Origin of the sequence: Amaricoccus solimangrovi, assembly GCF_006385685.1 — a bacterium.
Lineage (GTDB): Bacteria > Pseudomonadota > Alphaproteobacteria > Rhodobacterales > Rhodobacteraceae > Amaricoccus > Amaricoccus solimangrovi.
This window is the reverse complement of sequence record NZ_VFRP01000009.1, coordinates 111,446-158,993: the sequence shown is the minus strand read 5'-3', so window position 1 is coordinate 158,993 and position 47,548 is coordinate 111,446. Positions and strand designations below refer to the sequence as shown.

Genomic DNA, 47,548 nt, shown 5'->3' with positions numbered 1-47,548 from the left:
CCCCTTCATGCACCGCCATCTCCCGCTCGAGGAGATCCCGCGCAAGGTGCGCGAACTCGGCTACGACTGGATCGAGCTCTCCCCGCGCGGCGACTTCCTCGAGTGGTTCAAGGCGCCCCGCGTCTTCCCCGACCGGATCAAGGCGGTGAAGCAGGCGCTCAGGGCGGAGAACGTCGGCATCGCCTCGCTCTTGCCGATGTACCGCTGGGCCTCGAACGACGAGACCGAGCGCCAGGCGGCCGTGCGGCACTGGAAGCGCGCGATCGAGATCGCCGTCGAGCTCGAAGTCGACACGATGAACTCGGAATTCGGCCGGGGGCCGCATCCCGACAAGGGCTCCTGCTACTGCTGCCACACCGGCTCGATGATCGAGGCCTGCGAGGATGCGTGGTGGCGCTCGATGGAGGAGCTGGTGCCGATCTTCGAGCGCGAGGGGATCAACCTCCACGTCGAGCCGCATCCCGAGGACTGGTGCGAGACGATCCAGCCCGCGCTCGACATCATCCGCACGGTCAATTCCAGCCGTGTGAAATTCCTCTACTGCGCGCCGCACACCTTCTACTTCGGCGACGACACCGTGGCGATGCTGCGCGAGAGCGCCGACGTGCTCGCCCATGTCCATGTCGGCGACACGTTCAACCACAAGGCCAGCTCGGGCCTGCGCTACATCGTGAACCCGCCGGGTTCGACGGCGCGCGTGCACCAGCATCTCAACATCGGCCAGGGCGAGGTGCCCTGGGACGACTTCTTCGGCACGCTCCACGAGATCGGCTTCGACGGCGTCATGACCGCCTGCGTCTTCGCCTGGGAGGAGAAGGCCGACGAGTCCGGCAGGTTCATGCGCTCGGAAATGCAGCGCTACATCGACAAGTTCTGGGGGAAGAAATGAGCCTCAAGGTTGGAGTCGTCGGGACGGGGATGATCGGTCTGGATCACATCCGCCGTCTCACCCAGGTGCTCTCCGGCGTCGAGGTGGTCGGCGTGACCGACATCGACCTCGACCGCGCCAAGTCCGCCGCGCCGAAAGGGGCGAAGGTCTTCGAGACGCCCGAGGCGCTGATCGCCGATCCGGGCGTCGAGGCGGTTGTGATCTGTTCCTGGGGCGGCGCGCACGAGGCGCAGCTTCTGGCCGCGATCGCCGCCGGCAAGCCGGTATTCTGCGAGAAGCCGCTCGTCACCTCCGAGGCCGCCGCGCTCCGGGTCATGGACGCCGAGGTGGCCTTCGGCCGCCGTCTCGTGCAGGTCGGCTTCATGCGCCGCTTCGATGCCGATTACCGCCGGCTGAAGGCGGTGATCGACGGCGGCACCCTCGGCGCGCCGCTGCTCTATCACTCGACGCACCGCAACGCCTCGGTACCGGAGGCCTGGAGCTCGGAACTGCCGCTCAACGACACGCTGGTGCATGACGCGGACATCTCGCGCTGGCTGCTCGGCGACGAGGTGACGGGCGTCGAGGTGCGCGTGCCGCGCCGCAACCGCCGCCGCGACGACCTGCGCGACCCGGTGGTGGTGCTGCTCCACATGGGTTCGGGCGCGCTGGTCGATGTCGAGATCTCGGTCAACATCGGCTACGGCTACGACATAAGGGGCGAGGTGAGCTGCGAGGACGGCGTGGCCTCGCTGCCGAACCGGCCCGCGACGGTGGTCTCCGACAAGCACGGCATCCGCCAGGCGATTCCCGAGGACTGGCGCGAGCGCTTCATCGAGGCCTACGACCAGGAGTTCCGCGAGTGGATCGTCGCGGCGGGCGAGGGCACGGCGACGGGTCCGAGCACCTGGGACGGCTACGCGGCGACCCTGGTCGCCGACGCGGCGCTCCGCGCGGTCGAGAGCGGCGGGCTCGAGAAGATCGCGATGCGCGACAAGCCGGCGCTCTACGGCGCGCGGGTCGCGGTCGCGGCCTGAGATCAGGACGGCGGGACCGGGTCGCAGGCGATCCGCCCCGCGCATTTCACCCCTCGCGGGAACGGACATATGAAACTCTCCATCTGCACCGATGTGATGGGCGACCTCGCCTTCACGGACATGCTCGACAAATGCGTGAAGCTCGGCGTCGAGGGCATCGAGATGACCGGCGGCGGCTGGTCGAAGGGCCCGCATTTCCGCGCCGACGCGCTCCTCGCCGACAAGGGCAAGCTGAAGGCGGCGCTTAAGGAGATCGAGGCGCGCGGGCTCGAGATCGCCGCCCTGAACTGCTCCGCGAACCCGCTCGATCCCGGCCCGATGGGCGCCCGCCACGCCCGGGAAATGGAGGACACGATCCGGCTCGCGGGTGAGATCGGCGTCAAGACCGTCGTCACGATGTCCGGCCTGCCGGCCGCGGCGCCGGGCGACACGGTACCGAACTGGCTCGTCTATACGAAGAGCTGGCCCGACGAGATGCCGGAGCGCGACCGCTACCAGTGGGAGGACTGCGCGATCCCGTTCTGGGAGAAGATGGTCTCGCTCGCGAAGGAGGTCGGCGTCGAGAAATATGCGCTCGAGAACTTTTCCGCCATGCTGGTCTGGAACCCGGAGACGCTGTTCCGGCTGCGCGACGCCGTCGATCCGATGATCGGAATGAACCTCGATCCCTCGCACCTGATCTGGATGGGCGCGGACCCGATCGCCGCGGCCCGCGCGCTCGGCCCGGCGATCCACCATTGCCACGGCAAGGACACGAGGATCGAGCGCGGCCCCGCCGACGTGAACGGCCTGCTGGAGCTCAAGGAGGTGACCGACGTCGCCAACCGGAGCTGGAACTACGTCGCCGTCGGCGCCGGCCGCGATCTTCAGTGGTGGAAGGAGTTCTTCTCCGTGGTCCGCATGGTCGGCTACAACGGCTGGGTGAGCCTCGAGATGGAGGATTTCACCATGTCGACCGAGGCGGGCATCCAGTCCTCGATCGACGCCCTTCAGGCCACGATCAGCCGCTGAGGAGGAAAGATGCGTATCGGACTTGTGGGCTACGGCACGGGCGGGCGGCATTTCCACGCCCCGTTCATCGCCGCCGCCGAGGGCGTGGAACTCGCGGGCGTGGTCGCCCGCGCGCCCGCGACGATTGCGAAGGTGGAGGCCGATCTGCTGGGCACGCCGGTCTACCCGAGCCTCGCCGCGATGATCGCCGCGGGCGGCATCGACGCGGTGACGATCACCACCCCGCCCCAGACCCGGCGCGACCTGGTGCTCGAGGCGATCGCCGCCGGTCTCCACGTGATCGCGGACAAGCCCTTCGCCCCCTCGGCGGAGGTGGCGCGGGAACTGGACGCGGCGGCGAAGGCCGGGGGCGTCGTGCTCGGCGTCTACCACAACCGCCGCTACGATTCCGATCTCCGGACGCTGCGCAAGGTGATCGCGGACGGCCGGATCGGGAAGGTCTGGCGCATCCATTCGCGCATGGAGCAGGACGATCCGGCGACGCTCGAGGCGGGGCCGACCGGCGGCCTGCTGCGCGATCTCGGCAGCCATGTCGTCGACCAGATGCTCTTCCTGCTCGGCCCGGTGACCTCGGTCGACGCGCAGCTCGACATCGCGGACCTGCCCGAGGGGCCGACGGACGCGGGGTTCACCATCACGCTGCGCCACGCCGGCGGCGCGCATTCCCATCTTTCGGCGAGCAAGCTCAACCGGATCGACGCGAAGGAATACCGCGCCTATGGCGACGCCGGCACCTATCTCTCGTCGAGCACCGACGTCCAGGCCCAGGCGATCTTCGCCGGGCTCCGGCCCGCGGCCGATCCCGCCGGCTGGGGCTACGAGCCCGAGGCGAACCGGGGCACGCTGCTGACCGGCGCCGGCGCCGAGCGCGTGCCGTCGGAGCAGGGCCGCTATCACGACTACTACGCGGCCTTCGCCCGCGCGGTGCGCGACGGCGGGCCGCCGCCGGTGACGGCGGAGGAGGCGACGGCGGTCCTCGCCGTGCTCGACGCCGCGCGGAGGAGCGCGCTCGAGGGCCGCTCGGTCGAGATCACGCCCGGCTGAGGCGCCGGGGCGGTTCAGCGTTCCCCGGACTTGGGACGATGCCCGCCCTCAGCCCGCGACGAGGTCGCGCGCGAGCGCGTTGTGCCGGGCGACGAGGTGCCGGAGGTCGAGCGTGGCGAGCCGTCCCTCGCGCACCACGACCCGGCCGTTCACGACCGTGAAGGCCGCGCCGGGGCCGTGGCAGAAGACCAGCGCCGCCACCGGATCGTGACCGGCGCCCGCGTAGGCGATGCCGCGGAGGTCGAAGGCGGCGAGATCCGCCGCCATGCCCGGGCCGATCGCGCCGATGTCGTCGCGGTTCAGCACCCGCGCCCCGCCCCGCGTCGCGAGCGCGAGCGCCTCGCGCGCGCCGAGCGCCGCCGGGCCGGAGCGGACCCGCTGCGCGAGCAGCGCCTGTCTGACCTCGCCCAGCATGTGCGATCCGTCGTTCGAGGCCGAGCCGTCGACGCCGAGGCCCACGGGGACGCCCGCGTCGAGCATCCGCCGGACCGGCGCGATCCCCGAGGCGAGGCGCATGTTCGAACAGGGGCAATGCGCGACCCCCGTCCCGGTGCGGGCGAAGGCGGCGATGCCGGGTGCGTCGAGCTTCACGCAATGCGCGTGCCAGACATCGGGGCCGAGCCAGCCGAGATCCTCGGCGTATTCGGCCGGCGTCCGCCCGAAGACCTCGCGGCTGTAGGCGATGTCGTTGTCGTTCTCCGCGAGATGGGTATGGAGCGAGACGCCGCGATCGCGCGCCAGCGCCGCGCTCTCGCGCATCAGATCGGTCGAGACCGAGAAGGGCGAGCAGGGCGCGAGCACGACGCGCAGCATCGAGAACCGCGCCGGGTCGTGATAGGCGTCGATCAGCCGCTCGCTGTCGCGCAGGATGGCCGCCTCTTCCTCGACGCAGGCGTCGGGCGGCAGGCCGCCCTTGCTCTCGCCGACGCTCATCGAGCCGCGGGCGGCGTGAAAGCGCATGCCGATCTCGCGCGCCGCCGCGATCGAATCGTCGAGCCGGCAGCCGTTGGGATAGATGTAGAGATGATCCGAACTGGTGGTACAGCCCGAGAGCAGCAGCTCCGCCATCGCCGTCTGGGTCGAGACCGCCACCATCTCGGGCGTGAGCCGCGCCCAGATCGGATAGAGGCTCCGCAGCCAGCCGAAGAGCTCCGCGTCCTGGGCCGCCGGCACCACCCGCGTCAGCGTCTGGTACATGTGGTGATGCGTGTTGACGAGCCCCGGGATCAGGACATGGCCGGAGAGGTCGATCACCTCGTCCGCCACCCGAGGCAGCGCCGCGGCCGGTCCCGCGGCGACGATCCGGTTCCCCGCGACCAGCACCGAACCGTTCGCGATCTCGCGCCGCTCCTCGTCCATCGTCACGACCACCTCGGCGTCGCGCAGCAGCAGGGTGCGTTCCCGTTCCATGGGTTACCTCGATCTCGCGTCGCATCGCGCTCGCCCGCGGGGAGCCTAGCCCGCGGCGCGGGCGGGAGACAATCGCCGCCGCGGGACCGGCTCCGGGCGGCGGCGCGGACCCGCCGCCGTTTCCGCGCCCCGGGAAACGGATTTGCGACGATCGCCGCCCTTGCCAGCGCGGCGCGCGTCGGCCATGACTCGGGCCCGAAACCTGCCCGGAGACACCGATGGCCCTGAAAGTCGCGGTCCAGATGGATCCGATCGACAAGATCAACATCAACGCCGACTCGACCTTCCGGATCATGGAGGAGGCGCGGGCGCGCGGGCACACGCTCTTCTACTACACGCCCGACCGGCTCGTCTTCGACGAGGGCCGCGTCCAGGCGCATGGCTGGCCCGTCACGGTGCGGCGCGAGGAGGGGGCGCATTTCGACCTCGGCCCCGAGACGACGATCGACCTCGCGGAATGGGACGTGGTCTGGCTCCGGCAGGATCCGCCCTTCGACATGGCCTATCTGACGACGACCTTCCTGCTCGAACGCGTCCGGGACACGACGCTGGTGGTCAATGACCCGTTCTGGGTGCGCAACTATCCGGAGAAGCTGCTGGTCCTCGATTTCCCCGACCTGACGCCGCCGACCATGGTCGCGCGCGACATCGGCGCGCTGCGCGCCTTCAAGGGGCGCCATGGCGACATCATCCTGAAGCCCCTCTATGGCAATGGCGGCGCGGGGGTCTTCCGGCTCGATCCGAACGACCGCAACTTCGGCGCGCTCTACGAACTCTTCGCCTCGCTGAACCGCGAGCCGCTGATCGCGCAGAAGTTCCTGCCGGCGGTCAGCGCGGGCGACAAGCGCGTCATCCTCGTCGATGGCGAGCCCGTCGGCGCGATCAACCGCGTGCCACAGGAGGGCGAGACCCGCTCGAACATGCATGTGGGCGGTACGCCGATGAAGGTCGCGCTGACCGAACGCGACCGCGAGATCTGCGCCCGGATCGGGCCGCTGCTGCGCGAGAAGGGCCAGATCTTCGTCGGCATCGACGTGATCGGCGAATGGCTGACCGAGATCAACGTGACCTCGCCGACCGGCCTCCAGGAGCTCGAGCGTTTCGACGGCGCCAATGTCGCGGCGACGCTCTGGGAAGCGATCGAGCGCCGCCGCGGCTGAGGCGCCGGAGCGGCGATGTCCTGGCAACTGTCCGCGGTCGAGCTCTGGCTCCGCTTCGTCGAGAAGCCCTATCTCGCCTGGGAACATGATTTCGGCCGCGCGCGCCAGCGGCTGGAGCGGGCCGCCTCCCGCCTCCGCCCGCCCCCGGGGGCGCGGCTGACCTGCCGGCCGCTCGGCGGCCTGCCGGCCGCGCGGGTGGAGGGGCCGTCGCGGGCGACGCTGCTCTGGCTGCACGGGGGCGCCTATTGCCTCGGCTCGCCCCGCACCCACGCGGCCATGGTCGCGCATCTCGCGCGGCGGATCGGCGGATCGGCGGTCCTGCCCGCCTATCGGCTCGCGCCCGAACATCCCTTCCCGGCGGCGGTCGAGGACGCGGCCGCCGCCTATCGCGCGCTTCTCGCCGAGGGGGTGGACCCCGGGACGCTGGTGCTCGGCGGCGACAGCGCGGGCGGCGGGCTCGTATTCGCGCTGCTCGGCCAACTCGGCGCGCTCGGGCTGCCGGCCCCGGCCTGCGTGCTCGCCTTCTCGCCCTGGGTCGATCTCACCCTGGCGCGGCCGAGCCTGACCGAACTCGCGAGCCGGGAGTCGCTGCTGCCGGTGAGCCGGGTGACGGAGATCCGCGACCTCTACCTCGCCGGCGCCGATCCGCGCGATCCGCGCGCCTCGCCGCTCTTCGCCGATCTCGCGGGCGCGCCGCCGACGCTGATCCAGGCGAGCGAGGCCGAGATCCTGCGCGACGATGCCCGGGCGCTCGCCGAGGCGCTCGTCCGGCAGGGCGTGGATGCGAGGCTCGAACTCTGGCCCGACACGCCGCATGGCTGGCAGCTCTATCAGGAACATGTGCCGGAAGCCGATCACGCGCTCCACCGCGCCGCGGCCTTCGTCCGGCGCCGGCTCGGTCAGCCGAGCCGGTAGCCCGCCGCCTCCGCGACATGGCGCCGGAGCACCGGGACGCTCGCCTCGAGATCGGCGATGGTCCGCGCGACGCGCAGCACCCGGTGGTAGGCGCGGGCGCTGAGATGGAACCGTGTCGCGATCTCGCGCAGCAGGCTCGCCGCCGCCGGTTCCGGCGCGGCGATCGCCGCCAGAAGCTCGCCCTCGGCGTCGGCGTTCACGATCGCGCCGGGGACGGCCTCGAACCGGGCGCGCTGGACCGCCCGCGCCGCCGCGACCCGGGCCGCGACCGCCGCGCTGGCCTCCCCCGCGGGTGGGGCGGCGAGGTCGTCGATAGAGACCGCCGGCACCTCCACCCGCAGATCGAACCGGTCGAGCAGCGGGCCGGAGATCCGGCCCATGTAGTCCGCGCCGCAATCGGGCGCGCGCGGGCAGGCGCGCGCGGGATCCGCGAGATGGCCGCAGCGGCAGGGATTGGCGGCGGCGACGAGCAGGAAGCGGCAGGGATAGCGCACATGGGCGTTCGCCCGCGCGACGACCACCTCGCCGGTCTCGATCGGCTGGCGCAGCGTCTCGAGCACGGGGCGCGGAAATTCCGGCCTTATGTATCAAGCGCACCATGCCCTAAGATAGCCTCAAGCGTTTGACACTGCTAGACTATTCGCATGTCGAACATGCCAAAGCCCGACCGCCCGAACACCCTCGCTGGCCTCGTCGCCAAGCACTACGAGCTTCGCGCCATGCGGGACCGATACGAGGCGCAGATAAAGAAGCTCACGGTGGACATAGACCACCTGGACGCGGCGATCCGGCTCTTCGACGGGACGGCGGATCACAAGGCCCCGGGCGAGTACGTCATCGCGCACAAGGCGAAGAAGGGCAGCGTCACGCGCTTCGTGATGGCGCGGTTCCGCGAGGCCAGCGGCCCGCTCACCTCGCGCGACATAACCATGGCGTGGTGCGCCGACAGGGGCCTCACGGCGGACGAGGAAACCTACGCCGTCCTTCGGAAGCGCATCGGCGCCTGCATCAAGCAGTGCGCCATACGCGGACTCATAGAGGCGCGGGGGTGGTCAGAGGATCACGGGCCGGATGGGCCGTATAAGCTTTGGGTGCTGGCGGGGGAGCGGTGAGCCTGCCTGCTTCCACCCAAACGGGTTCCGGAAGGTGCGGCAAGAAGGGAAGCGATGGCGATGCGAGCCAACCTACTGGGGCAAGCCAAAGTGCGAGGCATGGGTGTATTCAGCCAATCAACGCCTCATAAAATCTATGCGTCGTGACGCTTGAAAGTGCACATTCGATATTTTAGAAGAGTCAATAAATATAAGATCGGTATTATAGTGCTTAGAGCCAACTTTTTCTCGGTTCTTTATATCAGCTTTGCAGGCGTCGCCATCCACGATAAGGTTCACAGTGTATGCCGCCCGGAGAACAACATGGTCTACAGTGTTTCTATCGTTTAAACTCACCTCAATTGGTATGCCCTGATACATGATGCGCGTCTTTCCATCTCCATCGGAAGTAAGCACAGCACATGTAACTATGGCATTGCTTTTGTGCAATGAAAGATCCGCTAGCCTCCCGTACATCAATCTGCCAAGAGTTGGAACAAAAGTTGACATCCACTGAGTAATTCTTGCCAAAATATAAGACGTTGCCAATATAAACAGAAATGCCAGCACACCCTCAACGGGGTAACCGAAAAAGTATTCTATTATTGGGCTACCAGATCTATCTCCATAATGTTGCGCTAATACCCGTTCACCATCATAAGTGATCAACGGGACTGGTACTATTTTAGCTCCTTGAGGGAGCAAGTTGTACAGCACGTACACAGCAAGTACAAAAACATATACTGCCGATGAGTAAAATAATATAGAAACAGTCGAATGAATTGTTCCAGATGCAAAGATCGGCCGGGTTACGACAGATCTATGGTATATTAGGCTCCGGTATATCAGTCCCGGTATTAACAGTAGGAATATCGTTAGCGTGCTCGTCGTTAGCGACACCTAAGCCGCTTCACATTTTACAATTTCATCGATCTTCTCCAAGATTTTCTTGCTCGACAAACTCTCCCCAGCAGGGGTCTCGGAGGCAACCCCTTCTATCGCCTGCTGGACAACCCAAGAGTCTCCGCTTGCCCTGCTCAAAAATAGCTCGATCAACTCGTCTCGCTCTTTGAAGCCACGGATCATCTGATCTACTCCCCAAGCGCCTGCCGTCGCGCTAACGCGAATCACCTCGCCAGCCACCTCTTTGGGTGGCCTAGACGAATCTTTCGACGTTTCCCATGTTTGTTCTTAGGCGGCAGCCGATTCCATCGTACTTTCCACATTCAATTGCGTCAACGCCAACGCTTGCCGCTTCGTTCCGACCTTCGTGCCACGCAACTTTGTCCGAAGAGTCTGAGCGATGCGTAAATGGTGTAGAATGGGCTTTCTTTTCAAGCCGCCCGCTGCCAATAGCCCTTCCACGCCCGGCTGACCGGCGCGGCCATCGCATTGGCAACCACGCGCTGAACCAGCGCCCGGCTGCCGTCACGGCGGTGATCCTCGATCCAAGCGGCGTGGGCGGCGTACTGGTGAAGGTAGCCCGCCGAGACGAAATGGTGCTGCCCTTCGACCATGCGGCGCAGCCGGGAGAAGTAGCTTTCGACCCAGTTGGTGTGCTCGCCGTCGCCCGCGCTGTATTCCACGGAATGGTTGACGCGCCCACCCTTGGCGAAAACCGCGTCGAGCACGTCCCAATGCGAACCCTCGTCCGCGTAGAGCGCGGCGTCGCGATCCACGATGCGGAGCGCGTGCTTGACGCCCTCGGCCTCTTCCTTGCCGATGAAGGTCACGGTGCGGCCCTCGCGCTCGCGCAGGGCGATCACGACGCGGCGGCGGTCCGAGCGGTTCTCCTTGAGACGACGGTCCTTCCGGTCTTCCTTGCGATTCTCCGGGCGGACCACGCCGCCGAAATAGGCGCCATCGATCTCGACTTCGCCGTCAAGCTCGGCGCCGTGGACTTCGCGCGCCAGCGCCTCGCGGAGCTTGTGCGCCATCACCCAGGCCGTCTTGTACTGAACGTCCATCGTCCGCGAGAACTGCACCGCCGACATGCCCTTGGCGTTGGTCACGAAGATGCAGATCGCGGCGAGCAGGTCCACGAAGGAGAGCTTGCGGCTCGCGAAGATGGTCCCGGACGTGACGCTGAACTGATGCCCGCAGCCCTTGCACTTGAACTTGCGGCGGGTGGCGATGGTGTAGGTATCGCAGCAGCCGCAGCGCGGGCAGATCGCCTCGCCGTCCGTCTCGGGCCAGCGCAGCTTGCGGAAGGTGGCGTAGGCCGCGTCCTCGCCAGCCGCGTAAATCTCCTTGAGGGAGAGGGTGCGGGCTTTCGCGGAGAGGAGGAAGTGCTGTGCCATGATACCGTATCCGATAACTTAATATCGAATATAGTATATAGACATACTGTACGCAAGGGGTTATCTATCGCATACGATATGTTTTTATCGGAGGATAGGATGCCCGAACACACGGATTGGGAACTGCTCGCGGCCAACACCCTCAAGGCCGAGCTGAAACGAAAGGGCGTGACTTACGCCAAGCTAGTCGAGATGCTCGCGGCCATTGGAATCAGCGAGAAGGAGGCGAACGTCGCAAACAAGCTCTCGCGAGGGAAGTTCAGCGCGGCGTTCATGTTTCAATGCCTATCCGCGATTGGCTGCTCATCGCTGCGGTTGGAGCCCTAGCCGCTGGTGCCGCGCTAGCCCAGGAACCACAAGGGCCGACCGTAGAAGGCCCACCCATACAGGAACAGCCAAGCGGGGGCGCAAATGGCGCTGAGCGCGAGATACCGCGACCTCCGATCCCGGTAATCATCGTCGAAAGCCCGGAAGATGCCGAGAACCGAAGGGACCGCGAAGCCAAAGCCGACCAGCATGAGGCCGATGATCTGAAGGCCCAGCAAAAGGCTGCTGACGCTGCTGAGCGTAGCGCTGCAACCGCTGATCGGCAAATGATACCGACATGGCTCCAACTCGGGATCGCCACTCTCGGGACCGGGCTGCTGATCTGGACGCTTTGCGAGACGCGCCGGGCGATCAGCGTTTCCAGAAAAATCGGCCAAGCTCAGGTCAGAGCCTACCTCACTGTTGCGGACAGCGAGATCATTCCGCCCGACAAATCGGCCATTTTCGAGCATCTGAACGGGGTCAAGGCGCGCGTCGTATTTCACAACTCTGGGCAGAGCCCCGCCCTCAACGTCAGATTTCGCCGCAAGGAGCGGACCATTGGCGCTCGCATTGAGGATTTCGACAGGGGGATAGAAGATGAGGAGTTCAGTTATATCGGCGCCCTTGGGGCTGGCGCTAAGTTCGTGTACAGCGTGGACAATGTTACCGAGCAAGACGAATACAGGTGTCTCATTTCTGGCGATGCCCACTCGTTCTTTTTCGGAGAAATATTCTATCGGGATGTTTTCGGAGGATGGTGGCTCGCAAGGTACTCCCTGAGAGTGGAGGCATTTGGGACCGAGCGCGCTGGGGCGTTCCCATATGGGCAGGGAAACAAGCTCGTCCGACTTCGCAAGGGTGAATACCCAAGCGAATGGGACGCACAAGCATAGCGCCCTAATCACGCCCGCCCCCCTTTGGTGCGCTTGATACATAAGGCCGGGAAATTCGGGGAACTCGTCGAGAAACAGCACGCCGTGGTGGGCGAGGCTGATCTCGCCCGGCTTCGCGCCGCGCCCGCCCCCGGCGATCGCGGCGACCGAGGCGGTGTGATGGGGCTCGCGGAACGGCCGGACGCGGCTGATCCCGCCTTCGTCGAGCAGCCCGGCGACGGAATGGATCATCGAGGTCTCCAGCGCCTCCGACGGCTCCATCGGCGGCAGGATCCCGGGCAGGCGGGCGGCGAGCATCGACTTGCCGCTGCCGGGCGGCCCGACCATCAGCAGGTGATGGCGTCCGGCGGCGGCGATCTCGAGCGCGCGCTTCGCCTTCTCCTGTCCCCGCACGTCGCCGAGATCCCGCGCCTCGGTCGTTCCCGCGACGAGGCCCGGCTCCGCCGGCGCCAGCGCCGTCTTGCCGGTCATGTGGTTGACGAGCGCGAGCAGCGTGCGCGGCGCGATCACCTGCGTCGCCCCGACCCAGGCGGCCTCCGCGCCCCGGCTCGCCGGGCAGATCAGGCTCCGGTCGACCTCGGCCGCCGCGAGCGCCGCCGGCAGCGCGCCGGTGACGGCGATGAGCCCACCGTCGAGCGCGAGTTCGCCCAGCGCGACCGCGCCCGCCACCGCGTCGCGCGGCACCGCGTCCATCTCGGCGAGCAGCGCGAGCGCGATCGGCAGATCGAAATGCGAGCCTTCCTTCGGCAGGTCGGCGGGGGAGAGATTGACGGTGATCCGCTTCGCGGGCAGCGCGAGCCCCATCGCGACCATCGCCGCGCGGACCCGTTCCTTCGCCTCCGAGACGGACTTGTCCGGCAGGCCCACCAGATTGAACGCGGGCAGGCCGGCGGCGATCGCGCATTGCACCTCGACCAGCCGGGCCTCCAGCCCCTGAAATGCCACCGTATAGGCGCAGGCGACCATGACGCTCCCCCGGATCCTCGCGCCAGCGATGGCGGAAAGCGGTTGCGGGGCCGTTAACGGGAGGAGGCGCCGGCTCACGTTTTCGCGCGCGCGAGATTTCTTCGCGGGGGCATTTGGGAGCGACACGCGCCCGCGCGGTGAAAACGTTTTTGAAATCAGTCCTCTACCGGAGGATCGCTCGCCGCCGCGCCATTCTCGCGCGCGCGTGGGCCGAGGAAATCCGAATTACAGGTGATCCAAATCGCCCCTTCGCGCGTAGTGGAATGTGTAAGGGTCGAGAGTGAGCCCCCGGGGCCGCATTCTCCCCGCTTCCGGAGGAGGACCGCATATGGCTCTGGACGACATCGGACTTCGAACCGTCACCAAGCGCGCCATGGGCGCGGAGATGCTCGACGCGGACACCGAACTGGCCCTCGCCCGCGCCTGGCGCGACGAGGGGGACGAACGTTCGCTGCACCGGCTCGTCAACGCCTACATGCGGCTCGCGATCTCGATGGCCGCGAAGTACCGGCGCTACGGCGCGCCGATGCCCGACCTCATCCAGGAGGCGGGCGTCGGGCTCATGAAGGCCGCGGAGAAGTTCGATCCGGACCGGGGCGTGCGCTTCTCGACCTACGCGGTCTGGTGGATCAAGGCCTCGATCCAGGATTACGTGATGCGCAACTGGTCGATGGTGCGGACCGGCTCCACCTCGTCGCAGAAGGCGCTCTTCTTCAATCTCCGCCGCGTCCGCGCCAAGCTGGAGCGGGAGGCGAGCGCGGTGGGCGACGTGCTCGACAGCCAGCGCCTGCGCGAGATGATCGCGGAGGAGGTCGGCGTACCGCTGCGCGACGTCGAGATGATGGATGCGCGGCTCTCCGGCGCCGATTTCTCGCTCAACGCCCAGCAGGCGGGCGAGGAGGGGCGCGAATGGGTCGAGACACTCGAGGACGAGGCGCCGCGGGCCGAGGAGACGGTGACGCGGGACGCCGATCTCGCGCGCGTGCGCGGCTGGCTCGCCGAGGCGCTGGGCGCGCTCAACGCGCGGGAGCGGATGATCATCGTCGAACGCAAGCTGCGCGACGAGCCCCGCACCCTCGAAAGCCTCGGCCAGGAACTCGGCCTCTCGAAGGAACGCATCCGCCAGCTCGAGGCGCAGGCGCTCGGAAAGCTCCGCAAACGCCTTGAAAGCGTGAGCGGTTCGGCGGCGGAGACGCTCGCGACGGCGTGACGGGCGGGCGGCGAAAGCGCGTGACGCGGTGGCGGGGGCGTGACATAGTCGGTTCCCGTCGCCGTAGCCTGTTTCCGTGTCCTTGGGGGGTGATGATGCGGTTTGGCCTCCGCGCCATTTCTCTGCTCATCGCGGGTGCCCAGCTTCCGGGCGCGGCCTTCGCCTCGACCGTCCCCGAATTCGTCGACCTTGCCCGCGACGCCGATATCGTCGTGCTGGGCGAGGTGCATGACAATCCGGCGCATCACGTCAACCAGGCCGAGATCGTCGCCGCGCTCAGGCCGGCCGCGCTCGTCTTCGAGATGATCCCGCAGGCGGACGAGGAAAAGGTGAACGAGTTGCGCGCGACCGGGGCGGGGCGGGCCGCCATCGCCGCCGCGCTGGAATGGGATCAGGGCGGCTGGCCCGACTTCGCCTATTACTGGCGCATCCTGACCGCCGCGCCGCGCGCCCAGGTCTTCGGCGCGGAGCAGCCGCGCGCCGACGTGCGCCGGGCCACTCTCGAGGGCGCGGCCGGCGTCTTCGGCCCCGACGCGTCGAATTACGGGCTCGACCAGCCGCTGCCGCCCGCCGAGCAGCGATTGCGCGAAGCCGAGCAGGCCAAGGCGCATTGCGATCTTCTTCCGCCCGAGCGGCTGCCGGGAATGGTGGAGGCGCAGCGTTTCCGCGACGCGGGCCTCGCCGACGCGGCGATCTGGGCGCGCACGATGACGGGGGGCGGGCAGGTCGTCGTGATCGCGGGCAGCGGACATGCCGACAAGCTCCGGGGCATGCCCGCGCTGCTGAGCTACGCCCAGCCGGGGCTCCGCGTCGTGACGCTCGGCCAGTTCGAGGCGGATCCGGAGAACGCCGGCGATTACGACGCGTTGATCCTCGCCCCCGCGCCGGCGCGCGAGGATCCCTGCGCGGGTCTCGGCGCGGCTCCGGAAAAGCCGGCGCCCTGAACGTTCCCGGCCCTTCTCCCCGGCTTGCGGCGGGGGCCGGAGCCAACTACGGTCCGCGCGCGGGGTTCAGCCAACCCCCCGCGCCCGAGGTGTGAAACATGGCCGGACGCGGCATTCTCCTGATCGTGGGCGGCGGCATCGCCGCCTACAAGAGTCTCGAACTCGTCCGCCTCGCCCGCAAGGCGGGACTCCGCGTGGTTCCGGTCCTGACACGGGCCGGTTCGGAATTCGTGACGCCGCTCTCGCTCTCCGCGCTCGCCGAGAGCGCCGCGCATACCGAACTCTTCGATCTGACCGCCGAGGCGGAGATGGGCCATATCGAACTCTCCCGCGCCGCCGACCTCGTCGTGGTCGCGCCCGCCACGGCCGATCTGATGGCGAAATGCGCGGGTGGGATGGCCGACGATCTCGCGAGCACGCTCCTGCTCGCGACGGACAAGCGGGTGCTGATGGCGCCCGCGATGAACGTGCGGATGTGGCTCCACCCCGCGACGGAGCGCAATCTCGCGACGCTGCGGGACGACGGCGTGCTCTTCGTCGGCCCGGACGAGGGCGCGATGGCCTGCGGCGAGTTCGGGCCGGGCCGCATGGCCGAGCCGCCCGCCATCCTCGCGGCGATCGAGACGGCGCTCGCCGGGGAGGGGCCGCTCGCCGGGCGCCACGCGGTCGTGACCTCCGGCCCGACGCATGAGCCGATCGACCCGGTGCGCTATATCGCCAACCGCTCCTCGGGCCGGCAGGGCAGCGCGATCGCCGCCGCCCTCGTCCGGCGCGGCGCGCGGGTGACCTTCGTCACCGGCCCCGCCGAGGCGCCGCGGCCCAATGGCGCCGAGGTGATCGAGGTGGAGACTGCGGCGGAGATGCGCGACGCCGTTCTCGGCACGCTTCCGGCCGAGATCGCGATCTTCGCCGCCGCCGTCGCCGACTGGCACGTCAGGACGCCGAGCGCCTCGAAGGTGAAGAAGGCCGCGGACGGCGCCCCGCCCGTCTTCGAACTGGGCGAGAATCCCGACATCCTGCGGACCGTCGCCGGTCTCGCCGCCGGCCGGCCCGGGCTCGTGATCGGCTTCGCGGCCGAGACCGACGACGTGCTCGCCAATGCGACGGCGAAGCGGCTCCGCAAGGGCTGCGACTGGCTGGTCGCGAACGACGTCGCCCCGGCCTCGGGCATCATGGGCGGCACCGAGAACGCGGTGACGCTGATCACCGAGGCGGGGGCCGAGACCTGGCCCCGGATGAGCAAGGAGGCGACGGCCGAGGCGCTGGTCGACCGGATCGCGGAGGCGCTGGCATGAGCGCGGTCGAGGTCGCCCTCCTGGTCCTGCCCGGCCGCGATCCCGCGCTGCCGCTCCCGGCCTATGCGACGGCGGAGGCTGCGGGGATGGACGTCCAGGCCAATCTCGCCCCGCCCGACCGCGCGGCGGGGCTGGTGCTCGCGCCCGGGGAGCGCGCGCTCGTTCCCACCGGCCTCGCGCTCGGCATTCCCCCGGGTTTCGAGGCGCAGATGCGCCCCCGTTCCGGGCTGGCGCTCCGCGAGGGGCTGACGCTTCTGAACAGTCCCGGCACGATCGACGCCGATTATCGCGGCGAGGTCGGGATCATCCTCGTCAACCATGGCTCCGCCCCGATCACGATCGCCCACGGCGCGCGCGTCGCGCAGATGGTCTTCGCGCCGGTGACCCGCGCGGCGCTGATCCCCGTCGCGAGCCTCGAGGGCACGGCGCGCGGCGCCGGCGGCTTCGGCTCGACGGGCGTGCAGGGCGCGCCGGGGGAAGGGCCATGCTGAGGCTCTCGCGCAAGACCGCGCTCGCGCTCGAGGCGGTGCTCGACATCGCCTACAACGCCCGGCCCGATCCGGTGCAGTCGCGCGACATCACCGCCCGCCAGGGCATCCCGCAGCGCTATCTCGAACAGGTGCTGCAGCGCCTCGTCCGCGAGGGGGTGCTGCGCGGCGTGCGCGGCCCGCGCGGCGGCTATACGCTGGCGCGGGAGCGGCGGCGGGTGACGCTCGGCGACGTGGTGCGCGTGGTCCAGTCGCTCGAAGGCGACGACGAGCCGACGCCCTCCACCGCCGCGCTGGGCGAGCAGGTGATCGCGCCGCTCTGGGACGGGATCGAGGCGGAGATCCTGCGCCGGTTCGATGCGATCACGATGGAGGATCTCTGCCGCCAGGCGCGCGGCCAGGGCATTCCGCGCGCCGACGGCACGCTGCCGGATTTCTCGATCTGAGGCGCCGGCGATGCAGGATTCCCCGATGGCTCGCCCCGCGCGTGGCCGGGTCTATTCCGACATCACCGAGACGGTCGGCGCCACGCCACTGGTGCGGCTCGCCCGGATCGCGGCGGCGCGGGGCGCGCGGGCGGAGATCCTCGGCAAGCTCGAATTCTTCAACCCGACCCATTCGGTCAAGGACCGGATCGGCGTCGCCATGCTCGACGCGCTGGCGGCGCAGGGCGTGCTCGCGCCGGGCGGCACGGTGGTGGAGGCAACGTCGGGCAATACCGGCATCGGCCTCGCCTTCGCCTGCGCGGCGCGCGGCTACCGCCTCGTGCTGGTGATGCCCGAGAGCATGTCGCTCGAACGGCGCAAGATGCTCGGCCTGCTCGGCGCGCGGCTGGAGCTCACGCCGGCCGAGCTCGGCATGCGGGGCGCGCTGGAACGGGCGGAGGCGATCCTGCGCGAGACGCCGGGCGCGGTCGCGCCGCGCCAGTTCGAGAATCCGGCCAATCCGGCGATCCACGCCGCGACCACGGCGGAGGAGATCTGGGCCGATACCGGCGGCGCGCTCGACGTCTTCGTCGCGGGGGTGGGCACGGGCGGCACGCTGACCGGCGTGGGCCGGATGCTGCGCGCGCGCGCGCCGGGCGTCGAGATCGTCGCGGTGGAGCCCGAGGACAGCCCGGTGCTCTCCGGCGGCGAGCCCGGGCGGCACCGGATCCAGGGCATCGGCGCGGGCTTCGTGCCGGAGACGCTCGACCCGGCGCTGATCGACCGGGTGCTGACAATCGGCAACGAGACCGCGCTCGAGACCGCGCGCGAACTCGCCACGCTCGAGGGCATTCCCGCCGGCATCTCCTCGGGCGCCGCGGTCGCCGCCGCGCTCGAGATCGCGGAGGCGCCCACGATGGCGGGCAAGCGGATCGTCACCGTCCTGCCGAGCTTCGCGGAGCGCTATCTGTCGACGGCGCTCTTCGACGGGATCTGACCGGTGTCGGGCACGCTCGCCGTCCTCGCGCTCCTGCTCGCGCTCTCGGCGCTCGGCTGCGCGCGGCTGGTGGGCGCCGGGCGGCCGGTCTTCGCGGGCATTCTCGTCTGGGGGCTCGTCCTCGTCGGGCTCAGCCAGACGCTGCCGGGGGCCGATCCCGCGCGCCTCGCCTTCCGGCTCGGCTGGGCCGGGGCGATCGCGGCGCCGGTCCTCGGCTATGCCCTGCTGATCCGCGCGCTGCGGCGGCGCGCGCGTGGCACACCGCCGCCGGAGGCGGCCAGGACAGGAGGATCCGGGATGACTCCGGACGAGTTGACGCGCTATGCCCGCCACATCGTGCTGCGCGAGATCGGCGGGCCGGGGCAGGCGCGGCTCCGCGCGGCCCGGGTCGCGGTGGTCGGGGCTGGCGGCCTCGGCGATCCGGCGCTTCTCTATCTCGCCGCGGCCGGGGCGGGCGCGCTCACCGTGATCGACGACGACGCGGTGGCGCTCTCGAACCTGCAGCGCCAGATCCTCTTCGGCACCCCCGACATCGGCGCGCCGAAGGCCGAGGCCGCGCGCGCCGCGCTCACCCGGCTGAACCCCGACGTCGCGGTCGAGGCCCGGACGGTCCGGCTCGACGCGGAGAACGCGCCCGCGCTGCTTGCCGGGGCCACGCTGGTGATCGACGGGTCCGACAATTTCGCCACGCGCTACGCGGTCAACGCCGCCTGCGTCGCGCTCGGCATCCCGCTCCTGTCCGCGGCGATGAGCCAGTGGGAGGGGCAGGTCGCGCTCTTCGACCCGGCGCGGGGCGGGCCATGCTACCGCTGCCTCTTCCCCGAGCCGCCGGCCGAGGGGCTCGCGCCCTCCTGCGCCGAGGCGGGCGTCATCGGCCCGCTGCCCGGCGTGCTCGGCGCGCTGCTCGCGCTCGAGGCGGTGAAGCATCTCGCCGGCGCCGGGCGGGGCTTGCGCGGCCGGCTTCTGCTCTTCGACGGCCTGCGCGCCGAGACGCGCCAGCTGCGCGTGAGCGCGCGGGCCGATTGCCCGGACTGTGGCGGCCGCGGCGCGTGAGGTGACGCGCCACGCCGCGTTTCCGGCCCGGGAAGGTCAGCCCCGGGTCGGCAGGAAGCCCGAGGCCTCGGTCTTGTGGCCCGGCCGCACCCGTCCACCGCTGATGATCCGGAAGAATTCCGGCGTCCGGCGCTGCAGCGCATTCCCCAGCGCGACGAGCAGTCCGATCGTCAGGAACACCGTCACGAAGTAGAGGATGATCTGTCCCGTCTCGGTATCCGTCGCGACCAGGGTGGCGAGGGCGATCTTGAGGAACAGGATCGGGGGATAGTGGGCGCAGTGGATGAAGAAGGCCATGTAGGAATTGCGCTCCACCCATTCCGCGAAGGCGCCGTTCAGCACGAGGGAGGACGCGTTCCAGACCGCGAGCGCGCCGAGGACCCGCATCGCGGCGGTGGCGATGTCGAGGTCGATCCCGGTGGAATGGCCGAGGTAGTAGGGCGCCACCGTCCGCGCCATCGCCACCGCGAGGAAGAGCACGAAGACCGGGACGATCGCCGGCTTAGGCAGATCCGGCTTCAGCCCGTGCATCGCGCAAGCCGCGCCGAAGCAGAAGAACACCACCACGTCGAGCCGGTGAAAGATCCAGAAATGGAAGTCGAGGATCCAGAGCGGCACGAGGATGGCGATCGTGATCCAGGGCAGGCGTCCGATCAGGATCCAGATCAGCGGGCTGAATATCACGGTCAGGATCAGGTCGTGGACGAACCAGAGCTGGAACGCCAGCGGCGTCCGGCTGTAGCCGAGGATCACGTCGGCGATCACGTGAAGGTGGCTGCGGTAGGTGGTGCTGAATTCGTCGCCGAACAGGCCCGGGACGACGTAGATATGCACCAGGTAACCCACGACCGCGAAGAACGAGCTCCAGAGCAGGAAGGGCAGCGCGAGCGAGGTCGCGCGCCGGCGCAGCTTGCGCGCGAACTGGGGTGGCTTGTCGCGGGTGGCGCCCTGGAAGAACAGATAGCCGGAGATCGCGCTCATCGCCGGGACGGCGGTGAAGCCGATGTAGAGGATGAACGAGATCATGATCGAGGCGACCGGCAGATCCTGGCCGGTATAGCCGATATAGGGCGAGATGTCGGAGCCATAGACCCCGCCATAGTGAAGGAAGACGAGGGCGAGGACCAGGACGAGGCGCAGATACGATATGCGCTTCCTGTCCAGCTCGGTCATGGCCGAGGCACGCTCCGGAACGGGCCGGGATCGCTCCTGGCCATGAAATGGCGCGGTCGCTCCCGGGGAGCTTGTCGCAATACTGTCGGACAACGGTGAAATCCTTCTGGAACCGGTTTCGACGGCCAGCCCGGCCACGCGCGTGGCTCGGCCGCTCCTCGGGGGGGCGGCGGTGCGAGGGAGCTGGCAGTGAAGGTGAGAGGTTTCAGAAGGTCGCGCGGGGAGGTCCGGCGCGTGGGGTGGGTGTCAGTCCGGAGCGCAGCCACCCGTCGGGCAGGAGGCTGCTTTCGATCACCGGAAAGAGTGGCGTCCCGGCCATCTCGCTGGACGGGATGGCCTGGGCGACGCCGCCGCAGCAATGCGGCTTCGAACCGTCGCACTGCTTGCTCGCCGCCGTGCCATCGGCCTCGGCGGTGGCGTGATGATGCGGGGTACCGGCCGATTCATGGGCCTCGGCGCGCGGCGCCAGGGTCATCAGGCAGACGAATCCGAGCAGCACGACCGCGCAGAGCAAAACGATCCGCGGAGTGAGATGCCGTCTCATCGCTGTGGACACCCCGAATCTACCCTTTCCGGACTGTGCACGCAGGTTGGGCGCCGATCAAGGCGGAGACGGCTGACGGCCCGATCACGCTCCGGAGAGCGGGGGTGACGGCCGCGTGATCGGGGCGCCGCGGAGAAGGCGGCGCGGAAGCGTCCTGGCGCGATCGGCCGTCCGCCGCCCGCTACCTTTCGCCAATCTCTCCCCCCTTCAAAATCCCGCGGATTCGTCCTACATTCAAACCCGGCGGCTTCTGGCCTTCCCGTGAAGGGCCTACATCCTGGTGGCCGTAAATATTCTTGAGGGAGCCGGCTCTGTGACTGGTCCTGGCCTATCGCATCTGGCACCCACCTGGTTAGCCAGGCTCTCAAGGATTAGACGCCCCCACGGTCGCGCCGGTTCCGCCACACCGATCCTTCCCGCCCCGGCCCCTTCGTGAGCGACCTCGAACGGCGAAAGGCCAAGGCCCGTAGCGACGGCTACGCGGCGCGGGCCAGGGCGCACGCGGCCGGATTCGGCGCGGCGCGTCAGGCGGCGGGGCATGCGCTGCGCGTGCTCGCCGGCGCGCCGGCGGCGCGGGTCGTGGCCGGCTACCTGCCGATCCGGACCGAGATCGACCCCCGCCCCGGGATGCTCGCGCTGCACGGGCTCGGCTACACCGTCTGCGTTCCGGTGATCGAGGCCCCGGCCCATCCGCTGCTCTTTCGCGTCTGGAAGCCCGAGGTGGCGCTGGTGCCCGGCCCCTTCAAGGTGCTCATTCCCGCCGAGGGCGACTGGATCGAGCCCGACGCGCTGCTGGTGCCGCTCATCGCCTTCGACGACGAAGGCCACCGGCTCGGCTATGGCGGCGGCTTCTACGACCGGACGCTGCACGCGCTGCGCGCGCACCGTGTGGTGCGCGCCTACGGCTTCGCCTACGAGGGCCAGCATGTGCCCGAGGTGCCGCGCGGCCTCACCGACGCGCCGCTCGACGCGGTGGTCACCGAGACCGGGGCGCGCCTGCCCGCCGCGCGGTGAACCTGACGAGGCTGGACCTCGGCCCGCATCGGGCTTAGAGCGGGCGTCATGAAACTGCTTTTTCTCGGCGACGTGATGGGGCGGACGGGGCGCGCGGCGGTGGCGGCGCGGCTCCCCGGGTTGCGCCGGGACTGGAAGCTCGACTTCGTCGTGGTCAATGGCGAGAACGCCTCCGGCGGAATGGGGCTGAGCGCGGCCCATGCCCAGGGCCTCTTCGACGCCGGGGCCGATTGCGTGACCCTCGGCGATCATGCCTTCGACCAGCGCGACATGCTCGCGCATATCGAACAGGACCAGCGGATCCTGCGGCCGGTCAACTACGCCAAGGGGGCGCCGGGCAAGGGCGCGCGGCTCTTCGACGCGCCGGGCGGGCGGAAGGTCTTCGTCGCGCAGATCCTCGGCCAGGTCTTCATGCGCCGCCCCTTCGACGACCCGTTCTCCGCGATCGACGCCGTGCTCCGGACCGCGCCGCTCGGCGGGCTCGCGAACGCCGTCATCGTCGACGTCCACGCCGAGGCGACCTCGGAGAAGATGGCGCTCGGCCACTGGTGCGACGGGCGGGCGAGCCTCGTCGTCGGCACCCATACCCATGTGCCGACGGCGGACACCACCATCCTCGCCAAGGGCACCGCCTATCAGTCCGACGCCGGGATGTGCGGCGATTACGACAGCGTGATCGGCATGGACAAGCTCGAGCCGATCAGCCGCTTCGTCACCGGCATGACCAAGTCGCGCTTCGAGCCGGCCAAGGGCGAGGCGACGCTCTCCGGCGTCTATGTCGAGACCGACGACCGGACGGGCCGCGCGCTCCGCGTCTCCCCCGTCCGTCTCGGCGGGCGTCTCGCCCCGGCGCTGCCCGAGGGCGTGGCCGCCACGCCCTGATCCGATGGCCCGCCGGGCGATTCCGCCGGTCGCGATCCTGGTCGCGGCGGGGGCGGGCTGGGGGCTCACCGTTCCGCTCCTGCGCGTCGCCGCGGGCGCGGGCCATCCGCCGCTCGCGCTGCTCCTGTGGCAGAACCTGATGATGGCCGGACTCGCCGGGCTGCTGCTCCGGCTCTGGCGCCGGCCCTGGCCCCGCCTGAGGGGCAACGCCCCCGCGCTGCTCGCCGTCTCGATCCTCGGCACGGTGCTGCCCGGCTATTTCACCTTCCTGACCGCGGGCGAGCTCCCCGCCTCCGCGCGGGCGATCATCATCGCGATGGTCCCGATCTTCGCGCTGCCGATCGCCCTCGGCCTCGGCGCCGAGCGGTTCGAGCCGCGGCGTCTCGCCGGCCTGCTGCTCGGGCTCGGGGCGATCGGCCTGCTGGTGCTGCCCGGCGCGACGCGCGGGCCGCTGCCCCCGCTCTATGTCCTGCTCGCGACGGTGGCGCCGCTGAGCTACGCGGTCGAATCGAACGTGCTCTCCGCCCGGCCCGCGGATCTCGAGCCGCTCGGCCTGCTCTTCGGGGCGAGCCTTCTCAGCGCCGCGCTGACGCTGCCGCTCGCCTGGGCGGCGGACGCGCTCGTGGCGCCGGCCGCCTTCGGCCCGGCCGAGCAGGCGCTGCTCGCGATCGTGCCGATCAATCTCGCCGCCTACGCCGCCTATGTCTGGCTCGCCGCGCGCGGCGGCGCGGTCTTCGCCGCGCAGGTCGGCTATGTCGTCACGCTCGCGGGCGTGTTCTGGGGCATGGTTCTGCTCGGAGAGCGCCCAGGTCCGGCGATCTGGCTCTCGCTGGGGTTGATGATGGCCGGAATCGCGCTGGTGCGGCCCCGGCACGAGGGCGTGAAAGACGCTTGAACCGCAGGCCCGCCATGGGCCATTGTGCGCCGGCCCCGCGCAGGGGCGGTACGCGTGGCGTTCTCCGGTTTCAGCGGTAGCGAGTCAGATCCCTTGATCGAATTTTTCACGCAGGGCAACGGACCCGCGATTGTAACCCTGCTCGTCCTTCTCGGCATGCTGGTCGTCTTCATCCTCGAGGTCTATCCGCCCGAGGTGACGGCGATGTGCGGCGCGGCGGTTCTTGTGCTGCTGGGCTACGTCCCGCAGAAGGGCGTGCTCGAGGCCTTCTCCAATCCCGCGCCCTGGACGATCGCGGCGATGTTCATCGTCTCGGGCGGCATGGTGCGGACCGGGCTCATCAACGAGCTCACGCGCGTCGTCACCCGCCACGCCGCCGGCAGCCGGATCCTCGTCCTGGTGGCGGTCGGGGTCTTCGTCGCCGTGGCCTCCGCCTTCACCAACAACACGCCGCTCGTCGCGCTGATGATCCCGGTGACGGTGCAGCTCGCGCATGCGATGTCGCTCTCGCCCTCCAGGCTGCTGATCCCGCTCTCCTATGTCACCGTGCTCGGCGGGATGATCACGATGATCGGCACCTCGACCAACATTCTCGTCGACGGTGTCGCGCGCAAGGCGGGCATGGCGCCGTTCTCGCTCTTCGAGATCGCCCCGCTCGGAATCGTGGTGTTTCTCGCGGGATTCACGACGCTCTGGATCCTCGTGCCGCGGTTCCTGCCCGACCGCGACTCGATGGCCGACCTGCTCGGCAACCGGAAGCGGATGAAGTTCTTCACCGATGTCGTCGTGCCCGAGGGCTCGCCGCTGATCGGCCAGCAGGTCATGTCGGTCGCGATTTTCAAGCGCGAGGGCATGCGGGTGATCGACGTGCTGCGCGGCGACGAATCGCTGCGGCGCGACTTCCCCGAGGTGGCGCTCGCCGAGGGCGACAGGGTCGTGCTCCGCACCGAGATGCAGGAACTTCTGGGGCTGAAGGATTCGGATCAGGTGGCGCTGGTCGATCGGGTGGGATCGAAACGGACCACGACGGTGGAGGCGCTGATCTCGCCGGATTGCAAGCTCGTCGGCCGCTCGCTCGGCAGCCTCCGGCTGCGCCGCCGCTACGGCGTCTATCCGCTCGCGATGCACCGGCGCAACCAGAACATCGGCCGCCAGCTCGACGAGGTGGTGGTACGCGTCGGCGACACGCTGCTGCTCGAGGGCGCGCCCGAGGACATCCGGCGCCTCGCGCAGGATGTCGACCTCATCGATCTCAGCGAGACCACCGAGAAGCCGTTCCGCCGCGGCCGCGCGCCGCTCGTGCTCGGCGTGCTGACCGCGATCGTCGCGATCTCGGCCTTCGAGATCCTGCCGATCCAGATCGTCGCGATGCTCGGCGTCGTCGTGCTGCTCGCGACCCGCACGATCGAGCCGGAGGAGGCCTACAGCACCGTGAGCGCCTCGCTGCTCGCGCTCATCTTCGCGATGCTGATCGTCGGCGAGGCGCTGGACGCGTCGGGGGCGGTGCAGATGCTCGTCGACTGGGTCTCGCCGCATCTCGCCGACATGCCGCCGGTCGTCGTGCTGCTGGTGCTCTACTTCATGACGCAGATCCTGACCGAGCTTCTCTCGAACAACGCCGTCGCCGTGGTGGTGACGCCGATCGCGATCGCGCTCGCCCACCGGCTCGGCCTCGATCCGCGGCCCTTCGCGGTCGCGGTCATGTTCGCGGCGACCCTCGCCTTCGCGACCCCGATCGGCTACCAGACCAACACGATGGTCTACGGGCCGGGCGGCTACAAGTTCTCCGACTACATGCGGATCGGCATCCCGCTCAACATCATCACCGGGATCACCGCCTGCCTCGTGATCCCGCTGTTCTGGCCGCTCGTCGCGGGCTGAGCCGGCGTCATCGAAGCGTCACCGGGGCATCAAGCCTCCGTCACGCTGGCTTCCTATTCCTCCGCGCCATCCAGCAACGGAGAATACGATGACCCGAACCCGCCTCGCCCTGACCCGCCGCCGCCTTCTCGCGACCGGGAGCGCGGGCCTTGTCCTCTCCGGCCTCGGGATGCCGGCCTTCTCGCAGGCGGCCCGGCGGCCGGTCTTCACCCACGGTGTCCAGTCGGGCGACGTCGACGCCGCCTCGGGCATGATCTGGACCCGGGTGGACCGTCCGGCGCGGGTGATGATGGAATGGGCGACGACGGAGAGCTTCGCCGATCCCGTCCGGCTCGCACCGGTCGACGCGCTGCCCGACAGCGATCTCGCGGTGAAGCGGCTGCTCGGGGGGCTGCCCGCCGATCAGGAGATCTTCTACCGGATGGTCGCGGCGGATCTCGCGGACATCAATCTCGTCTCCGAGCCGATCACCGGGCGGTTCCGGACCGCGCCGGGCTCGCGCCGCTCGGTCCGCTTCGCCTGGTCGGGCGACACCGCCGGGCAGGGCTGGGGCATCGACGAGACGGGGATGAAGACCTACGCCACCATCGCCACGCACCGGCCCGACTTCTTCCTGCATTCGGGCGACACGATCTACGCCGACGGGCCGATGGAGGACAGCGTCGACCTCGGCGACGGCCAGACCTGGAAGAACGTCGTCATGGTCGATGCGAAGCGCAAGGTCGCCGAGACGCTTCAGGAGTACCGCGACCAGTGGAAGTACAACATGCTGGACGAGCATGTGCGCGCGCTGAGCGCCGAGGTGCCGACCTTCTACCAGTGGGACGACCACGAGGTGCTGAACAACTGGTCCTCCTCGAAGGATCTGAGCGCGGACGAGCGTTACGCGGAAAAGTCGATCGCGCTCCTCTCCGCCCGCGCCGCCCGCGCCTTCCACGAGATGACGCCGATCCGCTACGCGCCGGCCGAGCCGGGCCGGGTCTATCGCAAGATCGCCTACGGTCCGCTGCTCGACGTGTTCTTCCTCGACATGCGCTCCTACCGGGGCCCGAACGGCCCGGACATGGAGAGTGAGCTCACCGACGCGGCGCGGATCCTCGGCGCGGCGCAGGTCGACTGGCTGAAGCGCGCGCTCGCGGATTCGACCGCGACCTGGAAGGTGATCGCCGCCGACATGCCGCTCGGCCTCATCGTCTGGAACGACGGCAAGAACAAAGTCGGCGCCGAGGCGGTGGCGAACGGGGACAACGGCCCGACGGCCGGGCGGGAACTCGAGATCGCGGACCTTCTGCGCTACATCCGCGCGGCCGGGATCACCAACACGGTCTGGCTGACGGCGGATGTGCACTACACCGCGGCGCATTACTACAACCCCGAGAAGGCCCGGTTCCAGGATTTCGCGCCGTTCTGGGAATTCGTCTCCGGCCCGCTCCACGCCGGCACCTTCGGCCCGAACGCGCTCGACATGACCTTCGGGCCGGAACTGCGCTTCGTGAAGGCGCCGGCGGAGGGGCAGGCGAACCTGCCGCCCTCGGCCGGCCTCCAGTTCTTCGGTCTCGTCGACATCGACGGCGACACGGAGCAGATGACGGTGCGCCTGATGGACCGCGACGACACCGAGCTCTGGTCGGTCACGCTCGATCCGGCGCGCGGCGCCTGAGCCTTTTCGCGTCGACGGCCGCCCGGGCTTGAATCCGGGCGGCGCGCTGGATAAGACGCCTGCCAGCAATCTGTCACGCGAAGCATTGATCCGGAGCCTGCCATGGCCGGCCATTCGAAATGGGCGAATATCCAGCATCGCAAGGGGCGGCAGGACGCCGTCCGCTCGAAGCTGTTCTCGAAGCTCTCCAAGGAAATCACCGTCGCCGCCAAGATGGGTGACCCGGACCCGGACAAGAATCCGCGCCTGCGTCTCGCGGTGAAGGAAGCCAAGTCCAACTCGATGCCCAAGGACAACATCGACCGGGCGATCAAGAAGGCCGTCGGCGGCGAGGGCGAGAACTACAAGGAGATCCGCTACGAGGGCTATGGCCCGAACGGCGTGGCGATCATCGTCGAGGCGATGACCGACAACCTCAACCGGACCGCCTCCAACGTGCGCTCGACCTTCACCAAGCGCGGCGGCAATCTCGGCGAGACCGGCTCGGTCAGCTTCATGTTCGACCGGATGGGCCAGATCGTCTACGGCGCGGATCTCGACGCCGACAAGGTGATGGAAGCCGCGATCGAGGCCGGGGCCGAGGATGTCGAATCCTCGGAGGACGGCCACGTGATCTGGTGCGCGGTCGGCGATCTCAACGACGTCTCGACCGCGCTCGAGGCGGCGCTGGGCGAGGCCGAATCGACCAAGCTCGTCTGGCGGCCGCAGACCACGACCGAACTCGATCTCGAGGCGGCGCAGAGCCTCATGAAGCTCATCGAGGCGCTCGAGGACGACGACGACGTGCAGTCGGTCACCGCGAATTTCGAGATCTCCGACGAGGTGATGGCCCAGCTCTGAGGGGCCACCGATACCCTTGGGTTGTTGCCCCGGGGCCGCGCCCGCGCTAGACCCGACTCTGGCCGCGCCATCCGGGCTTCCGTCCGGGCCGAGGGCGCGGGCAGGGAGGTCGGCGCATGAATCCCTCGGATCCCGAGACCCCGAACGGCGCGACCGATCCGGCCACCGGCGAGGGTCGGACTCCGGCGCCCCGGCGGTCCCGCCGCGCCGCGCCACCGCCCGCGACCGGCGCGCGGGAGAAGGTGGTGGTGGAAGGGGTGCCGATCGCCTTCCGTCGGCTGGGCCGCGGTCCCGCCGTCGCGCTCATCCATGGCGCGAGCGCCAACCTCAACGACATGACCTTCCGGCTCGCCCCCGCGCTCGCGGCGCGGCACACGGTGATCGCCTTCGACCGCCCCGGCCATGGCGAGAGCGGCTGGCCCGCGCGGGGCGGCGAAAGCCTCGCGGTCCAGGCCCGGCTGCTGCGCGGCGCGCTGGAGCGGGTCGGACTCACCCGCGCCTATCTCATCGGCCACAGCTATGGCGGGGCGGTCGCGCTCGCCTGGGCGCTCGACGCGCCGCGCAGCGTCGCGGGGCTCCTCCTCGTCGCGGCGCCCTCGCATGGCTGGCGCGGGAGCAACGGCCTCGCGAACACGCTGATCGACCTGCCGGTGGCGGGCCCCATCCTGGCCCGCGCCCTGCGCCATCTGGTTCCGGAGCGGCTGGTGAACCGGCTCGTCGCCGGGGCCTTCGCCCCGCAGGCCGCGCCCGAGGGATATGCGCGCCATCTCGATTCCGCGCTGGTGCTCCGGCCCGAGACGCTGCGTCGCAACGCGCGCCAGCTCGCCGCCCTGCGCCGCGCGCTGGAGCCGATGGTTCCCCGCTATCCGGGCCTCGTCCCGCCGCTCGAGATCGTCCATGGCGACGCCGACCCCCGGGTGAGCCTCGGCGCGCATGCGCAGCGCCTCGCCGCGGCGGTGCCGGGCGCGCGGCTGACCCGGCTCGCGGGGATCGGCCACATGCCGCATCAGGTCGCCCTGCCGGAGACGCTGGGCGCCTTCGCCCGGCTCCGCGCCCGGGCCTGAGCCCTCCCGCGGCGGGATCGGCGTCCCGCGTTCTCGCGCCCGCTTCACAAGGTCGCGGCACCTCGGTATTCTCGCCCGCCGAACGGGGAGACCGATGACCGCCCAGCCTTTCCATCGCCTTCCCCGGAGGATGGCGCGCTCCCCGCGCCGCCGGGTCGCGAGGCCGACGTGATCCCCGTGCTTCCGGCGCTCCTCGGCCTGCCCGTGCTCGATTCCGACCTGCTCGTGTCGCTCGGCGTGGCGCTGGCGCTCGTCTTCGGCTCCTCCTTCGTTTCGGTCTGGCTCTACGGACGGTTCGCCAAACGGGCGCGCGGCCTGCCGTCGAGCGCGCTGCCCGTCGCGGGGCCGCCGACCGCGACCGACCGTTGCGTCGCGCCGCTGACCGAGGCGCGGCCGGGAGAAACCGGCGTCATGGTCCTCGCCGACAATCGGGAGGCCTTCGCCGCGCGGGCGCTGTCGGCGCGGGCGGCGGGCCGCTCGATCGACATGATGTACTATCTCTGGCGCGGCGACCTGACCGGGAACCTGCTCGCGCGCGAGCTTCTCGCCGCCGCCGACCGCGGCGCGCGGGTGCGCCTGCTGCTCGACGACATCAACACCCGCGGCCTCGATCCGGACTATCTCGCGCTGAGCGGCCATCCCCGGATCGAGGTCCGGCTCTTCAACCCGGCCAAGAACCGCGGCGCCTCGCTGCGCCGGGGCGCCGAGATGCTGCTCCGGATGGTGACCGTCACGCGGCGGATGCACAACAAGGCCTGGATCGTGGACGGTCGGCTCGCGATCGTCGGCGGGCGCAACATCGGCGACACCTATTTCGACGCCGCCGAGGATTTCAACTCGGCCGACATGGACGCGGTGCTGCTCGGCCCGGCGGTGGAGGAGGTGTCGGAGATCTTCGACACCTACTGGAACAGCCCGCTGACGCTGCCGATCCGCTCGCTGCTGCGCGACGTCGAGGCCAATCTGCGCGGATTGCGCCGCCGCCTGGGCGAGCTGGAGCGCGATCCGCTGGCCGAGACCTATCTCGAGAACGCGGTCCGCCACCCCCGGCTCTCCGGCTTCCTCGGGAGCGCGCGGCCGATCCACTGGACGGCCGGCGCCCGCGTCGTCTCCGATCCGCCGGGCAAGACGCAGCGGCTCGACCAGCCGGAGTGGCTCATCCACACGCTCGGCACCGCGATCGGCCAGGCGTCGCGGGATCTGCGTGTCACCACCGCCTATTTCGTGCCGGGCGAGGCGGGTGTGCACGCGCTCTCGGCGCTGGCGAAACAGGGGATACGGGTCGCGATCCTGACGAATTCGCTCGCCTCGACCAATCAGGTGAGCGTCCATGGCGGATATTCGGTGGCGCGGGCGCCGCTCCTGCGCGCGGGGGTCCGGCTGTTCGAACTGCGCCCCCTCGATCCGGACCGCGTCCGCTCCTCGCTCTACCGCTCCGCGCGGGCCTCGCTGCACACGAAGAACTTCACCGTGGACGGAGAGGCGGGGTTCATCGGCTCGTTCAACTTCGACCTGCGCTCGGCCTATCTCAACACCGAGATGGGCCTCCTCTTCGCCGATCGCGCCATCGCGGCCGAGCTCGACCGCGAATTCGCGCGCCAGACGGCCGGGGACAAGAGCTTCGAGGTCTATCTCGACGGTTCCGCGACGCGCTGGCACGAGGAAGGCCGCGTGCTGACCGAGGAACCTCTCGCGAGTCGGACGCGGCGCCTGATCGCGGGCATCGTCCGGCATCTGCCGATCAAGTCTCAGCTTTGAGGCGACCGGTCTCCGGATCGCGACAATCGGCGCTTCCGGCGGGAAAGCCGCCGCTCCCGCGCGGCGGGCGAAGATCGACATTTGCGCCCGATTAGCCGAATTTCAGAGTTTGCAAGGAGTTGTGACTCGGTTAGGCATTGGCTCGGCGGGAAATTGCCGTCATCTTGTCGCAATCGGGACAACGGTCCGAGTCCAGGGGTGCTGTATGAGTTTGGGTTGGACGGCGCGCGCGCTGGCCATTTGTTGTCTGTCGCTGCTGTCTCTCGCCGCGAACTGGGAACCGCCCCTCGGCCTGGCGGCTTCCCATTCCTGGGCGCGCGGTATCGAGACGACCCCGGATCCGGACACGGTCCGGCCGAGCGGCGCACCGACTCAGGCCGCCAACGAGAAGGGACTCGGGCCGTCGCAGACCGCGCCGCCGGGATCCTCGGCCGCGGTCATCCAGCTCGCGAACGCCACGGGGGCCGAGGCGCCGGAGACCGGGCTCGGCGTCGAACTGCCGGCGAGCTACGGCGGCGAGGTGCCTTGCGTCGATTGCGAGGCGCTGAGCTATCAGCTCAATCTCTGGCCCGACCACGTGTTCGACCTGCGCCGGAAATGGCTGCCCGACGGACGCACCCAGGACGCGCTCGGCCGCTGGTGGATCGATACCTCGGTCGGCCGCCTGATCCTCTGGGACGGCGAGGACAAGATGGAATTCGCGGTCCTGCCGGGCCGGCTGCGCCTGATCGACCGCGACGGCGTGCCGGACGCCGCGCCCGAAAGCTACGACCTGACCGGCGAATCGGGCACGACGCCGCTTTCGATCCGCGTGTCGGTGCGGGGGATGGTCAGCTTCCTCGCCGATCGCGCCCAGATCACCGAATGCCTGACCGGCCGCGTCTATCCCCTGTCCACGACGAAGGAATTCCCGACGCTCGAAGCCGCCTATCTCGCCGCCGGCGTGGCCCAGGGCACGCCGCTGATGGCGAGCCTGCAGGGAAGGGTGCTGCAGGAGGGCGACGAGGAGGATGGCGAGAAGGGGCCGCTCGTCATCGTGAACCGCTTCACCGGCGTCTGGCCGGAGGAAACCTGCGAACAGGCGATGAGCAGCCGAAGCCTCACCAACACCTATTGGCGCATCGTCCGGCTCGGCAAGACCGAGATCGAACCGGCCGCGCATCTGTCGGAGCCGCATCTGGTCCTGAAGGAGGGCGAGAACCGCTTCGTGGCCACGGTCGGCTGCAACGAGATCTCCGGCGGGTTCGAGCGCAACGGGGACAAGCTGAACTTCAAGGCGCCCGCGACGACCCTGAAGGGATGCCAGCCGCCGCTCGCGGACTGGGAGCGGATGCTCGCGGAGGCGCTTGCGAATGCCCGCGGCTGGCGGGTGAACGGCGAGGCGCTGGAACTGCTCGATTCCGCCGGGATGCAGATCGCCCTGTTCCAGGCCGAGGCGATCCCCTGAGCCTTCAGGCCGGGAAGAATTCCTCCGGGCTCCGCGTTTCCGGCAGCGCCCGGATCCGGTCGCGCCAGGCATCCATCGCCGCGCTCGGCGCCACGCCCGCGGCCTCGGCCCACTGGACATAGCCCCAGATCGCGCAATCGCCGATCCCCGGCGCCGCGCCGTGGAAGAACGGCCCCGCGCCGAGCAGCCGGTCGAACCGGTCCCGGTCGGCCGCGTAGCGCTCGCGGAGCCAGTCGATCGCCCCGGGCGGGAAGCCCGCGCCGTCGACGCGCCGCGCCTCCCTCAGCTGCGGCAGGCACATGCCGATCCGGTTCGCCTCCCACATCAGCAGTTCGGCGCCCCGCCGCATCCCCTCGGCGGTCTCCCCGCCCAGGCGGCGCGAGCGCGCCGCGATCTCGAGCAGGATGGCACCGGACTGGACCAGCGTCACCCCGTCGATCATCAGGAGCGGAACCTCCGCGAAGGGGCTCGCGGCGAGGAAGGCGGCCGGCCGGGTCGCGGGCGGCGCCCAGATGTCGATCCGGACCGTCCGATGCGCGACGCCCGCCAGCGCCAGGGCCAGCGCGACCTTGCAGGCATGGCCCGAGTCGGGATGGCCGTAAAGGACGACGCCGGCGGCGCTCACATCGGCACCGGAAAGCGGCGATGGATCGCGGCGATGCCGGCCAGCACCGCCTCCGGCAGCGTGAGCTCCGCCGCCGCGATGTCGGTCTCGAGCTGTTCGAGCGTCGTGGCGCCGAGGATCACCGAGCCCATGAACGGGCGCGAGGCGCAGAAGGCGAGCGCCATCCGGGCCGGATCGAGCCCGTGTTCGCGCGCGAGGCCGACATATTCCTCCGCCACCGGTTCCGAGAATTTCGAGATCCGGCCACCGAGATTGTTCCGGTTGACCGCCTCGCGCGAACCGTCGGGCCGGGCGCCGCCGGCGTATTTGCCGGTCAGGAGCCCGGCCGCGAGCGGCGAATAGGCGAGCAGGCCGACGTTTTCGTGATGCGAGAGCTCGGCCAGATCGAGATCGTAGAGTCGGCACATCAGGTTGTATTCGTTCTGCACCGAGACCACGCGGGGCAGGTTCTCCCGCTCGGCGAGCTTCAGGAAGGTCGCCGTCCCCCAGGCAGATTCGTTCGAGAGGCCGAAGTGGCGCAGCTTGCCCTCGTCGCGGAGCTCCCGGATCGTTCTCAGGATCGCGAGCATGTCCTCTTCCACGCCCCCGCCCTGCGTCTCGGGGGCGAAGTTCCAGTGCTTGCGGAAATGGTAGGAGCCGCGGTTGGGCCAGTGCAGCTGGTAGAGGTCGACGTGATCGGTCCCGAGCCGGCGGAGGCTTCCCTCGAGCGCCTGGCGCAGCGCCGCGGGCGAGATCGGCGCGCCGCCGCGATCGATGACCGAACTGCCCTCGCCGGTGATCTTGGTCGCGATCGCGAGCCTGTCGCGCCCGCCGCTGGCACTGAGCCAGCGGCCGATGATCCGCTCGGTCTCGCCCACGGTCTCGGCGCGGAGCGGGGTGGTCGGATACATCTCGGCGGTGTCGATGAGATTGATCCCGCGTTCGAGCGCGAGGTCGATCTGCGAGAAGGCTTCCTCGGGCGTGTTCTGGCTGCCCCAGGTCATCGTGCCGAGGCAGAATTCCGAAACGTTGAGACCGTCGCGGCCGAGATCGCGATACTTCACTGCGTCACCTTTTCCATGGTTCGCGCCCTCCATGCGTCACTTGCCGCGCCGCCGCAAGCCGGGCCGGGCCATGGAGGGGGCGCGGGCGCGGATTTCGCGCTAAGCTTCGCGAAAATGGGAGGATTCGCATGCGCATTCGCTCGGCGTGTCTCGCTCTCGCCCTGGCCGGGGCTCCGCTGAGCCACGCCCTCGCCGGAGATGCGAGTTTCGACTGCGGCGCGGCCGCCTCGGCGGCGGAGAAGGGGATCTGCGCCAGCCCCGGCCTCGCCACGCTGGACGGCGTGCTCGGCGGGATCTACGACCGTGCCGAGGCGGCGCCGGGCGCCCCGGCCTCGCTCGCCGCCGATCAGAAGGCCTGGCTGACCGCGCGGGATGATTGCTGGTCAGCGGGCGCGCCGGAGCTTTGCGCGAAGCAGGCATACGTGCGGCGGATCGCGGCGCTGGTGCGCGCGGTTCCGGCCGCGCGGGGCGACGCGCCGGTGGTCGGCCCCGTCGGGATCAGCTGCGAGACGATCGCCGATCCGCTCGCCGCCGTCTTCGTCAACACCGAGCCGGGCTATCTCTCGCTCGCCTGGGGCGACATGGATCTCGTGCTCGACCAGACCGCCAGCGGCTCGGGCGCGCGCTATTCGGACGAGGACAACGGCGGGCATTACGTCTTCTGGGAAAAGGGCGGCGAGGCGACCTTCGAGGGGCCGGCGCTGATGGCGCCGGCGCCCTGCGCGCTGGGGAAATAGGCGCTACCGCCCGCGCGCCTCGGGGATCAGCCCCCGGGGCGCGAAGCGCAGCGTCACGAGCAGGATCAGCCCCATCAGCAGCGGCCGGAAATGCGGCGCGGCGGCGCGCAGGTGGCTGTCCCACCAGCCGCCGGGGCTCGCCAGCGCGGCGAGATGCGCGGTGAGCCAGTTGCCGATCGGCTCGGCCACGACCCAGACGTACCAGATCAGGAAGCCGCCCAGCACCGCGCCCCAGTTGTTGCCGGAGCCGCCGACGATCACCATCACCCAGATCAGGAAGGTGTAGCGCAGCGGGTTGTAGCTCGCCGGCGTGAACTGGCCGTCGAGCGTCACGAGCATCGCGCCCGCGATCCCGACCACCGCCGAGCCGAGCACGAAGACGCGCAGGTGGCGCCGCGTCACGTCCTTGCCCATCGCCTCCGCCGCGTCGCGGTTGTCGCGGATCGCGCGCATCATCCGGCCCCAGGGAGAGCGGAGCGCCCGTTCCGAGAGCCAGAGCAGGATCGCGAGCACGATGGCGAAGAGCACCGCGTACCAGAGCCGCGAGACCACCGCCGCCGTCATCACCGGGTCCGAGCCGAAGCGCGCGGCGAGGTCGATCACCCAGGGCTGCTGTTGCAGCACGATCTCGTCGGGGACCGGGCGCGGGATGCCGGTCACGTTCTTCACGCCGCGGGTCAGCCAGTTCTCGTTCTTCAGCACCGCGAGGATGATCTCGGCGATGCCGAGCGTCGCGATCGCGAGATAGTCGGAGCGCAGGCCGAGCGCGACCTTGCCGACGAGCCAGGCCGCCCCGGCCGCGAAGAGCCCGCCGACCGGCCAGGCGATCAGGATCGGCAGCCCCAGCCCGCCCATGTAACCCTGCGCCCCGGTCGCGCTTCCGATCGCGGCGGAGGCCGGGTCGAGGAAACGCCGCATTGCGAGATAGCCGAGGAAGGCCAGCACGAGCGTCGCGGGCGTCCGGATGAGGTCCGGCAGCCGGGGCCGCAGGAAGAGGATCAGCGCGGCGGTGGCGAGCACCGTCAGGATCGCGAGCCCGAGGTCGAGCCCGCCCGCCGCGAGCGCGCCCGCGACCGGCGGCATCGCGACGAGCACGCCCGCCACGCCCCCGAGCGCGGCGAAGCCCATCACGCCCGCGTTGAAGAGCCCGGCGTAGCCCCACTGGATGTTCGCCCCGAGCGACATGATCGCCGAGATGAGCGAGAGCTGCAGGATCGCCAGCGCCACCGTCCAGCTCTGCAGCAGGCCGACGAGAAGGATCAGCGCCGCCATGACGGCGTAGAGGGCGAGGACGCGCGCGGCTCCGGTCATACCACCTTGCCCCTGAAGATCCCGGTCGGCCGGACGAGCAGCACGATCACGAGGATGACGAAGGAAACCGCGAACTTGTAGTCGGTGCCGAGCAGCTGGACGAGGCCCTCCGGCGCCATGCCCTCCGGCAGGAGATAGGTCAGCACGCCCTTGTAGGCGTAGGTGAGCGTGACCTCGGAGAAGGCGACGACGAAGCCGCCCACGACCGCGCCGACCGGCTGGCCGATCCCGCCCACGATCGCCGAGGCGAAGATCGGCAGCAGGAGCTGGAAGTAGACGAAGGGATTGAACGACTTGTCGAGCCCGTAGAGCACGCCCGCGAGCGTCGCGAGACAGGCCGCGAGCACCCAGGTCACCCGCACCACATGGCCGGGGCTGATCCCGGAGAGGAGCGCGAGATCCTCGTTGTCGGAATAGGCGCGCATCGACTTGCCGGTGCGGGTGCGGTTGAGGAACCAGAAGACGAAGGCGACCGCGAGCGCCATCACCACCACGGTCAGCACCTGCGAGGTGCGGAGCGCGAGGCCTTCCCTGAGCCCGGTCATCGCGCGGAAGTCGGGCACGCGGATCACGAAGCGCGCGCCATCCTCGAACCGCTGGTCGCCGACGCCGATGAAGAAGCGCGTGATCGCGTTGTAGACGAACATCACCCCGACCGAGGCGATCACGAAGATCACCGGATCCGCCCGCCGGTGACGGTAGAAGGCGAAGACCCAGCGGTCGGTCAGGAGCGCGAGCGCCGTCGCGCCGATCATCCCGACCGGCAGCGCGAGCAGCGCGGTCGGCAGCGGCGCGATGCCGATGCCGAGCGCCTGGAGGCCCCAGGTGACCATGATCGTCAGCATCGTGCCGAAGGCCATCAGGTCGCCATGGGCGAAGTTCGAGAAGCGCAGCACCGTGTAGATCAGCGTGACCCCGAGCGCGCCGAGCGCGAGCTGCGCGCCATAGGTCGTCGCCGGGATCACGACGAAATTGGTGAAGAGCACCAGGGCGTTCAGAAAATTCTCCATCAGCCCCCCAGGAAGGTCCTGCGCACTTCCGGATCGGCGAGCAGCGCCTCTCCGGTGTCGGTGTAGCGGTTGCGGCCCTGGACCAGCACATAGCCCTTGTCGGCGATGTTGAGCGCCTGGCGCGCGTTCTGCTCGACCATCAGGATCGAGATGCCGGTGCGCGCGATCTCGATGATCTTGTCGAAAAGCTCGTCCATCACGATCGGCGAGACCCCCGCCGTCGGCTCGTCGAGCATCAGGAGCTTCGGCCGCGTCATCAGCGCCCGGCCGACGGCGACCTGCTGGCGCTGGCCGCCGGAAAGTTCGCCCGCCGCCTGCGCGCGCTTCTCGTAGAGGATCGGGAAGAGCGAGAAGACCTGCTCCATCGTCTCGGAATAGTCGTCCTCGCGGATGAAGGCGCCCATCTCCAGGTTCTCCGCGACCGACATCGAGGCGAAGACGTTGTTGACCTGGGGCACGAAGCCCATGCCGCGGCGGACGCGCTCCTGCGGGGAGAGGGCGGTGATCGGCTCGCCGTCGAGCCGGACCTCGCCCTCGCGCAGGCGCAGCATGCCGAAGATCGCCTTCATCGCGGTGGACTTGCCGGCGCCGTTCGGTCCCACGATCACCGCGATCTCGCCGCGCTCCACCGCGATGGCGCAGCCGTGCAGGATGTCGGTCGCGCCGTAGCCGCCGGTCATCGCCCGGGCGCTCAGGAAGCTCATGCCGGCGCTCCCGGCTTGTTGCGCAGGCCGCGGCCGAGATAGGCCTCGATCACCGCCTCGTCGGCGCGCACGACGTCGGGCGGTCCCTCCGCCAGCACCTTGCCCTCGGCCATCACGATCACCGGGTCGCAGAGGCGGGCGATGAAATCCATGTCGTGCTCGATCAGGCAGAAGGTATAGCCGCGCTCGCGGTTGAGCCGGACAATCGCATCGCCGATGGTCCGGAGCAGCGTCCGGTTCACCCCCGCGCCGACCTCGTCGAGAAAGACGATCTTCGCATCGACCATCATCGTGCGGCCGAGTTCCAGCAGCTTCTTCTGCCCGCCGGAGAGGTTGCCCGCGTATTCCTCCGCGACATGGCCGATCTCGAGGAAGTCGATCACCTCGTCGGCGCGCTCCCGCACCATCGCCTCGCGGGCGCGGACCGCGCCGGGGCGGAACCAGGCGTTCCAGAGCGTCTCGCCCGGCTGGCCGGGCGGGACCATCATCAGGTTCTCGCGGACCGTCAGCGTGCCGAATTCATGCGCGGTCTGGAAGGTCCGGAGCAGCCCCTTGTGGAAGAGTTCGTGCGGCGGAAGGCCGGTGATGTCCTCCCCGTCGAGCCGCACGGTGCCGGAGGTCGGGGCGAAATGCCCGGCGATCACGTTGAACAGCGTCGATTTCCCGGCGCCGTTCGGGCCGATCAGGCCGGTGATCGAGCTCTTCGCGATCCGGATCGAGGCGCCATCCACCGCATGGATGCCGCCGAAATGCATCCGGAGGTCGTCGACCTCGACCATCGCCGGGGAGGCCGGCACGGGAGCCTACCGGTAGCCGAGGGTGACGGGCGCGTCGTCCTTGATCTCGTAGACGCGGTAGGAGCCGCGCGCCTCGCCCGGTCCGATCAGTTCCACGCCGGTCGCGCCCTGATAGTCGATGTCCTGACCCTGGGCGATGAGGTCGAGCGCCTTGGCGAGCTCGCCCGCGTAGATCTTCTCGCCGGGCGCGTTCGCGACGTCGAGCATGTGGTCGCGGATGCCGGTCCGGTCCGCCGAGCCCGCCGCCGCCATCGAGAGCGCGATCAGCGCGGCGGCGTCGTAGCTCTCGGGCACGTAGGTGCCGGTCGGGTCCATGTCATGCGCCTTGGCGAGCGTCGCGAAGATGTCCGCCGCCTCGCCCTCGACGCCCGGCAGCGTGCCGATCACCTTGCCGTTGATCTCCGACCCCACCGCGTCGATCAGGCTCTGCCCGTACATGCCGTCGCCGAAGTAGAAGTGCTCGAAGGCGCCGGTGTCGAGCGCGGCCTGCACGATGCCGCGGCCGCCCTGGTCGACGTAGCCGAGCACCATCAGCGTGTCGGCGCCCGAGGCCTGGAGCGCGGCGACCTCGGCCGAGTAGTCGCCCTTGCCGTCGTCATGCGCCGCCGAGATCGCGACCTTGCCGCCCTTCGCCTCGAAGGCGGCCTGGAAGCTGTCGGCGAGCCCCTTGCCATAGTCGTTGTTGGTATGGGTGACCGCCACCTCCGTCACGCCGCTCTCCGAGACGAGATCCGCGAGCACCTCGCCCTGCCGCGCGTCCGAGGGCGCGGTGCGGAAGAAATAGCCGTTGTCCTCGAGGCTCGAGAGCGCGGGGGAGGTCGCGGAGGGCGAGACCATCACGACGCCCTTCGGCACCGCCACGTTGGTCGCGATCGCGGTGGTGACGCCGGAACAGTCCGCGCCCATGATCGCGACGACGTTCTGGCCCGTCACCAGGCCCTCGGCGGCGGTGGTGGCGGCGGCGGCGTCGATGCAGGTCGAATCCGCGCGCACCGGATTGAGCGTGATCCCGCCCGGCAGCTTGCCCGAATCGGAGGCCTCCTTCAGCGCCATCTCCGCGCTCGCCGCCATGGCCGGCGTGATCGACTCGAGCGGGCCGGTGAAGCCGAGGATGACGCCGATGTTGACCGGCTCGGCGGCGGCCGCGGAGGCGAGGCCGGCGGAGACCGCGGTCGCGAGCAGAATGCGCTTCATGAGAGCTCCTTGATCCGTCATGGAACGGCCCCCGACCGGGCGGATCCCCGCCGGCGAGGCTGTGAAAGGCAGTTTCGCCACAATAGCCGCGGATTCGCGCCGGGCAAGCGGCCAGGGGCGCGATGTCAGACGACGCCCTCGCTGATCAGCCGCCGGGCGATGGCGCGGAAGGCCTCCGCCTCCGGGCTCTCGGGATGGGCGGCGACGGCCGGCACCCCCGAATCGCCCGCCTGCCGGATCGCGATGTCGAGCGGCACCTCGCCGAGGAAGGGCAGGCCGAGCCGCGCCGCCTCCGCCTTCGCGCCGCCATGGCCGAAGATATGCGCCTCGTGGCCGCAGTTCGGGCAGATGTAGCTCGACATGTTCTCGACGAGGCCGATCACGGGCACCTTGGTCTTGTCGAACATGTCGAGCGCCTTGCGCGCGTCGAGCAGCGCGATGTCCTGCGGCGTGGAGACGAGGATGGCGCCGGTCAGCTCGTATTTCTGGCTCAGCGTCAGCTGCACGTCACCGGTACCGGGCGGCAGGTCGACGATCAGCGCGTCGAGTTCGCCCCAAGCGACCTGGCCCATCAGCTGCTGCAGCGCGCCCATCAGCATCGGCCCGCGCCAGACCACCGCCTCGCCCTCGCGCAGCATCAGGCCGATCGACATGATGGTGACGCCGTGATTGTGGAGCGGCAGGATCGTCTTGCCGTCCGGCGAGCGCGGGCGTCCCGAGACGCCCATCATCCGGGGCTGGCTCGGCCCGTAGATGTCGGCGTCGAGCAGGCCGATCGCGCGCCCCTCCGCGGCGAGCGCCACGGCGAGATTGGCGGCGACGGTTGATTTCCCCACGCCACCCTTGCCGGAGGCGACGGCGATGACGCGGCGCACGCCCGGCACCGCCCGCGGCCCGGCCTGGGGCGTCGGGTGACGGCCGATCTTGAGGTCGGGCGGGGGCGGTGCCTTCGGCGCGGGACCATGCGCGGTCAGGAGCGCGGAGACCGAACGCACCCCGGGCAGCGCCTCGACCGCCGCCTGGGCCGCCGCCCGCGTGGGTTCGAGCGCCGCGCCCTGCGCGGGATCCACCTCGAGAATGAAACTGACCCGGCCGTCGTCGACCGTCACCGCGCGCAGCACATCCGCCTCGACGATGCTCTTGCCGGAACCGGGCATCGGCACGGCGCCGAGGGCGGAGAGGACGTCGTCTTTTGTCACGGGCATCACGCTTGCTTTCATCTCTATTCCCGGCTCGCGCCGGCGCTTCGCGCGGAAGATCGCTCCGCCCCGCGGCGGAGACAAGGGCGGTTCGGCGGGAGAGCGGCGCGGTCGCGCGAGCGATTTTCATGAATGTTCGTTTGCCGGCTCATGCGCCATCGGCGCGAAAGCGCCCCGGGAATAACCACGTGATCGCGGGAACCGGCGGAATATCGCCGGTTAATGCTTTGTTGAACAAGGCGTTAAGAGGCATGCACCCATTGCATGGCGGCCTTCCAGGAATGGCGATTGCGCGAAAGGCGCAATCGTTTATTTTGCATTGCAACAACACGGGAACGCTCAAAAGCGAAAGACGACGAAAGACGGCGGACACAAGCAAGGCGCGTGTCGGCCACCGGATCGGAGCTTTCGCGGAACCAGGACGCCGGAGCCCCGACGGGCGGCGTCGAGCAGCAACAGAACCCCGGCGGAGAGGGCTCCCCGGGACCAGACGAAGGACAGACGAACATGGCGCAGGTCATCAACTTCCCCTCGGCCACCACCACCAGCGGCTTCGGCCACGGCCTCTTCTCCGCGATTGCCAGGGCGGTCGCCGACTACCGGCTCTTTCTGCGCACGCTGACCGAGCTGCGCGCGCTCAACGACCGCGAACTGCGCGATCTCGGCATCTCCCGCTACTCGATCCGCGAGATCGCCTACGACAGCGTCTACGGCCGCTGATCCCAAATTTCCGGGCGCGGCCCCGCGCGGCGCCCCTTTCAGTTTCCTCCCAAACTGAGCCGGACTTCGGTCCGGCTCTTTTTTTGCGTTCGGGCCAGGATGTCGGGAAAAGGGCGCCGGCCGGTCAGAACGGGATGTCGTCCGCGGCCACGACGAAACGCGCGACGATGTTCTTCGATCCGGCCTTCTCGAAGTCGATGGCAAGCTTGTCGCCTTCCACCCGCCGCACCACGCCATAGCCGAATTTCTGGTGGAACACCCGGTCGCCCGCCGCGAAGGCGGGCACGGCGGTCGCGTCGATCACCATGTCGCGCGCCTCCCGCGGCTGGGAGACCGGCCGCGACTCGGCCCGGGCGCGCATCCGCTTCCAGCCGGGCGAATCGTATACATCCGCCTCCGCCGCGCGGTCGGCGAGCGTGCTCATCGGCGCGGGCGAGGCGGCGCCGTAGCCGCCGCCGTAGAGGCCGGGCGGGGTCAGCACCTCGACATGCGCGGCCGGCAGTTCGTCGATGAAGCGCGAGGGCAGGGCGGATTGCCACTGGTTGTAGACCCGCCGGTTCGCCGCGAAGCTGATCGTGCAGAAGCGCCGCGCGCGGGTGATGCCGACATAGGCGAGCCGGCGCTCCTCCTCGAGCCCCTTCAGCCCGCTCTCGTCCATCGCCCGCTGCGACGGGAAGAGTCCGTCCTCCCACCCCGGCAGGAAGACGCAGGGAAATTCCAGCCCCTTCGCCGCGTGCAGCGTCATGATCGAGACCTTCCGCGCCCCCTCGTCCTGCTCGTTGTCCATCACGAGGCTGACATGTTCGAGGAAGCCCTGAAGGTTCTCGAACTCCCCGAGCCCCTTCACCAGCTCCTTGAGGTTCTCGAGCCGGCCGGCGGCGTCGGGCGATTTCTCGGCCTGCCACATCTGGGTGTAGCCCGATTCCTCCAGGATCGCCTCGGCGAGCCCGACATGATCCTCTCCCTCCCGGGCGAGCGCGTGCCAGCGGTCGAAATCCGCGACCAGCGCGCCGAGCTGGCCGCAGGCGCGCGCCGAGAGCCCGCGTTCGGCGGCGAGCGCGCGCGCCGCCTCCAGCAGGCTGATCCCGTTCTCGCGGGCGACGCGGTTGATCTCCTGCACCGCCTTGTCGCCGAGGCCGCGTTTCGGCACGTTCACGATCCGCTCGAAGGCGAGGCCGTCGTCGGGCGAGACCGCGACGCGGAAATAGGCCATCGCGTCGCGGATCTCCTGCCGCTCGTAGAAGCGCGGGCCGCCGATCACGCGGTAGGGCAGGCCGATCGTCAGGAAGCGGTCCTCGAAGGCGCGCATCTGATGCGTGGCGCGCACGAGAATCGCGATTGCATCCGCCGGTACCGGCTCGGCCCCCCGGGTGCCGCGGGTGAAGGCCTCGATCTCCTCGCCGATCCAGCGCGCCTCCTCCTCTCCGTCCCAATGCCCGATCAGCCGGAGCTTCTCGCCCTTCGCGACGTCGGTCCAGAGCGTCTTGCCGAGCCGGCTCTCGTTCGCGGCGATGACGCCCGAGGCGGCGGCGAGGATATGGGGCGTGGAGCGGTAGTTGCGTTCGAGCCGGATCACCTTCGCGCCCGGGAAATCCTTCTCGAAGCGCAGGATGTTCTCCACCTCGGCGCCGCGCCAGCCGTAGATCGACTGGTCGTCGTCGCCGACGCAGCAGATGTTGCGATGCCGTCCGGCGAGAAGCCGCAGCCAGAGATACTGCGCGACGTTCGTGTCTTGGTATTCGTCGACGAGGATGTAGCGGAACCAGGACTGGTAGCGGTCGAGCACGTCCGGGTGGTTCTGGAAGATCCCCACCACATGCAGCAGCAGGTCGCCGAAATCGCAGGCGTTGAGCGTGCGCAGCCGCTCCTGATAGGCGGCGTAGAGCTCCGTGCCCCGGTGCGCGTAGGCGCTCGCCTCCGAACTCGGCACCCGCTCCGGCGTCAGCGCGCGGTTCTTCCAGCCGTCGATCAGGCTCGCCAGCATCCGGGGGGGCCAGCGCTTCTCGTCGATCCGCTCCGCCTGGACGATCTGGCGCATGAGGCGGATCTGGTCGTCGGTGTCGAGGATGGTGAAGTTCGACTTCAGCCCGACCAGTTCCGCGTGCCGGCGCAGGATCTTCACCGAGAGCGAATGGAAGGTGCCGAGCCAGGGCATCCCCTCCACCACCGCGCCGACGAGCCCGCCGACGCGGTGGCGCATCTCGCGCGCGGCCTTGTTGGTGAAGGTGACGGCCAGCACCTCGTTCGGCCGCGCCCGTCCGGTCGCGATCAGATGCGCGATCCGCGTGGTGAGCGCGCGCGTCTTGCCCGTGCCCGCGCCCGCGAGCACCAGAACCGGCCCCTCCAGCGTCTCGACGGCCGCCCGCTGTTCCTCGTTCAGCCCGTCGAGATAGGGGGTCGGCCGCGCGGCCGCGGCGCGCGCGGACAGGGGCCGCGTCTCCGCCGCCTCGAACGCTTCCGCCTCGTCGATCCAGTCACCGTTCATTTCGGGCAAATTAAGGATGAATCGCGGGGAAGGGAAGGGCGTTCCCGCTTTGTTCGGAGATCGGCCGGCGATCGCTCAGTCCCGGACCCATTCGGTCTCCGGAATGCCCTGCAGCGCGAGCAGCGCGGTCAGGTCGGAATGCTCGATCCGCGCGTCGGCCGCCTCCGCCAGCGCGGGTTTCGCGCGATAGGCGACGCCGAGCCCGGCGGCGGTGACCATGTCGAGATCGTTCGCTCCGTCGCCGACGGCGATCGCGCCCTCCGGTCCGAAATCCGCCGACAGCCGCGCCAGCGCGGCGCGCTTCGCTTCCCGCCCGAGAATCGGGTCGGCGACCTCGCCGGTCAGCACCCCGTCCTCGGTCAGCAGCGTGTTGGCCTGGTTGTAGGCGAAGCCCGCCGCCCGGGCGACGCGTTCGGAGAAGAAGGTGAAGCCACCCGAGACGAGCGCGGTCTCCGCGCCGAGCGCGGCCATGGTCCGCGCGAGCACCCGCGCGCCCGGATTGAGCCGCACCCGCGCCTCGTAGCATTGCCCGAGCGTGCCGGCGGGCAGTCCGCGCAGCAGCGCCACGCGGGCGCGCAGCGCCGCCTCGAAATCGAGTTCGCCCCGCATCGCCCGTTCGGTGATCTCGGCCACCATCGGCTTCACGCCGGCGAAATCCGCGAGTTCGTCGATGCATTCCACGTCGATGATCGTGGAATCCATGTCCGCGATCAGCAGCCGCTTGCGGCGGTTCGCGGACGGGACGAGGTTGGCGTCGATCCCGATCCGCGCGGCGAATTCGCCCATCGCTCCCGGCGCCGGGCGCCGCGCGAGGTCGAGTTCGACCGCGCCCGCCGCGAGGCGCCGGGTCTCGCCCGCCGCGCCCCCGGCGCCGTTCACGGTTTCCGCCATCAGGTCGATGGCGGCGTCGGGCAGGTCCGCCGCCGCCGTCAGGACCAGGACATGCTCCACGCTCACGCCCGCTCAGCCCGCCGCGCGCTGCGCCTGGAGGCGGTTGTGCAGTTCCTGCGCCACGAGGAAGGCGAGTTCCAGCGACTGGCTCGCGTTCAGCCTCGGATCGCAGGCGGTGTGGTAGCGGTCGCGCAGGTTCTCGTCGCGGACCGCGCGCACGCCGCCGGTGCATTCGGTCACGTCCTGCCCGGTCATCTCGAAATGCACGCCGCCGGGATAGGTGCCCTCGGCCGCGTGGATCGCGAAGAATTCCCGCACCTCGCGCAGCACCCGCTCGAAGGGCCGGGTCTTGTAGCCCGACTCCGACTTCACCGTGTTGCCGTGCATCGGATCGCAGGACCAGACCACCTTGCGGCCCTCGCGCTCGACCGCGCGGATGAGGCGCGGCAGATGCTCGCCGACCTGGCCCGCGCCGAAGCGCGCGATCAGTGTCAGCCGCCCGGCCTCGTTCGCCGGGTTCAGCCGGTCGATCAGCCGCAGCAGGTCGCTTTCCGAGATCGACGGGCCGCATTTCAGCCCGAGCGGGTTCTGCACGCCGCGGCAGAACTCGACATGCGCGCCGTCCGGCTGGCGGGTGCGGTCGCCGATCCAGATCATGTGGCCCGAACCCGCGACCGGGATGCCCGTCGTCGAGTCGATGCGGCAGAGCGCCTCCTCGTATTCGAGCAGCAGCGCCTCGTGGCTGGTGTAGTAGTCGACGCGGTGCAGCGTGTCGGCGGTCTCCGGGCTCACGCCCGCCGCCTGCATGAAGTCGAGCGCGTCCGAGATCCGGTTCGCGAGCTTGTGGTACTGCTCGTAGCCGGGCTGGCCGGCGGTGAAGTCGAGCGTCCAGGAGTGCACGCGGGTGATGTCGGCGTAGCCGCCCTGGCTGAAGGCGCGCAGGAGGTTCAGCGTGCCCGCGGCCTGGGTATAGGCGCGCAGCATGCGGTTCGGATCGGGGATCCGCGCCGCGGCGGTGAACTCGAAATCGTTGATGATGTCGCCGCGGTAGCTCGGCAGTTCCACGCCGCCCACCGACTCCATCGGCGCCGAGCGCGGCTTGGCGAACTGCCCCGCCATGCGGCCGATCTTCACCACCGGGCATTTCGCCCCGAAGGTGAGGACCACGGCCATCTGCAGCATCACCTTGAACGTGTCGCGGATGATGTCGGCCTTGAACGCGCCGAAGCTCTCCGCGCAATCGCCGCCCTGGAGCAGGAAGGCGCGCCCCTCGGCGACCTCGGCGAGCTGCGCGCGCAGCTTCCGGGTCTCGCCGGCGAAGACGAGCGGAGGATAGGAGGCGAGCTCGCGCTCCACCGCGTGAAGCGCGGCGGCGTCGGGGTAGTCGGGCATCTGTACCCGCGGCTTCGAGCGCCAGTCGGATCGGGTCCAGTCAGCACACATGGTCTTCGCTCCCGGGGTCGTGGGCGGAAAATTGCGCGCTGCATAGACCAGCCACGCGGCTTTTACCATCCCCCCGCCGCGGGAGCCACGATGCCCCTTGACCGCGAGGCCCGGTGCGAGACACTAGACGTTCGGCACGATCGCCCTTCCACGCCAGGAACGAGTCCCAGCCGATGGCAGACAGCCGCCCGGAGCCCTTCGTCTTTCTGCTGGTGCCGCGGTTCACCATGATCGCCTTCGCGAGCGCGGTCGAGCCGCTCAGGCTCGCGAACAAGATGGCCGGCCGCCCGCTCTACCAGTGGCGCACGCTGAGCGAGGAGGGCGGGCTCGCGGCGGCCTCGAACGGGATCCGGATCCAGACCGACGGGGGACTCGGCGAACTCACGCGCGACACGACGCTGATCGTGATCGGCGGCTCCGACGTCAAGGAAAGCGTCACCAGGCCGATCCTGACCTGGCTCCGGCGCGAGAGCCGGCGGGTCGCCGCGATCGGCGCCGTCTGCACCGGCGCGCAGGTCCTGGCCGAGGCCGGGCTGCTCGACGGGCGGCGCTGCACGATCCACTGGGAGAACCGGGTCGGGTTCGACGAGGATTTCCCCGAGATCGACGTGACGCCGAATGTCTACGTGATCGACCAGAACCGCTACACCGCCGCGGGCGGGGTCGCCTCGACCGATCTGATGCTGAAGCTGATCGCGCGCAAGCACGGGACGGAGCTTGCCAATCTCGTCGCCGACCAGATGATCCATACCGAGATCCGCTCCGACCGCGACGAGCAGCGGCTGTCGATCCCGACGCGGATCGGCATCCGGCAC

44 protein-coding genes, 1 other RNA gene and 1 pseudogene (1 of these 46 only partly in view) are annotated in these 47,548 nt (G+C 69.6%); 28 read left to right on the top strand and 18 right to left on the bottom strand.

Going from position 1 to position 47,548, the window contains the following annotated elements; translation table 11 throughout:
* The 4 genes from FJM51_RS11305 to FJM51_RS11290 all read left to right on the top strand — a co-directional run.
* The coding region (locus FJM51_RS11305; protein ID WP_140454246.1) for a sugar phosphate isomerase/epimerase family protein at positions 1–889 on the top strand (889 nt) is incomplete at its 5' end.
* Positions 886–1,905, top strand: coding sequence for a Gfo/Idh/MocA family oxidoreductase (locus FJM51_RS11300; RefSeq protein WP_140454245.1), 1,020 nt, complete (start codon positions 886–888; stop codon positions 1,903–1,905). The genes FJM51_RS11305 and FJM51_RS11300, both read left to right, overlap by 4 nt.
* A 69-nt stretch (positions 1,906–1,974) precedes the next feature.
* A complete protein-coding gene (locus FJM51_RS11295) occupies positions 1,975–2,916 on the top strand; it encodes a sugar phosphate isomerase/epimerase family protein (protein WP_140454244.1) in 942 nt (313 codons plus the stop codon).
* 9 nt (positions 2,917–2,925) lie between these two features.
* Positions 2,926–3,960, top strand: a complete 1,035-nt coding sequence (locus FJM51_RS11290; RefSeq protein ID WP_140454243.1) for a Gfo/Idh/MocA family protein — start codon at positions 2,926–2,928, stop codon at positions 3,958–3,960.
* Between the two features lie 48 nt (positions 3,961–4,008).
* Here FJM51_RS11290 and FJM51_RS11285 read toward each other — a convergent pair whose 3' ends face one another.
* Positions 4,009–5,370 (bottom strand): 8-oxoguanine deaminase, encoded by a 1,362-nt coding sequence (locus FJM51_RS11285; protein ID WP_140454242.1) that lies wholly within the window; start codon positions 5,368–5,370, stop codon positions 4,009–4,011.
* A 218-nt stretch (positions 5,371–5,588) separates the two neighbouring features.
* Here FJM51_RS11285 and gshB point away from each other — a divergent pair, with 218 nt between their 5' ends.
* Together gshB and FJM51_RS11275 are read left to right on the top strand one after the other, a co-directional pair.
* Positions 5,589–6,530, top strand: a complete 942-nt coding sequence (gshB, locus tag FJM51_RS11280) for a glutathione synthase (RefSeq protein ID WP_181164532.1) — start codon at positions 5,589–5,591, stop codon at positions 6,528–6,530.
* Positions 6,531–6,545: 15 nt separating this feature from the next.
* Positions 6,546–7,445: an alpha/beta hydrolase gene (locus FJM51_RS11275; protein WP_140454241.1), complete on the top strand. Its 900-nt coding sequence runs from the start codon at positions 6,546–6,548 to the stop codon at positions 7,443–7,445.
* On the opposite strand, the pseudogene FJM51_RS11270 reads toward FJM51_RS11275, so the two are convergent.
* Positions 7,430–8,023: pseudogene (locus tag FJM51_RS11270) on the bottom strand (ATP-binding protein); the annotation flags it as partial. The gene FJM51_RS11275 and the pseudogene FJM51_RS11270 sit on opposite strands and share 16 nt — an antisense overlap.
* A gap of 66 nt (positions 8,024–8,089) precedes the next feature.
* Here FJM51_RS11270 and FJM51_RS11265 point away from each other — a divergent pair.
* The gene (locus FJM51_RS11265) at positions 8,090–8,557 is read left to right on the top strand and encodes a hypothetical protein (protein WP_210240269.1); all 468 of its coding nucleotides are present in this window, start codon (positions 8,090–8,092) and stop codon (positions 8,555–8,557) included.
* 879 nt (positions 8,558–9,436) lie between these two features.
* Here the strand turns inward: FJM51_RS11265 and FJM51_RS11260 are convergent.
* Together FJM51_RS11260 and FJM51_RS11255 are read right to left on the bottom strand one after the other, a co-directional pair.
* A complete protein-coding gene (locus FJM51_RS11260; protein ID WP_140454239.1) occupies positions 9,437–9,622 on the bottom strand; it encodes a hypothetical protein in 186 nt (61 codons plus the stop codon).
* A gap of 248 nt (positions 9,623–9,870) precedes the next feature.
* Positions 9,871–10,836, bottom strand: coding sequence for an IS1595 family transposase (locus tag FJM51_RS11255; protein WP_140454238.1), 966 nt, complete (start codon positions 10,834–10,836; stop codon positions 9,871–9,873).
* 99 nt (positions 10,837–10,935) lie between these two features.
* Here FJM51_RS11255 and FJM51_RS11250 point away from each other — a divergent pair, with 99 nt between their 5' ends.
* Positions 10,936–11,163: a DUF6471 domain-containing protein gene (locus FJM51_RS11250; RefSeq protein ID WP_140454237.1), complete on the top strand. Its 228-nt coding sequence runs from the start codon at positions 10,936–10,938 to the stop codon at positions 11,161–11,163.
* 14 nt (positions 11,164–11,177) lie between these two features.
* On the opposite strand, the gene FJM51_RS11245 is transcribed toward FJM51_RS11250, so the two are convergent.
* Positions 11,178–13,004 carry a YifB family Mg chelatase-like AAA ATPase gene (locus tag FJM51_RS11245; protein WP_140454236.1) on the bottom strand — a complete coding sequence of 609 codons (1,827 nt, stop codon included), beginning with the start codon at positions 13,002–13,004 and terminating at the stop codon, positions 11,178–11,180.
* Between the two features lie 328 nt (positions 13,005–13,332).
* Between FJM51_RS11245 and FJM51_RS11240 the strand changes: the two genes are divergently transcribed.
* From FJM51_RS11240 to FJM51_RS11210, 7 genes are all read left to right on the top strand, one after another.
* Entirely contained in the window at positions 13,333–14,214 is an 882-nt protein-coding gene (locus tag FJM51_RS11240; RefSeq protein ID WP_140454235.1) for an RNA polymerase factor sigma-32, read from the top strand.
* A gap of 95 nt (positions 14,215–14,309) precedes the next feature.
* Positions 14,310–15,158, top strand: coding sequence for a ChaN family lipoprotein (locus FJM51_RS11235; protein WP_181164531.1), 849 nt, complete (start codon positions 14,310–14,312; stop codon positions 15,156–15,158).
* Between the two features lie 98 nt (positions 15,159–15,256).
* On the top strand, positions 15,257–16,453 hold the full coding sequence (gene coaBC, locus FJM51_RS11230) for a bifunctional phosphopantothenoylcysteine decarboxylase/phosphopantothenate--cysteine ligase CoaBC (protein WP_140454233.1): 1,197 nt from the start codon (positions 15,257–15,259) through the stop codon (positions 16,451–16,453).
* Positions 16,450–16,944: a dUTP diphosphatase gene (dut, locus tag FJM51_RS11225; RefSeq protein WP_140454232.1), complete on the top strand. Its 495-nt coding sequence runs from the start codon at positions 16,450–16,452 to the stop codon at positions 16,942–16,944. Before coaBC ends, dut begins: the two co-directional genes overlap by 4 nt.
* Positions 16,938–17,387, top strand: coding sequence for an RrF2 family transcriptional regulator (locus FJM51_RS11220; protein WP_140454231.1), 450 nt, complete (start codon positions 16,938–16,940; stop codon positions 17,385–17,387). The genes dut and FJM51_RS11220 overlap by 7 nt, the downstream gene beginning before the upstream one ends.
* 25 nt (positions 17,388–17,412) lie before the next feature.
* Positions 17,413–18,363: a cysteine synthase A gene (cysK, locus tag FJM51_RS11215; protein ID WP_210240268.1), complete on the top strand. Its 951-nt coding sequence runs from the start codon at positions 17,413–17,415 to the stop codon at positions 18,361–18,363.
* A gap of 3 nt (positions 18,364–18,366) precedes the next feature.
* Positions 18,367–19,416, top strand: a complete 1,050-nt coding sequence (locus FJM51_RS11210; RefSeq protein ID WP_140454229.1) for a HesA/MoeB/ThiF family protein — start codon at positions 18,367–18,369, stop codon at positions 19,414–19,416.
* A 36-nt stretch (positions 19,417–19,452) separates the two neighbouring features.
* Here FJM51_RS11210 and FJM51_RS11205 read toward each other — a convergent pair whose 3' ends face one another.
* Both FJM51_RS11205 and FJM51_RS11200 read right to left on the bottom strand, forming a co-directional pair.
* Positions 19,453–20,589: an acyltransferase family protein gene (locus tag FJM51_RS11205; RefSeq protein WP_140454228.1), complete on the bottom strand. Its 1,137-nt coding sequence runs from the start codon at positions 20,587–20,589 to the stop codon at positions 19,453–19,455.
* 205 nt (positions 20,590–20,794) lie between these two features.
* On the bottom strand, positions 20,795–21,133 hold the full coding sequence (locus FJM51_RS11200; protein ID WP_140454227.1) for a hypothetical protein: 339 nt from the start codon (positions 21,131–21,133) through the stop codon (positions 20,795–20,797).
* A gap of 244 nt (positions 21,134–21,377) precedes the next feature.
* On the opposite strand from FJM51_RS11200, the gene ssrS reads away from it, so the two are divergent.
* From ssrS to FJM51_RS11155, 10 genes are all read left to right on the top strand, one after another.
* Positions 21,378–21,536, top strand: a non-coding RNA gene (gene ssrS / locus FJM51_RS25545) — 6S RNA.
* Between the two features lie 29 nt (positions 21,537–21,565).
* Positions 21,566–22,147: a 5-formyltetrahydrofolate cyclo-ligase gene (locus FJM51_RS11195; protein WP_140454226.1), complete on the top strand. Its 582-nt coding sequence runs from the start codon at positions 21,566–21,568 to the stop codon at positions 22,145–22,147.
* Between the two features lie 48 nt (positions 22,148–22,195).
* The gene (locus FJM51_RS11190; protein WP_140454225.1) at positions 22,196–23,029 is read left to right on the top strand and encodes a TIGR00282 family metallophosphoesterase; all 834 of its coding nucleotides are present in this window, start codon (positions 22,196–22,198) and stop codon (positions 23,027–23,029) included.
* A 4-nt stretch (positions 23,030–23,033) separates the two neighbouring features.
* Positions 23,034–23,924, top strand: coding sequence for a DMT family transporter (locus tag FJM51_RS11185; protein WP_181164530.1), 891 nt, complete (start codon positions 23,034–23,036; stop codon positions 23,922–23,924).
* Positions 23,925–24,080: 156 nt separating this feature from the next.
* Entirely contained in the window at positions 24,081–25,805 is a 1,725-nt protein-coding gene (locus FJM51_RS11180) for an SLC13 family permease (protein WP_233713076.1), read from the top strand.
* An 88-nt stretch (positions 25,806–25,893) separates the two neighbouring features.
* Positions 25,894–27,465 carry an alkaline phosphatase D family protein gene (locus FJM51_RS11175; protein ID WP_140454222.1) on the top strand — a complete coding sequence of 524 codons (1,572 nt, stop codon included), beginning with the start codon at positions 25,894–25,896 and terminating at the stop codon, positions 27,463–27,465.
* A gap of 102 nt (positions 27,466–27,567) precedes the next feature.
* Positions 27,568–28,305 (top strand): YebC/PmpR family DNA-binding transcriptional regulator, encoded by a 738-nt coding sequence (locus tag FJM51_RS11170; RefSeq protein WP_140454221.1) that lies wholly within the window; start codon positions 27,568–27,570, stop codon positions 28,303–28,305.
* Positions 28,306–28,421: 116 nt separating this feature from the next.
* The gene (locus FJM51_RS11165; RefSeq protein ID WP_140454220.1) at positions 28,422–29,369 is read left to right on the top strand and encodes an alpha/beta fold hydrolase; all 948 of its coding nucleotides are present in this window, start codon (positions 28,422–28,424) and stop codon (positions 29,367–29,369) included.
* 168 nt (positions 29,370–29,537) lie between these two features.
* Entirely contained in the window at positions 29,538–31,127 is a 1,590-nt protein-coding gene (locus tag FJM51_RS11160; RefSeq protein WP_210240267.1) for a phospholipase D family protein, read from the top strand.
* Between the two features lie 205 nt (positions 31,128–31,332).
* Positions 31,333–32,574, top strand: a complete 1,242-nt coding sequence (locus FJM51_RS11155; RefSeq protein ID WP_140454219.1) for an META domain-containing protein — start codon at positions 31,333–31,335, stop codon at positions 32,572–32,574.
* Between the two features lie 4 nt (positions 32,575–32,578).
* On the opposite strand, the gene FJM51_RS11150 is transcribed toward FJM51_RS11155, so the two are convergent.
* Complete coding sequence (locus FJM51_RS11150; protein ID WP_140454218.1) at positions 32,579–33,199, bottom strand: glutathione S-transferase family protein; 621 nt, start codon at positions 33,197–33,199, stop codon at positions 32,579–32,581.
* Positions 33,196–34,242 (bottom strand): aldo/keto reductase, encoded by a 1,047-nt coding sequence (locus FJM51_RS11145; protein ID WP_140454217.1) that lies wholly within the window; start codon positions 34,240–34,242, stop codon positions 33,196–33,198. The genes FJM51_RS11150 and FJM51_RS11145 overlap by 4 nt, the downstream gene beginning before the upstream one ends.
* Positions 34,243–34,370: 128 nt before the next feature.
* On the opposite strand from FJM51_RS11145, the gene FJM51_RS11140 reads away from it, so the two are divergent.
* Positions 34,371–34,979, top strand: coding sequence for an MliC family protein (locus tag FJM51_RS11140; protein ID WP_140454216.1), 609 nt, complete (start codon positions 34,371–34,373; stop codon positions 34,977–34,979).
* Between the two features lie 3 nt (positions 34,980–34,982).
* Here the strand turns inward: FJM51_RS11140 and FJM51_RS11135 are convergent, their stop codons facing one another.
* From FJM51_RS11135 to FJM51_RS11110, 6 genes are all read right to left on the bottom strand, one after another.
* Complete coding sequence (locus FJM51_RS11135; RefSeq protein ID WP_140454215.1) at positions 34,983–36,290, bottom strand: branched-chain amino acid ABC transporter permease; 1,308 nt, start codon at positions 36,288–36,290, stop codon at positions 34,983–34,985.
* Positions 36,287–37,300, bottom strand: a complete 1,014-nt coding sequence (locus FJM51_RS11130; RefSeq protein ID WP_140454214.1) for a branched-chain amino acid ABC transporter permease — start codon at positions 37,298–37,300, stop codon at positions 36,287–36,289. Before FJM51_RS11130 ends, FJM51_RS11135 begins: the two co-directional genes overlap by 4 nt.
* Positions 37,300–38,004, bottom strand: coding sequence for an ABC transporter ATP-binding protein (locus FJM51_RS11125; protein ID WP_140454213.1), 705 nt, complete (start codon positions 38,002–38,004; stop codon positions 37,300–37,302). The genes FJM51_RS11130 and FJM51_RS11125 overlap by 1 nt, the downstream gene beginning before the upstream one ends.
* Positions 38,001–38,783: an ABC transporter ATP-binding protein gene (locus FJM51_RS11120; RefSeq protein WP_140454254.1), complete on the bottom strand. Its 783-nt coding sequence runs from the start codon at positions 38,781–38,783 to the stop codon at positions 38,001–38,003. Before FJM51_RS11120 ends, FJM51_RS11125 begins: the two co-directional genes overlap by 4 nt.
* A gap of 24 nt (positions 38,784–38,807) precedes the next feature.
* Positions 38,808–39,995 (bottom strand): ABC transporter substrate-binding protein, encoded by a 1,188-nt coding sequence (locus FJM51_RS11115; RefSeq protein ID WP_140454212.1) that lies wholly within the window; start codon positions 39,993–39,995, stop codon positions 38,808–38,810.
* Between the two features lie 125 nt (positions 39,996–40,120).
* Positions 40,121–41,200: an Mrp/NBP35 family ATP-binding protein gene (locus FJM51_RS11110; protein ID WP_140454211.1), complete on the bottom strand. Its 1,080-nt coding sequence runs from the start codon at positions 41,198–41,200 to the stop codon at positions 40,121–40,123.
* A gap of 501 nt (positions 41,201–41,701) precedes the next feature.
* Here FJM51_RS11110 and FJM51_RS11105 point away from each other — a divergent pair.
* A complete protein-coding gene (locus tag FJM51_RS11105) occupies positions 41,702–41,914 on the top strand; it encodes a DUF1127 domain-containing protein (protein WP_140454210.1) in 213 nt (70 codons plus the stop codon).
* 124 nt (positions 41,915–42,038) lie between these two features.
* Here the strand turns inward: FJM51_RS11105 and FJM51_RS11100 are convergent, their stop codons facing one another.
* The 3 genes from FJM51_RS11100 to FJM51_RS11090 all read right to left on the bottom strand — a co-directional run bounded on the left by FJM51_RS11100 (position 42,039) and on the right by FJM51_RS11090 (position 46,733).
* A complete protein-coding gene (locus FJM51_RS11100) occupies positions 42,039–44,399 on the bottom strand; it encodes an ATP-dependent helicase (protein WP_140454253.1) in 2,361 nt (786 codons plus the stop codon).
* A 75-nt stretch (positions 44,400–44,474) separates the two neighbouring features.
* Positions 44,475–45,290, bottom strand: a complete 816-nt coding sequence (serB, locus tag FJM51_RS11095) for a phosphoserine phosphatase SerB (protein WP_140454252.1) — start codon at positions 45,288–45,290, stop codon at positions 44,475–44,477.
* Between the two features lie 72 nt (positions 45,291–45,362).
* Positions 45,363–46,733, bottom strand: coding sequence for a class II 3-deoxy-7-phosphoheptulonate synthase (locus FJM51_RS11090; RefSeq protein WP_140454209.1), 1,371 nt, complete (start codon positions 46,731–46,733; stop codon positions 45,363–45,365).
* A 173-nt stretch (positions 46,734–46,906) separates the two neighbouring features.
* On the opposite strand from FJM51_RS11090, the gene FJM51_RS11085 reads away from it, so the two are divergent.
* A protein-coding gene (locus FJM51_RS11085; RefSeq protein WP_140454208.1) for a GlxA family transcriptional regulator crosses the window boundary here: on the top strand, positions 46,907–47,548 show its 5' portion. Its footprint extends 324 nt past the window's final position; the window shows 642 of its 966 coding nt (coding positions 1–642); it begins with the start codon at positions 46,907–46,909; its stop codon lies off the right edge, out of view.

Bases quoted from the DNA above. Each gene is read 5' to 3' on its own strand.
- FJM51_RS11100 (WP_140454253.1), bottom strand. From the start codon at position 44,399: ATGAACGGTGACTGGATCGACGAGGCGGAAGCGTTCGAGGCGGCGGAG.
- FJM51_RS11090 (WP_140454209.1), bottom strand. From the start codon at position 46,733: ATGTGTGCTGACTGGACCCGATCCGACTGGCGCTCGAAGCCGCGGGTA.
- FJM51_RS11240 (WP_140454235.1), top strand. From the start codon at position 13,333: ATGGCTCTGGACGACATCGGACTTCGAACCGTCACCAAGCGCGCCATG.
- FJM51_RS11135 (WP_140454215.1), bottom strand. From the start codon at position 36,290: ATGACCGGAGCCGCGCGCGTCCTCGCCCTCTACGCCGTCATGGCGGCG.
- FJM51_RS11105 (WP_140454210.1), top strand. From the start codon at position 41,702: ATGGCGCAGGTCATCAACTTCCCCTCGGCCACCACCACCAGCGGCTTC.
- FJM51_RS11235 (WP_181164531.1), top strand. From the start codon at position 14,310: ATGCGGTTTGGCCTCCGCGCCATTTCTCTGCTCATCGCGGGTGCCCAG.
- FJM51_RS11220 (WP_140454231.1), top strand. From the start codon at position 16,938: ATGCTGAGGCTCTCGCGCAAGACCGCGCTCGCGCTCGAGGCGGTGCTC.
- FJM51_RS11300 (WP_140454245.1), top strand. From the start codon at position 886: ATGAGCCTCAAGGTTGGAGTCGTCGGGACGGGGATGATCGGTCTGGAT.
- FJM51_RS11260 (WP_140454239.1), bottom strand. From the start codon at position 9,622: ATGATCCGTGGCTTCAAAGAGCGAGACGAGTTGATCGAGCTATTTTTG.
- serB (WP_140454252.1), bottom strand. From the start codon at position 45,290: ATGGCGGAAACCGTGAACGGCGCCGGGGGCGCGGCGGGCGAGACCCGG.
- FJM51_RS11185 (WP_181164530.1), top strand. From the start codon at position 23,034: ATGGCCCGCCGGGCGATTCCGCCGGTCGCGATCCTGGTCGCGGCGGGG.
- FJM51_RS11180 (WP_233713076.1), top strand. From the start codon at position 24,081: ATGCTGGTCGTCTTCATCCTCGAGGTCTATCCGCCCGAGGTGACGGCG.
- FJM51_RS11130 (WP_140454214.1), bottom strand. From the start codon at position 37,300: ATGGAGAATTTTCTGAACGCCCTGGTGCTCTTCACCAATTTCGTCGTG.
- FJM51_RS11245 (WP_140454236.1), bottom strand. From the start codon at position 13,004: ATGGTCGCCTGCGCCTATACGGTGGCATTTCAGGGGCTGGAGGCCCGG.
- dut (WP_140454232.1), top strand. From the start codon at position 16,450: ATGAGCGCGGTCGAGGTCGCCCTCCTGGTCCTGCCCGGCCGCGATCCC.
- FJM51_RS11110 (WP_140454211.1), bottom strand. From the start codon at position 41,200: ATGCCCGTGACAAAAGACGACGTCCTCTCCGCCCTCGGCGCCGTGCCG.
- FJM51_RS11140 (WP_140454216.1), top strand. From the start codon at position 34,371: ATGCGCATTCGCTCGGCGTGTCTCGCTCTCGCCCTGGCCGGGGCTCCG.
- FJM51_RS11115 (WP_140454212.1), bottom strand. From the start codon at position 39,995: ATGAAGCGCATTCTGCTCGCGACCGCGGTCTCCGCCGGCCTCGCCTCC.
- FJM51_RS11290 (WP_140454243.1), top strand. From the start codon at position 2,926: ATGCGTATCGGACTTGTGGGCTACGGCACGGGCGGGCGGCATTTCCAC.
- cysK (WP_210240268.1), top strand. From the start codon at position 17,413: ATGGCTCGCCCCGCGCGTGGCCGGGTCTATTCCGACATCACCGAGACG.
- FJM51_RS11155 (WP_140454219.1), top strand. From the start codon at position 31,333: ATGAGTTTGGGTTGGACGGCGCGCGCGCTGGCCATTTGTTGTCTGTCG.
- FJM51_RS11165 (WP_140454220.1), top strand. From the start codon at position 28,422: ATGAATCCCTCGGATCCCGAGACCCCGAACGGCGCGACCGATCCGGCC.
- FJM51_RS11200 (WP_140454227.1), bottom strand. From the start codon at position 21,133: ATGAGACGGCATCTCACTCCGCGGATCGTTTTGCTCTGCGCGGTCGTG.
- FJM51_RS11265 (WP_210240269.1), top strand. From the start codon at position 8,090: ATGTCGAACATGCCAAAGCCCGACCGCCCGAACACCCTCGCTGGCCTC.
- FJM51_RS11205 (WP_140454228.1), bottom strand. From the start codon at position 20,589: ATGACCGAGCTGGACAGGAAGCGCATATCGTATCTGCGCCTCGTCCTG.
- FJM51_RS11250 (WP_140454237.1), top strand. From the start codon at position 10,936: ATGCCCGAACACACGGATTGGGAACTGCTCGCGGCCAACACCCTCAAG.
- FJM51_RS11120 (WP_140454254.1), bottom strand. From the start codon at position 38,783: ATGGTCGAGGTCGACGACCTCCGGATGCATTTCGGCGGCATCCATGCG.
- FJM51_RS11275 (WP_140454241.1), top strand. From the start codon at position 6,546: ATGTCCTGGCAACTGTCCGCGGTCGAGCTCTGGCTCCGCTTCGTCGAG.
- FJM51_RS11170 (WP_140454221.1), top strand. From the start codon at position 27,568: ATGGCCGGCCATTCGAAATGGGCGAATATCCAGCATCGCAAGGGGCGG.
- coaBC (WP_140454233.1), top strand. From the start codon at position 15,257: ATGGCCGGACGCGGCATTCTCCTGATCGTGGGCGGCGGCATCGCCGCC.
- FJM51_RS11190 (WP_140454225.1), top strand. From the start codon at position 22,196: ATGAAACTGCTTTTTCTCGGCGACGTGATGGGGCGGACGGGGCGCGCG.
- FJM51_RS11285 (WP_140454242.1), bottom strand. From the start codon at position 5,370: ATGGAACGGGAACGCACCCTGCTGCTGCGCGACGCCGAGGTGGTCGTG.
- FJM51_RS11175 (WP_140454222.1), top strand. From the start codon at position 25,894: ATGACCCGAACCCGCCTCGCCCTGACCCGCCGCCGCCTTCTCGCGACC.
- FJM51_RS11295 (WP_140454244.1), top strand. From the start codon at position 1,975: ATGAAACTCTCCATCTGCACCGATGTGATGGGCGACCTCGCCTTCACG.
- FJM51_RS11125 (WP_140454213.1), bottom strand. From the start codon at position 38,004: ATGAGCTTCCTGAGCGCCCGGGCGATGACCGGCGGCTACGGCGCGACC.
- FJM51_RS11255 (WP_140454238.1), bottom strand. From the start codon at position 10,836: ATGGCACAGCACTTCCTCCTCTCCGCGAAAGCCCGCACCCTCTCCCTC.
- gshB (WP_181164532.1), top strand. From the start codon at position 5,589: ATGGCCCTGAAAGTCGCGGTCCAGATGGATCCGATCGACAAGATCAAC.